This window comes from Phenylobacterium haematophilum, assembly GCF_014196295.1.
GTDB lineage: Bacteria > Pseudomonadota > Alphaproteobacteria > Caulobacterales > Caulobacteraceae > Phenylobacterium > Phenylobacterium haematophilum.
The window spans coordinates 1-53,064 of sequence record NZ_JACIDK010000011.1 but is presented as its reverse complement, the minus strand read 5'-3'; the positions used below and the strand labels follow the sequence as shown (position 1 = coordinate 53,064).

The window sequence follows — 53,064 nt, the reverse complement described above, 5'->3', positions numbered from 1 at the left end:
GACCGCCCGGACGCCATCGCCTGGTTCATCCGCAACCACCCCGAAGTGGCTGACAGCCAGATCGCCCGCCTGCTGGGCACCACCAAGGCCACCATCGACCAGGTCCGCAACCGCAGCCACTGGAACTCGGCCAACATCAAGCCGGTCGACCCGGTGACGCTTGGCCTGGCGACCCAGATGGAACTGGACGCCGTGGTCAAGAAGGCCGCGGACAAGAAGGCCAAGGACGACGCCCGTCGCGGCATCGTCGACGGCCCGACCCTGGAACCGGCCTCGGAGACCGGCGCGTTCGGCGGCGTCGCCGAGCGGGACGATCAGCCCTACGTGGCCGAACAGCCGCACTTCGACGACGAGGACGGCGAAGAGGACTAGGGATAAGGGAAGGGGTGGCGCGGCTGCCCCTTTCACCTGCGCCGGCTGGATGCCGACGCGCGCAGGCGACCCCGCCGATCGCCTCCGGGGACCCGTGGAAACGATCGATCAGGGTCGACTGGCGTCCGTCCCCCGCCCGCACGGACGAGGAGCAAACCGTCCCTAGTGCGCTTGCGCGCCGAGGGCTTCGATCTCCTCCTTGAGCTTAAGCTTCTTGAGCTTCAGTTCCTTCAACTTGGTGGCGTCGGCGGCCGGCCTATTCGTTTCTTCCTCGATCATCCGATCCAAATTTTGGTGACGGAAGCCAAGTTCACGGATACGGGCTTCGACGGCCATGACGTGTCATCTCCTTGTCGAACTACTGTCACGGCCAGTGAACACCCGCTGGTCTGGCCTGTCAGATCACATATGTTTGCAGTGGGCTGGACCGCGCCCACGCCTTGAAACCGGGCTCGGAGATACGAGGGCATGAGCACACCTGCGCGCCTGGTGGTGGGCGTCTCGGGCGCCAGCGGCGTCGTCTACGGCCTGCGCGCGCTCGATGCGTGCCGGGACCTTGGGGTGCAGAGCCACCTGATCTTCTCGAAGGCCGCGGCCCTGACGTTGGCCCAGGAGACCGGGCTCAGCGTCGCCGACGTGAATGCGCGCGCCGACGTGCCGCACAAGGTCGGCGACGTCGGCGCGGCGATCTCGTCGGGATCGTTCCCGACGCTGGGCATGATCATCGCGCCCTGCTCGGTGCGCACGATGAGCGAGATCGCCACGGGCGTGACCTCTTCGCTGCTGACCCGCGCCGCCGACGTGACCCTGAAGGAGCGTCGCCCGCTTGTGCTGATGGTGCGGGAGACGCCGCTGCATCTGGGGCACCTGCGCACCATGGTGCGGCTGGCTGAGATGGGGGCAGTGATCGCTCCGCCGCTGCCGGCCTTTTACGCCAAGCCGACGAGCTTGGAGGAGATGGTCGACCAGTCGGTCGGGCGCGCGCTCGATCTGTTCGGCCTGTCCTGGACGCCGGTGAAGCGCTGGGGCCTGGATCTCAAGCCTCTGACCGGGGAGGGCTGACGTTGTCGTTGTGGGGCTGGACGCTGGAGGCCTATGCACGCCCGGGCGTGCCGGAGGTCTGCCTGGAGTTGCAGGACGCCTACGGGCAGAACACCTCCTACCTGCTATGGGCGGTGTGGGCGGAGGGGGCGGACGCCGCGACCCTGCAGGCGGCGGCGTCGGCTGGCCGCTCCTGGGACGAGGCGGTGCTCAAGCCGGTGCGCGCTGTGCGCCGCACGCTCAAGGCGCCGTTCGAGGCCGTCGCCGACGGTGCACGTGAGGGCCTGCGCGAGGACGTGAAGGCCGCCGAGCTGCGCGCCGAGCGTGTGCTGATGGAAGCCTTGGAGGCGATGAGCGAACACCGGCGCGGCGGACAGCCGGCCCTGGCGGCGCTGCAAGCTGCTTCGCGCGCCTGGGGAGCGCCCGCGCCGGACGAGGTGCTGGCTCGCCTGGCGCGCGCCCTGGGCTAGGTCGTTAACCGCCGCCGTGGCATAGAATGCGCCGTGACGTGGGGCCGCTAGCGTATGAACGACGACGACAGGAACGATCCCGAGGCGCGGCTGGCCGCACGCCTGCACCTGCTGACTCAGGAGCACGCCGATCTGGGCGTTGCCGTTGAGGCCATCGGCCAGGCGCCGGTGCCTGACATGATGGTCATCGCCCGCCTGAAGCGGAAGAAGCTGGCCCTGAAGGACGAAATCGAGCGTCTGAAGGATCAGCAGACGCCCGACATCATCGCCTAGGCCCGCAAGCGCGGGCCGGCGCTCGTCACCCCATCTTGAAGGCGCAGAACTTGTTGCCGTCCAGGTCGCGGAAATAGGCGCCGTAGAAGGTGGGCAGCCGCTTCCCAGGCTGGCCGTCGCACGTGCCGCCAGCGGCCAGCGCCGCGGCGTGGACCTGGTCGACGACTTCGGGCGAGGGGCAGGCCAGGGCGACCATCATGCCGTTTCCGCTGGTGGCCTTCTCGCCGTCATAGGGCTTGCAGACCGCCAGGGCGCCGGCGCCCGGCGCGCCATAGAACTGGATGCGGTCCATGCCGAAGGACCGCGCGACGCCGAGCGGCGCCAGAACGGCGTCGAAGAACGCCTTGGATTTCTCGAAATCGTTCGCGCCGACAGTGGTGTAGCCGATCATGGTGTTTCCCCTTTGGTGGTTTTCGCTGACGGCTTCATAGCAACCTGACGCGAGGGTCACCGAAGGAAAACAGAGGCTCAGCGCCGAGCGAACCCGCGCGCCTCGCGCTTGCGGATGAACATGGCTGCGTCGGCCTCGGCGACCAGCGCTTCGGCGGTGAGTTCGGGCGAGATCTCGCGCACGCCGAACGAGATGTGCAGGGGCGCGGTCCATTCGCCGAACCGGATGGGCGTGGCCTCGATGGCCTCGGCGAGCGAGCGGGCCTTGGCTTCGGCGGTCTGGCGGTCGGCCTGCGCCAGGATGACCCCGAACTCGTCGCCCCCCATGCGCCCGACGACGTCGCTGTCGCGGACATTGGCGGCCAGCCGCTCGGCCACCGCACAAAGGCAGGCGTCGCCCGCGGCATGGCCGTAGCGATCATTCACCGCCTTGAAGCCGTCGAGGTCGAAGTAGACCAGGCTGGCGGGCGAGCCGTAGCGCTGGGCGAAGGTGCGGATGCGGCCCAGCTCGCGCACGAAGGCGCGGCGGTTGAGCAGCGGCGTCAACGGGTCGCGATCGGCCAATCCCTCGACCTCGCGCAGCTTGGCCTTGAGGCGCGACACCTCGCCGCGCAGATCGTCGACCTCGGTCAGCAGCGTCGCCAGCGCGCTCTGGACGGCCGGGGTCAGATCAGCCTCGCCGAGGCCCAGGAATGCGGTCTTGTCGATCGGTGCGGCTGCGGCGGCGGTCGCTTGAGCGCCGGCGTGAACCAACGCCCGCTTGCGGATCGCCGAGAAGGGTTCGGTGCGCGCGCCGGTGATCTTCATTGAGCCTCTCGCCCACCTCCAGAATCGGCAGGGAACCTTAAGCGTCGAGAATCCTGAACGTCCTTGGTTGCGGGCGCAAGGCCGGCGCCTATACTCCGCGCCTTTCCGAGAGAAGGGGCACGTCGGAATGAGCGTAGGCAAGGCGCAAGTCGCCATCATCATGGGCAGCCGGTCGGACTGGCCGACCATGAAGGCGGCCGCCGACAGTCTCGACGCCCTGGGCGTGGCCTACGAGGCCAAGGTGGTCTCGGCGCACCGCACGCCCGATCGGATGTACGACTTCGCCAAGGGCGCCAAGGCGGCCGGCTTCAAGGTGATCATCGCCGGGGCTGGCGGCGCAGCCCACCTGCCCGGCATGACCGCCTCGCTGACCGAACTGCCGGTGCTGGGCGTGCCGGTGGAATCCAAGGCGCTGAAGGGCATGGATTCGTTGATGTCGATCGTGCAGATGCCCGGCGGCATCCCGGTCGCCACCCTGGCCATCGGCGAGCCGGGCGCGAAGAACGCCGGCCTTCTTGCCGCCCAGATCCTGGCGCTCTCCGATGAGGCGCTAGCCCAGCGGCTGGCCGACTTCCGCGCCCGCAACACCGCCGGCGTCGCCGAAACCGTCGAAGACTGAGAATTCGCATGACCGCCTCTCCTCTGCCCCCCGGCTCGACGATCGGGATTCTCGGCGGGGGTCAGCTCGGCCGAATGTTGGCGCTGGCCGCCGGGCGGCTGGGCTTCGACGTCGCCATCCTCGATCCTGAGCCGAACGGCCCGGCCAGCCGCGTCGCCGCCCACACCGTCGTCGGGGCCTATGACGATCCGGAAGCCCTGGCGGAGCTGGCGAAGCTGGCCGACGTCGTCACCTATGAGTTTGAGAACGTCCCGGCCATCGCGGTCGAGAAGCTGACCGAACTCGGGGCGCCGGTCGCACCTGGCGCGCGGGCGCTGGCCGTGGCCCAGGATCGGGTGGAGGAGAAGACCTTCCTCAACGGCGCGGGCGCGCCGACCGTCGCCTTCATCGCCGCCGACGATGGCGAGTCCGCTCGCGAAGCGGTCGCCGCCCTGGGCGCGCCGGCGCTGATGAAGACGCGCCGCGAGGGCTATGACGGCAAGGGCCAGATGTGGGTCGAGCACGCCGCCGACGCGCCCGAGGCGTTCAACAAGGTCGGCGCCAAGCCCGTGATCCTGGAAGCCCCAGCCGATTTCGTGCGCGAGCTGTCGGTGATCGCCGCCCGCGGCCGCGATGGCGAGATCGCCGTCTATCCGATGGCCGAGAACCATCACGAGAAGGGCGTGCTGCGCCGCTCGTTCGCCCCGGCCGAGGTCAGCAAGGAGATGGCCGGCCAGGCCGAGCGCATCGCCGCCCAGGTCCTGACGGCGCTCGACTATGTCGGGGTGATCGGAATCGAGCTGTTCGAGCTCAAGGACGGCAAGCTGCTGGTCAATGAGATCGCGCCAAGGGTGCACAACACCGGGCACTGGACGATGGACGGCTGCGAGGTCGACCAGTTCGAGCAGCACATCCGCGCCGTGGCCGGCTGGCCGCTGGGCCCGACCCACGCCCACGCCAAGGTCGAGATGCTGAACCTGCTGGGCAAGGAAGCCGACGGCTGGGCCAAGTTGGCCGGCGAGCCGGAAACCCGCGTCCACCTCTACGGCAAGCGGGACGCCAAGCCGGGCCGCAAGATGGGCCACGTGAACCGGCTGAAGCCGCTCTAAGTCCCGCTCATCCCCGCGAAGGCGGGGACCCAAGCTGAATCTCTGACTTCGGCGAGGCCCGATGGATCCCCGCCTGCGCGGGGATGAGCGGAGTCATCAGGCTTCGGCCGGGATCGCCGACAGCGCCTCTTCCAGTTCCAGGAAGCTCGGCTGCGCGCCCGAAGGCACGCTGCCCCGGCCGATCTCGACCGAGATCTGCGCGGCGTTGCCGTGCAGATGCGCGACCAGCACCGACTGGATGATCTTGTAGAAGGAGCCTTCCTCCTCGGTGATTTCCTTCAGGCGCGCGGCGATCGGGCCGACCAGGCCGTAGGCCAGGAACACGCCGAGGAAGGTGCCGACGAGGGCGCCGCCGATCATGCCGCCCAGCACTTCCGGCGGCTCGGTGATCGAGCCCATGGTCTTGATGACACCGAGCACGGCCGCGACGATGCCGAGGGCCGGCAGGGCGTCGGCGAGGTTCTGCAGCGCGCCGGCCGGGGCCAGCGCTTCGTGGTGGTGCTTCTCCAGCTGCTTTTCCATGGCGTCCTCGACCTGGTGCGGGTCCTCGAGGTTCATGGTCATCATCCGCAGGGTGTCGCAGATGAAGTCGATGGCGAAATGGTCCTTCATGATCTTCGGGAAGCGCGAGAAGATCGTGCTCTCCTTCGGATTTTCGATGTGGCTTTCCAGGGCGATGACGCCCTTGGACTTCATGGTCTTGGTCAGCAGGAACAGCAGAGACAGCAGGTCGCGGTAGTCGGATGCCTTCCACTTCGGGCCGGCGAACACCTTGCCGAACCCGCCGAGCGAGCCCTTGATCACGGGGACCGAGTTCGAGATCAGGAAGGCCGCCACGCCGGCGCCGCCGATGGCCATCATTTCGTGGGGCAGGGCGTGCATGATCACGCCCATGTTGCCGCCCGAGATGATGTAGCTGCCGAACACCAGCGCGAAGAGCAGCACGATGCCGATAATCTGAAACATAGGAAGACGCAGTCCCCGCGGAATTCAGCGCGGAGCATGGCTGTTAATGCTTAATGCCCGGTGTGCGCGGCCCTTGTGCGCTTTGAGGTTTGCGCATCCCGTCGGCTCGGCTTAACAGCCCCCCATGCCCAAGTCCGCCGAAGAGCAGGAAGGCCTGCCCAAGAAGACGTTCGCCATCATCTTCGGCGTGTCGTTGGTTACCGCCATGGGGAATACCGGGATGATCTCGGTGCTTCCGGCGATCGGACGATCTATCGGCATCCCCGATCCGATGGTGGCGGCGATCTTCTCGCTGTCGGCGCTGCTCTGGGCCTTTTCGTCGCCATGGTGGGCGCGCGCATCCGACCGTCACGGGCGCAAGCCGCTGATGTTGATCGGGCTTTCGGGCTTCATGTTCTCGATGATCGCCTGCGCCCTGGTGGTGCTGGCCGGGCTGCACAAGCTGGCGGCGCCGATGGTGATCTTCGTCTGCTTCCTGTTCGCCCGGGCGCTGTTCGGTCTCTTCGGCGCGGCCTCCAACCCGGCGACCCAGGCCTACGTGGCCGAGCACACGCCCCCCGAAAAGCGCACGCAGTCGATGTCCAGCCTGGCCGGCGCGTTCGGCCTCGGCACCGTCATCGGGCCGTTCGTCGCGCCGCTGTTCGTGCTGCCGTTCGTCGGGCTGTCGGGTCCGATGCTCGGCTTCGCCCTTCTGGCGGGCGTCATGCTGTTCGTGGTCTGGAAGTTCCTGCCGGAAAGCAAGCACATGCCGGTGGCGCCGTTGAAGGCCGCGATCGCCAAGGACGCCACCGGCGGCGACGCGACCAAGGAAAAGCCGATGTGGCGCGATCCGCGCGTCACGCCGTTCCTGATCTATGGGTTCATCGTCGCGGTCTGCCAGACCGCGCAGGGCCAGACCCTGGGCTTCCTGATCATCGACAAGCTCCAGCTGTCGCCGCTCCAGGCGCAGGGCTTCATCGCCATCGCCATGATGTTCGGCGCCATGGCCGGCCTGCTGGCGCAGTGGGGCATCATCCGGATGTTCGAGATGACCCCCCGCCAGCTGCTGCGCTGGGGCGTGGCCGTGGCCGCGATCGGCAACGTCATCGTCGCCCTGCAGCCGACCTATGGCGCGGTCGTGGCCGGCTATGCGATTTCAAGCCTTGGGTTCGGCCTGGCGCGCCCGGGCTTCACGGCCGGCTCGTCGCTCGCGGTCGGCATGCACGAGCAGGCGAGGGTCGCCGGCGCCATCGCCGCCGTGAACGGGGTCAACGTCGTGCTCGCCCCGTTCTTCGTCTGGCTCTACGAGCGGGTCGCCCCGGCGCCGTTCGTGCTGTGCGGCGTCCTGATGCTGCTGATGCTGATCTACGCCTTCCGCAACGAGCAACTGCGCAACGCCCACCCGCAGCCGGCCACCCGCGCCGACGCCGCCATGGCGACCCTGGAGAAGAGCGACGAGGGCGGGGTCTAGGCCGCCGCCCTCAGTTCGGCAGCGCGCCGGCCTCGACGTTCAGCCGCCGCACCATCTCCATCGACAGATAGCCGTCGGCGATCAGGCCGCGCGACTTCTGCCAGGCGCGCAGCGCGGTACGGGTGTTCACCCCCACCACCCCGTCCGGCGAGCCCGGATTGAAGCCGAGCTTGGCCAGGGCGGTCTGGGCTCCGATGCGGTCGCTGATCGCCAGCGGCGTCTCGACCGGCCAGGGCTTCACCAGCGGCGCGCCGCCGGCGAAGGCGTCGGCCAGCAGGCCGATGCCCAGGGCGTAGGCCGTGGAGTTGTTGTACTTGCGGATCGCAAAGTGGTTCGGGAACAGCAGGAAGATCGGGCCGCTCGCGCCGGCCGGGGCGACAAGCTGCGCGGGGGCCTGCTCGGCGGCTTTCCAGGGGCCTCCGTCGGCCGGCTTGACGCCCAGGGCCTCCCAGTAGGCCGGAGCCTCCTTGGGGCCTTCGGTGAGGCTGTAGTCGAAGCCGGCGGGCAGGACGACTTCCCGCGCCCAGGCTTGGTCGCGGACCCAGCCGCCCTTGGCCAGCAGGTTCGCGGCCGAGGCCAGGGCGTCGTTGGGCGAGCCCCAGATGTCGCGCCGGCCGTCGCCGTCGCCGTCCACCGCGGTCGAGATGAAGTTGGAGGGCAGGAACTGGGTCTGGCCCATGGCGCCGGCCCAGGAGCCCTTGAGCTGAGCGCGGCTGGCTTCGCCTGACTGGATGATCTTCAGGGTGGCGATCAGTTCGCCCTCGGCCCAGCCGCGGCGGCGGCCGTGATAGGCCAGGCTGGACATCGAGCGGACGACGTCGAAGTCGCCCTGCACGGCCCCGAAGGCGCTCTCCATGGCCCACACGGCGATCAGGATGTCGCGCGGCACGCCGAAGCGCTGTTCGATCCCTGGCCAGAACGGCAGGTCGTTGCGATAGCGCTGGCCGCGGGCGATACGGTCGGCGCTGATCACGCCCTTCACGTAGTCGCCGATCGGCTTGGAGAATTCGGGCTGGGCGGAATCCAGGCTGATCACCCGCGGATTGGGCGTCAGGCCGGCCATTTCGCGGTCCACGAGCGCGCCGGGCAGCCCCGCAGCGATGGCGCGGCCGCGGAAATCGCTGCGCCAAGCGTCGTAGCCCGCGTCGCCCGAGGTCGCCGGGGGCGCAGGCGCAATCGGCTGCGTCGCGGGCGGAACCTCAGGCTGGGCTGGCGGCGCGGTGTGCGTCGGCGGCGGCGGGGCGGGACCGGCGCAGCCGGCGAGGAGCAAGACAAGAAACAGGCGACGGTCCATAAGGAGCAGCCTAGCGGTGCCCCGTGCGGGCCTCAATCACAAGGCCGCGAGGCGGACGCGACCATCTCGACGCCGCTGCGGCGTTGACTCTTGGAGCCCCTGCCCGTATACGCGCCCGCTCTGTAGATAACCCGCCGGACCCGGTCCGGAGCCTTGAGATAGGTCCATGAAGGTCAGAAGCTCGCTTAAGTCGCTCAAGACTCGCCACCGCGACTGCAAGCTCGTGCGTCGCAAGGGCGTGGTCTACGTCATCAACAAGACCGACCCGCGCTTCAAAGCCAAGCAAGGCTGAGGCGAGGAGGATGGCTCCCAAGGCCGTCCTCTGGGACATCGGTAATGTGATCGTGCGTTGGAATCCGCGCACGCTTTACCAAGAGATTTTCAAGGAACCGGCCGAATGCGACCGGTTCCTTTCTCATGTCTGCAACATGACATGGCATGTCGCCCACGACCTCGGGGTGACCTTCGCAGACAATCGCGCGCCGCTGCTCGAGCAATTTCCTCAATACGCCGACGCCATCCACGCCTGGGAGACCCGGTGGTGGGACATGTTCTCTGGGCCGATCCCCGAGACCGAGGCGGCGATCGAGGCCCTGCACGCCGCGGGAGTGCCGCAGTACGGCGTGACCAACATGTCGCATGAGACCTTTCCGGGGACCGTGGCCATGAGCCCGGCCTTCAAGCGGCTGGCCGATTATGTGGTCTCGGCCCACGTGGGGCTGCTGAAGCCGGATCCGGCGTTCTACGCGCGGGCCTGCGATCAGTTCGGGCTGGCGCCGGCCGACGTGCTGTTCTTCGACGACTCCGCGGCGAACATCGCCAGCGCCCGCGAGTTCGGCTTCGACGTCCATCATTTCACTGATCCGGCGGGCGTTCGTCCGGCGCTCGAGGCCCGCGGCCTGCTCTAGGGCGCTTCAGGGGCGCAACACCGCCGCGCGTCCAGCGGCGCTTCAACCGTTCCTGACGAACTCGAGAAATTCCTGCCGGGTGCGCGGGTCATCGCGGATCACGCCGGTCAGGCTGCTGGTCGTCAGGCGTGAGCCCGGCGTGTTCACCCCCCGCATCGTCATGCAGCTGTGCTCGGAGACGATGACCACGCCGACGCCCCGCGGCTGCAGGATGTCGTGGATGGCGCCGGCGATCTCGGAGGTCAGCTTCTCCTGAATCTGCAGACGCCGGGCGAAGCCGTGCACCACCCGCGCCAGCTTGGAGATCCCGACCACCCGGTCGGACGGCAGGTAGCCCACGTGCGCCTTGCCCAGGAACGGCAGCATGTGATGCTCGCAGAAGCTGACCACACGTATATCGCGCAGCACCACCAGCTCGTCATAGCCCGCCACCTCCTCGAAGGTGCGCTCCAGATATTCGCGCGGGTCGCTCTCGTAGCCGGAGAACAGCTCCTCGTAGGCGCGGACCACGCGGCCGGGGGTTTCGAGCAAGCCCTCACGGTCGGGATCGTCGCCGGCCCACTCGATCAGGGTGCGGACCGCGGCTTCGGCCTCGCTGCGGCTCGGACGGGTGCGTGATGGGGTCATGGCGAAACTCCGCGTCGATCCGTCTCAACGGTCGGCCAAGGCGAAGGTTCAGCAGGGCGGATGACAGGGGCCGGCCGCCCCGCTAGTTTCCGCCGCCTTTCCGCAAACCTCGAGCTGTGAGACGCTTAAGCCTATGTCCGACGACAATTCCCACGGCGACATCCTGAACCAGGCCGCCCAGGGCCAGCTCAAGAGCATCATCGAGCGCATCGAGCGCCTCGAGCAGGAGAAGACCGAGATCGCCGAGCAGATCAAAGAGGTCTTCGCCGAGGCCAAGGGCAACGGCTTCGACGTCAAGGTGCTGCGCAAGGTGGTCCGCATCCGCAAGCAGGACCGCGCCAAGCGGCTGGAGGAAGAGGCGATCCTCGACCTCTATCTCTCGGCCATCGGAGAGATTTGAAGCGGTCTCCGCCAGACCGGAAGGCGCAGGCCAAGCGGGCCGCGCTGAATGCACTGAAGCGCGTCCGCCGCCAGGCGGACCGCGCCGAAGTGAAGCTCTCCGACTGGGAGGGGGAGTTCCTCGGCTCGGTCGAGGACCGCGTGAAGACCTACGGCCGCGCCTTCGGCGACCCTGAAAAGGGCGGCGCGGGCGAGGCGCTCTCGGTCATGCAGACCGTGAAGCTGAAGGAGATCGCCGCCAAGGCGAAGGGCGAGAAGAAGCCCTTCCGGCGGCGACCCAAACCGTATTCGGAAGACTGAGCAGCCAAAATCCGCTCATCCCCGTGAAGGCGGGGATCCATACGGAGTGTCCGGGGCCGAGGCGCCTTGGGTCCCCGCCTTCGCGGGGACGAGCGGCGTACTCTAGGCCACCGCGCTGGCGTCGTCCTCACCGCCGGCGCCCTTGACCGCGTCTTCCAGGCCCTGTTCGCGAACCTTGCGATAAAGGGTCGAGCGGCCGATGCCGAGGCGGCGGGCCACCTCGCTCATGTGGCCGGCATAGATCTCGATGGCCAGCGCGATCAGGTCGCGCTCGATCTCCTCCAGCGTCCGCAGATGTCCGCGGTGGTCGAGGATGCGCACCGGCGCGTCTGCCGGCATTTCGGCGACCAGCTGCTCGGCGGTGGGCAGGCTGACCGGCCGCTGGCTGGCGACCGCTTCGACCGCCTCCGGCGGCGGGGCGGCGACGCCCGAGATGGCCGGGAAGTCGAACGGCTGCAGATAGGGCGCGTCGGCTAGTACGATGGCGCGATAAACTGCGTTCTCCAGCTGGCGCACGTTGCCGGGCCAGTCATAGCTGGTGAGGAACGCCAGGGTCTCGGCCGAGGCGCCGACGACGCTCTTGCCCTCTTCGACGTTGAAGCGGCGGATGAAGTGGTCGACCAGGGCCGGGATGTCTTCGCGCCGCTCGCGCAGGGGCGGGGCCTCGATCGGGAAGACGTTCAGGCGATAGAAGAGGTCCTCGCGGAACAGGCCTTCCTTCACCGCTTGCGCCGGGTCGCGGTTGGTCGCCGAGACGATCCGCACGTCGACCTTCACCGAGCGCTTGGAGCCGACCGGGTCGATCTCGCTTTCCTGCAGAGCGCGCAGCAACTTGACCTGCATGTCGAGCGGCAGTTCGCCGACCTCGTCGAGGAACAGGGTCCCGCCGTTGGCCTCCTGGAACTTGCCCAGGTGCTTGTCGGTCGCGCCGGTGAAGCTGCCCTTCTCGTGGCCGAACAGGATGCTCTCGACCAGGTTCTCGGGCAGGGCGCCGCAGTTGACGGCGACGAACGGCTTGCCGGCGCGGTCGGAGGAGCCGTGCACCGCGCGCGCGATCACTTCCTTGCCGACCCCGCTCTCGCCGGTGATCAGGATCGGGATGGACGACTTGGCCGCGCGCTCGCCCATACGCTTGACCATGGTCATGGCCGGCGAGTTGCCGACCATGTCGGCGAAGCTGGTGCGGCCGGTGGCGTGTTTCTTCAGCCGGTCGACCTCGCCCTTCAGGGCGCCCATCGACAACGCATTGCGGATCGAGACGATGATCCGTTCAGGGCTGGCCGGCTTGATGAAGAAGTCGCTGGCCCCGGCCTGCATGGCCTGGACCACGGTGTCGATGCCGCCGGTGGCGGTCAGCACGATCACCGGCTGAGAGAAGTTGCGCGCACGCATCTCCTTCAGGGTGTCCTGGCCGCTCATGCCGGGCATGACGAGGTCGAGCAGAACGATGTCCGTCGAGGCGCCCGTCTGCAGGCGCGCGATCGCCGCGTCGCCGTTCTCGGCATGGGCCACGGCGAAGCCTTCGCGTTCCAGCACGGCTTGGATCAGCCGGCGCTGCGTCGGGTCGTCATCGACGACAAGGACCGTCTTGGTCATTTGAAACACCCACACCTGGAATCGGACGCTCGTTTCGCCGATGGCTTGGTCGAACGAGGCTCTTGTTGGCCCGGATTGATACATGGGCGGGGTAAAGGCCGGGTTTCGGAGTCCTGAGTCGGGGGTTAACGGCCCGATGGCGAGGTTCCAGCTCCCGACTTCCGGATAACCCGGTTCTGTGTTCAGCTTCTTCTGGGACTCGTCTGACGCGTACTCGCGAGTGGGTAGGAGTGGGCTGAGTTGAACCTTCGCACCTTCCTGAACGAACTGAAGACGCGCAACGTCGTACGCGTGGCCGGGGTCTACACGGTCACCGCGTGGGGCATATTCCAGGTCGCCAGGACGGTGTTCGAAACCTTCGAGCTGCCCAAGTGGCTGTCGGTCGCCACCCTCATGCTGTTCGCCGTGGGCTTGCCGCTGACCTTGCTGCTCACCTGGGCGTTCGAGCTGGGGCCGGATGGAACCATCCGCCGGACGCGGGCCACGGGCGACGATGCGCCCAAGCGCATGAACTGGATGGACTGGACCGCGCTGGCCGCGATCGGCGCCGGGGTGGTGATTTTCATCGCCAGCACGGTCGGCCTGGCCGGCTCGCTGCGCGGCGGCGAGGGGCCGAGCCTGGCGGCCGCCCCCAGCAAGTCGGTGGCCGTGCTGCCGTTCGCCAATTTCAGCGCCGCCAAGGATTCCGAGTATTTCGCCGACGGCCTGACCGAGGAGGTCACCAACAGCCTGGCCCAGGTGCCGGACCTCAAGGTCGCCGGCCGCACCTCGGCCTTCTATTTCAAGGGCAAGAACGAGGACATCCGCGAGATCGGCAAGAAGCTGAACGTCGCCCACGTGGTCGAAGGCAGCGTGCGGCGCTCGGGCGACCGGCTACGGGTCACCTGCCAGCTGGTCAGCGTCAAGAACGGCTTCCACCTGTGGTCGGAGACCTACGACAGGCCGATGAACGACGCCTTCGCGATCCAGACCGAGATCGCCGACGGCGTGGCCGCCGCGCTCAAGGTCGAGTTGCGCGCCGGCGGCGACGCGGCGGTCGCGCGCCAGGCGCAGCGCGACCCGGAGGCCTACCGCCTGGAGGTCGTCGCCAAGGGGCAACTGCGTCGACGCGGCAAGGACCACGTCATGGCGGCTCAAGCGATCTATCGCCGCCTGATCGACATGGAACCGAACAACGCCGACGTCCGGGCGGCCTACGCCTACACCACCGCTTACCTCGCCCAGAACCACCTGGAAGGCGACTTCATGCCGGCCGTGCGCAGCGCTGAGGAGCAGATCGCCCAGGCGCTCAAGCTCGACCCGCAATCCTCGTCCGCCTACCTCGCCAAAGGCATGGTCGCGGCGGTCCGGTTCATCCGCGAAGGCTCGGCCCAGGCCGAGGCCGACGCTGAGGCGGCCTACAAGCGCGCCGTCGATCTGGCCCCGCGCGATCCGGAGGTGCTCAGCCTCTATGGCGACTTCCTCGCCCCCCGGCGGCCGCAGGAGGCGGTGACATATCTGCGCCGGGCTCTGGACGTCGATCCCCTCGACCGCATCGCCAATAACGCCCTGGCCGGATCGCTGGCGGCCACGGGCCGTCTGGACGAAGCCGAGCAGCGGCTGCGCTCCAATATCGAGCTGTTTCCCGAGTTCATCGACGCAAAGGAACAGCTCGGCGACGTGCTGATCGAGCAGGGTCGCCTGGACCAGGCGGTGGTGTGGTATCGCATGGCGGCCGAGCCGCTGACCGATCCGGCCTCGTCGATCCAACTCGCCAACCTCTATTACAATCTCGGCCTGCCGACGGAGGCGGACCGCGCCCTGACCCCTTGGGCCGATCACCCGGTGGTCGGTCCTGTGGCCCAGGCCGTGCGGCTGATCATCGCCGGCGACTTCAACGGCCTGGCGACCCTGTCCCGGGGCAAGCTGGCAGAAGCGGAGGCCGATCCGCTCTGGCGCAGCGGACTGGCGCTCGCGTCATCGCAACTGGGGCAATACGACCAGGCGCGGGCCGAGTGGCTGGTGATGTCGCCGGAGCTGTTCGCGCCGTCACCCAAGGTCTCCACGCGCCTCGCCAACGAGGCAGTCGATGCGGCCTATGTGATCGACCGCACCGGCGACAAGGGCCAGGCGCGGCGCATCCTGCTGGCCGTGCTGGCGGCCACCGAGCCGAAGCCCGGCCTGCGCCAGCCCAACCGGCGGCGGATCGCGCGGGTGAAGGCTTATGTGATGCTGGAGGACCGGGACCGCGCCTTGGCCGAACTGCGCGCGGCGATCGACAGCGGCTATCGCTCCCTCTACGACCTAGATCTGTTCACCCGGCTCGACGCCTATCCGATGATGGCGCCGATCCGCTCCGACCCGCGATTCCGGGCGATGATCCGCGAGGTCGAGGCGGACAATCGCCAGATGCGCGAGGCCCTGCAGTCCAGCGCCCCGCCCGTCAGCCCGCCGCCGCGCCGCTCCTAGGTCAGTCAATTCGCGGTGGCGGCCTGGTCGCCGCCCCGCAGCTCGACGCCCCATTGGGGCGCTTCTCGCCTAGCCGTTTTCGAATGGCTGAGGTGCGGATTTGCGCGTTGCGCGGAAGGCCGCCAAGCTGGACCTTGGCGGTCTGGTCCACCGGAGCCACGCGCCATGTTTGTCGGTCACTACGCTGCTTCCCTCGCCGCCAAGGCCATCAAGCCGCGTGCTCCGCTCTGGACCTATGTGATCGCCGCCCAGGCCATCGACATCGGTTGGGGCGCGCTGGTCATGTCCGGCGTGGAAAAGGTGCGCATCGATCCCAGCCTGCCGGGCAGCGCGCTTGACCTCTACCACATGCCCTTCACCCACAGCCTGCCAGCGGTGGTGCTGTGGTCGCTGGCGGGCCTGCTGCTGGCGCGGGCCGCGCGGCTGCCGTGGGGCGCGGCGATCGCCATCGCGGCGGTGGTGTTCTCCCACTGGCTCGCCGACCTGCTGGTGCACAGGCCGGACCTCGAACTATGGTTCGGCGGGACCAAGGTCGGGTTCGGCCTTTGGAACTACCCGGTGCCCGAACAGGCGGTGGAGATAGGCCTGCTGGGCCTGGGCGCGGCGGCCTGGGCCTTCGTGCGCGGGCGCCATGGCCGTACGCTCTGGCCGGTGCTGGTTTTCACGACGATTCTGGTGGCCGTACAGATCATCGCCATGGTCATGCCGGGCGATGGCGACGCCGCCGGATTGGGCGCCACGGCGCTGGCCGTCTACCTGGTCGTCGGGCTCATCGCCTTCGTGCTGGATCGCCCGCGCAAGCTGACCTAGCGGCGCCCTTGATACCCGAATTCATCGGCGCATAGTCCCGCCTAACGGCCGCGTGATGACGGCTGATGGGAGGCGACCTATGAAGAGCTTGAAGCTGGCGGCGGTTCTCGCCGTAGCGGCGGTCCTGGCCGCATGCAGCCAGAAGGCCGAGACGACGGCCAAGGCCGGCAATGTGGACGGCGAGCGGATCGCCGCGGCGGCCGGCAACGGCGAGTGGCTGTCCTACGGCCGGACCTATGACGAGCAGCGCCATAGTCCCCTCGACAAGATCAACGCCAGCAACGTCGGCCAGCTCGGCCTGGCCTGGATGTACGAGTTCGACACCGATCGCGGCCAGGAAGCCACGCCGATCATGGTCGACGGCACGCTGTACACGACGACCTCGTGGTCCAAGGTCTTCGCCTTCGACGCCAAGACCGGCGCGCTCATGTGGTCGTTCGATCCCAAGGTCGACGGCAAAAAGGGCTTCGACGCCTGCTGCGACGTGGTCAACCGCGGCGTCGCGGTCTGGAAGGGCAAGGTCTATGTCGGGGCGCTCGACGGCCGGCTGATCGCCCTCGATGCGGCCACCGGCAAGGAGCTGTGGTCGGTGCAGACCACGGACACCAGCCGCCCCTACACGATCACCGGCGCGCCGCGGGTCATCAAGGACAAGGTGCTGATTGGCAACGGCGGCGGCGAATATGGCGTGCGCGGCTACCTGTCGGCTTACAACGCCAACGACGGCAAGCTCGTCTGGCGCTTCTACACGACGCCCAATCCCAACGGTCAGCCAGACAACGCCGCCTCCGACAAGGTCATGAAGGAAAAGGGCGCGGCGACCTGGTTCGGCGAGGGCTGGAAGGAGACCGGCGGCGGCGGCACGGTCTGGGACGCCATGGCCTACGATCCGAAGCTCGACATCCTCTATGCAGGGGTCGGCAACGGCACGCCCTGGAACCATGTGAAGCGCTCGGACGGAAAGGGCGACAACCTCTTCCTGTCCTCGATCCTGGCGCTGAAGCCCGACACCGGCGAGTACGTCTGGCACTATCAGACCACGCCTGGGGAGAGCTGGGACTACACCGCCACCCAGCACATCATCCTGGCTGACATGAATGTGGGAGGCGCCGCCCGAAAGGTGCTGATGCAGGCGCCGAAGAACGGCTTCTTCTACGTCCTTGACCGCACCAACGGCCAGCTGATCTCAGCCAAGCCCTACGTGCCGATCACCTGGGCCAAGGGCGTGGATCCCGCCACCGGCCGCCCGATCGAGAACCCCGGCGTGCGCTATGAAAACGCGCCCTCGCTGCAGGCGCCGGCGCCGTTCGGCGCCCACAACTGGCACCCGATGGCCTTCAACCCCAAGGAAAACCTGGTCTACATCCCCGCCCAGGTGATCCCTTTCGCCTACACGCCCGACAAGGGCTACACCTACCGAGCTGGCGGCTGGAACGTCGGCACCGACTTCCTCGCCAACGCCCTCCCCACGGACAAGGCTCAGATCGCCGCCCTCAAGGCGATGGTGAAGGGCGAGCTGATCGCCTGGGATCCCGTGGCCCAAAAGGCCCGCTTCACGATCCAGCACCCGTATTTCTGGAACGCCGGCGTGCTGTCGACCGGCGGCGGTCTGATCTTCCAGGGCGCGGCCCAGGGCGAGTTCGCGGCCTATAGCGCCAGCGATGGCAAGAAGCTCTGGTCCTACCAGACCGACAACGGCGTCATCGCCGCGCCGATGACCTATGAGATCGACGGCGAGCAGTACGTCGCCCAGATGGTCGGTTACGGCGGAGCCGGCGCGCTGTCCGCGCCGTTCGTGCTGCCCGACCGTCCGCGCCTGCCGGGCCGGCTGCTGGTCTTCAAACTGGGCGGCAAGGCGACGGCTCCGGCCTACGTCCGTCCCGAGAAGTTCGAGATCGACCTGACCGGCGTGACCTCGACCGGCGACGCCAAGCGCGGCTTCGCCCTGTTCCACCAGAACTGCCAAGTCTGCCACGGCCCCAACGCCACCGGGACCTACCTGCCGGACCTGCGCCGTTCGCAGATGCTGCTGTCGTCCGATAGCTGGAAGTCGGTGCTGATCGACGGCGCGCTGGCCGAACGCGGCATGGCCAGCTTCAGCCGCTTCATCGACGCCAAGGGCGCCGAGGATCTGCGCGCCTACGTGCTCACCGAAGCCCGCGCCGTGCAGGGGGCGGCCGCGGCTCCGCCCGCCGCCGCTCCAGCCAAGGGCGGGCCTCCGCCGAAAAGCTAGGTTCGCCGCCGGGGGCGCGTCCCCCGCTAGCGACTGCGCCGCCAAGGGGCTATCTCTGGGCGCATGAACGCTCCCGTGAAACTGGACACACTGCCCGAGTGGAATCTCGCCGACCTGTATTCGGGGCGCGAGGATCCAATGATCGAGGCCGACCTTGCTGCGGCCAAGGCGGCCAATGACGAACTGGTCAAGCTGAAGGGGCGCTTCACCACCCTGCGCACCGATCCGCAGCATCTGGGCGAGGTGCTCGACCACGGCATCCAGCTTTACGAGAGCGCCACCAACGGCCTGTGGGGCGTCGGCGCCTATGCGGCGCTGTCGGCCTCGGTGGCGCGCGACGATCCGGCCTGGGCGAAGTTCGAGGCCGACCTGCGGGCCCGATCCTCGCAGATCGCCGCCGACAGCCTGTTCTTCACCCTGGAGCTCAACCAGCTCGAGGACAGCGAGATCGAGATGGCCTTCAAGGCCCATCCGCCCGCTGCCCGCTGGCGTCCATGGATGCGCCGCGTGCGCATGTCGCGCCCGCACGAGCTGACGGCGGACCTGGAGCGGCTGCTGATCGATCGCGGCCCGGCGGTCGCCAATTGGACGCGTCTGTTCGACGAGACCCTGGCCCGGCTGACCGCCAAGGTGGGACGCGAGAACCTGACCCTGTCCGAGGCGCTGAATCGGCTGTCCGACCCCGACGGCGCGCGTCGCAAGCAGGCCGCCCAGGGGCTCGCCAAGGCGCTGGAGGAGCGCACGCCGATCCTGGCGCTGTCGATGAACACCCTGGCCTTCGAAAAGCAGGTCGAGGACCGCTGGCGGAAGTACCCCGATCCGGCCGCCTCGCGGCACCTGGCCAACGAGGTCGACGCCGACGCCGTCAAGGCGCTGGAGGACGCGGTGGTCGAGGCCTATCCCTCGGTCAGCCACCGCTACTACGCGCTGAAGGCCAAGGTCATGGGCCGCAAGACCCTCGACTACTGGGACCGCAACGCTCCGCTCGATACCGCCGCGCCGCGCACCTACGGCTGGGACGAGGCCCGCGGCATGGTGCTGGAAAGCTTCGCCGACCTGGCGCCCAAGTTCGCCGACACCGCCCAGACCTTCTTCACCCACCCCTGGATCGACGCTCGGCCGCGCCCGGGCAAGCAGTCTGGCGCCTATTCGCACCCGGTCACCGCCAACCGGCACCCCTACGTGTTCATGAACTACATGGGCGAGCGGCGCGACGTGCTGACCCTGGCGCACGAGCTGGGCCACGCGGTGCACCAGACCCTTTGCGCGCCGCTAGGCACCCTGCTTGCCGATACGCCGCTCACCCTGGCGGAGACCGCTTCGATCTTCGGCGAGGGGCTCGTGTTCGAACGGCTGCTGGCCGGCGCCTCCAAGCAGGAGCGCCTGGGCCTTCTGGCGGGCAAGATCGAGGACGGCCTCAACACGGTGGTGCGCCAGATCGCCTTCCACCGCTTCGAGACCGGTTTCCACGCCATGCGCCAGGACGGCGAACTGGCGCCGGAGGATATCAGCGCGCTGTGGCTGGACGTCATGGCCGAGAGCCTCGGTCCGGCGGTGAAGCTGAACCCGGGCTACGAGCACTACTGGGCCTATGTCAGCCACTTCGTGCACGCGCCGTTCTACGTCTATGCCTACGCGTTCGGCGACCTGCTGGTGCGCGGGCTGATGGAGAAGCGCCGTGAGGATCCGAAGGCCTTCGCGCCCCTCTATGAGGACCTGCTCGCGGCGGGTGGAACCCGGACCTATGTCGAGGCGCTAAAGCCGTTCGGGCTGAACCCGCGCGAGAAGGCCTTCTGGGCCGCGGGCATGAGCCAGCTGGAACGGCTCGTCGACGAGTTCGACGACCTGGTGTGAGGGAGCGGGCCATGGCCGAGGCGACGTCGAACCCTTGGCCTGCCCTCGACTATACGAAGGACCGCGCGACCTTCGAGACCCTGCACCTGATGAGCCAGATCGTCGGCAAGGCGCGCACCGCCTGTGCGCCTTGGGTCAATCACGGCTGGCAGGTGGCGCTCTATGTCTCGCCGCGCGGGCTCACCACCTCGCCGGTTCCGAATGGCGGCGGGTTGTTCGACCTGGAGTTCGATTTCGTCGAGCACTTGCTGCGCTGCCGGGCCAGCAACGGCTTCCTCGGCGAGATCCCGCTGGCCGGCCAGAGCGTCGCCCACGTCTATCGGGCGGTGGAGGAGATGCTTTCGCGCACCGGGGCGCCGGTGCGCATCAATGGCGTCCCCAACGAAATTCCCGACCCGGTGCCGTTCCTTCAGGACGCGGCGATCCGGGTCTACGACCCCGATGCAGCCTGGCGGCTCTGGCAGGCGCTGATCCAGATCGAACGGGTGTTCCAGAGGTTCCGCACCGGATACCTCGGCAAGGTCAGTCCAGTGCACCTGTTCTGGGGTTCGTTCGACTTGGCCGTGACACGGTTCTCGGGGCGCACGGCTCCGCCGCATCCGGGCGGGATCCCGCACCTGCCTGACGTCGTCACGCGCGAGGCCTATTCGCACGAGGTCTCCAGCGCCGGCTTCTGGCCGGGCGGAGGGCTGGTCGAGTTTCCGGCCTTCTACGCCTACGTCTATCCGGAACCGAAGGAGTTCCGGCAGGCCAAGGTGCGGCCGGCCCAGGCCGCGTTCTACGAAGGCCTGGGCGAGTTCGTCCTGCCCTACGATGCAGTGCGTTCGGCCCCCGATCCCGACGCAGTTTTGGGCGAATTCCTGGTCTCGACCTACGAGGCGGCGGCGCACGCCGGCGGCTGGCCGCGAGCCGAGTTGGAATGCGCGTTCGGCGCGCCGGGCGTGCCGCGTCTCTGCTAGCTGCGGCCGGCCTTAACCTCGCGAACGAAGCCGCCAAAGCCGGCGACATAGGCCTTCAAAGCTTCTTCGATGGCCGGGTCGAGGATCGCGCCGGATTCGTCGAAGACCTTATGGGCGCGCGAGACCATCAGCCGGCCGCCAAACCAGGGCTGGGTTCCGAGCGTACGCAGCACCGGCAGCCACGCTTCCTGGCTGAGGATCGTGCCGAACCCGCCGGGCGAGGCGCCGATGAAGGCGACCGGCTTGCCGCCGAACACCTTGGGAATGTCGCTGGCGGGCCGCGTCAGCCAATCGATGGCGTTCTTGAACACGCCGGGGATCGAGTTGTTGTACTCGGGCGTGACCAGGAAAAGGGCGTCGGCCGCGGCGATCTTGTCCTTGAGCTCTGTGACCCGCGCGGGCAGGCCCTCGGCCGCTTCGACGTCGCCGTCGTAGAGCGGCACGCCGCGGATGGTCTCGACCTCTATCTCCATGCCGGCCGGGGCGACCCGCGCGGCCGCGCGCAGCAGGTGGGCGTTGAACGAGCCGGAACGAAGACTTCCGGACAGTCCGACGATGCGTATCGGCTGGGTCATAGGCTTCCTTGCAAGGAGTGCGTGAGCCGTTCGCTTATCGCCGATTTACCGGGGCCGACCAACCGACCGCCGCCAGATGCGGCCCGATTGATCGGCCGCATCTGACGGGACGATCCGGGACTTAGAGCAGGTCGCCGCCGGCCGCCGAGGCGGTGGTGCCGAACTGCTGGTAGGCCTTGATCACGTTGCGGCCGACGGTCCAGCGGTGCACCTCGTCCGGCCCGTCCACCAGGCGCTGGGAGCGGATGTGGGTGTACCAGCTGGCCAGCGGCGTATCCTGGCTGTAGCCGAGCGCCCCGTGCAGCTGGATTGCGGTGTCGACCACCTTGTGCACCATGTGGGCGAGGAAGACCTTGGCGATGGAATTCTCCTGCCGCAGGTCCATGCCGCGCTCGGCCTTGTAGGCGATGTGCAGCAGCATCAGGCGGGCCATGTAGAGCTCGCTGGCGCACTCGGCGAGCATGAACTGGACGGCCTGGCGCTCAGCCAGCGGCTTGCCGAAGGTCGAGCGCTGGGTCACATGGGCGGTGGCCATATCCAGCGCACGCTGGGCCATGGCGACGTTGTGCATGCCGTGCCGCAGACGGCCGTAGGCCAGCCGATGCTGGCCCATGTTGAAGCCCTGGCCCTCGCCGCCGAGCAGATTCTCGGCGGGAACCACCAGATCCTTGATCTCGATCTCGGAGTGGCCGCCGCCCATGATGTGCGACAGCGGGCCCTCGACGGCCATGGTCTTGATGTCGCGCTTGATGACATAGCCCGGGTTCGGCAGCTCGACGATGAACGTCGAGAACTGCTGGTGGCGCGGCGCGTCCGGGTCGGTGCGGGCCATGACCACGGCCAGGTCGGCGGCGCTGGCGGCCGACGAGAACCACTTCTCGCCGTTGAGCACGTAGTTCTCGTTGCCGTCCTTGACCGCGGTGGTGCGCATGCCAGTGGCGTCAGCGCCCGAGGCCTTCTCGGTCATCGAATAGCAGACGCGCTTGTCGCCGTTCAGCAGGGGCTTGAGGAACTTCTCCTTCTGGTGCTCGGTGCCGTGCGCCAGCAGGGTCAGCATGGTGGCGTCGTCGGGGCCCTGGCTGTTCATCGACAGCGCGCCGAGGTGGCTGCGGCCCAGTTCCATTTGCACCAGGGCGTTGGCCAGCGGGCCGAGGCCCATGCCGCCGTACTCCTTAGGGATGAAGGGCAGCCACAGGCCCTGGGCGCGGGCCTTGGTCCGCAGCTCGGCCAGGACGGTCTTGAACGACTCCTTGTCCTTCAGCCGCGCCTCGGCGGGGATGCACTCCGTCTCCACCCAATCGCGCACCCGCGCGCGGACGGCCTTCGCGTCTTCCGGAATCTCGAAATCAATCGCCACGGCGCCTATCTCCCTGTTTTGTCCTTGCGTTCCGCAGCGTCGGCGCTTGTCGTGTCGTAAGGCAAGTCCCGCTGTCCGCCTCGACGCGGCCGGTGATCAAACAATTGGGGAGTCCATGCACTATCGAGAGCTGAAGCAGGCCTGGTCGGAACTGACGGCGCCCGGCGCCCCGTTCGAGGTCACCGAGATCCCGGTGCGCGGGAACATGATCCGCATGTACAAGAACGCGCCGCCATCGGTGCGCGAACTATGGCTCTCGACCGCCGCCTACGGCGACCGCGACTACCTCGTCTACGAAGACGACCGCTTGACCTACGCCCAGGCCCACGCTCAGGTGAACGCCATCGCCGCGTGGCTGTTCGCGCAGGGCGTCCAGCCCGGCGACCGCGTGGCGATCGCCATGCGCAACTATCCCGAATGGATGCTGGTCTACTGGGCTTGCCTGTCGGTCGGCGTGGCCGCCGTGGGCGTCAACGCCTGGTGGGTCACCGACGAACTGGAATACGCGCTCAAGGACTCCGCGCCCAAGGTGGTGTTCGCCGACGCCGAGCGACTGGCCCGCATCCAGGAACGCCCGGCGATGGCGGAGGGGATAAAGCTGGTGGCGGTGCGCACGCCGGCGACGGGCGGGGTCATCCCCTATGCCGACGTGATCGCCGGCGGCGGGGAGATGCCGCAGGTCAGTGTCGATCCGGACGCCGACGCCTGCATCTTCTACACCTCGGGCACCACGGGCTTCCCGAAGGGCGCGCAACTTACGCATCGCGGCTGTATCGCCAACCTGATGAACATTGGCTTCTCCGGCCAGGTCCAGGCGCTGGCCGTCGCCAAGGCGACGGGCGTGACGCCGAACCCGGAGGACGCGCCGATCCCGGCGGCGCTGATCACCACGCCGTTGTTCCACGTCACCGCCAACAACTGCGGCGCCTACGCCGTCACGGCCGCCGGCGGCAAGCTGGTGCTGATGTATCGCTGGGACGCGGGCGAGGCGCTGCGCCTGATCGCCAAGGAGAAGATTACCGCCATGAGCGGCGTGCCGACCATGGCGCGCGAGGTGATCAACCATCCCGACTTCGAGACCACCGACACCTCCAGCCTGCTGACGCTCGGCGGCGGCGGCGCGCAGTTGCCGCCGGACCTGGTGGCCAAGATCGATGGGGCGGTGAAGACCGCGCGGCCGAACACCGGCTATGGCATGACCGAGACCTGCGGGATCATCACGGCGGTTTCAGCCGACTTCTTTGTCGACAAGCCCGACAGCTGCGGGCCGGCCATGCCGGCCTTCGAGGCCAAGTGCGTCGACGATGACGGCAATACGGTTCCCCCGGGCCAGGTCGGCGAGCTCTGGGTCAAGGGCGCGCCGGTGATCAAGGGCTATATCAATCGCCCCGAGGCCACGGCGGAGTCGATCACCAACGGCTGGCTGCACACCGGCGACGTGGCGCGGATCGACGAGGATGGCTTCATCTACATCGTCGACCGCAAGAAGGACATGGTCCTGCGTGGCGGCGAGAACGTCTATTGCGCCGAGGTCGAGGCCGGGATCTTCCGCCATCCGGCGGTGGCCGAGGTCACCGTCTTCGGCGTGCCGGACGAACGGCTGGGCGAGGAGGTCGGCGCCGCGGTGCTGTTGCGCCCCGGCGCGGACGTCTCGCCCGAGGAGCTGCGCGAGCACCTTTCCGGCCTGATGGCCAAGCACAAGGTGCCCCGCTACCTGTGGTTCATGAACGACCCGCTGCCGCGCAACGCGAGCGGCAAGTTCCTGAAGCGCCAGTTGCGCGAGACGCTGAACCCCGAAAAGGCGCTCTAGAACTTCATCCAGGCCGATCGCGGGCGCGGGCAGTAGAAATAGATCCTCCCCTCATGGGGGAGGTGGATCGCCGTAGGCGAGGCGGAGGGGCGCCGCCCTCGCGAGAGTCAAAGTTCCCCTCAGTCAACCATGCGGCTGACAGCTCCCCCAATGGGGGAGCGTCTACGCTTTGGATCAGCGCGAGTACGCTGGCGGGTACGGCCCTGAGAGGTCCTTGTAGCGGTCGCGCAGTTCGATCTGGCGGGAAGTCAGGGGCTGGGCCTCTCCGCGAATGAAGATCGCGGTTGGTTGGCTCAGCGGTTCGAACGGATCGGCGGTCCAGATCACGACGTCGGCGTCCTTGCCGGGCTCCAGCGAGCCGACCTTATCTGCGACCCCGAACACCTTGGCGGGATTGATGGTCATCGCCGCCAGCGCCGCCTGGTAGGGCATGCCGTAAGCGACGGCGTTGCCGGCGTTGTAGCGAAGCTCGCGGATGCGGTGGGCGCCGCCGCTGCCCTGGAGCACGACGGTGACCCCGGCGGCGTCGAGCTTGGCGGCGTTCTCCAGGCTGGCGCCCAGGGTCTGGAAGGTCTGCGGCCGGCTCGACAGCGGGTCGAGGATAACCGGGACGCCGGCTGCGGCGATCTCGCGCGCCGCCATCCAGCCCTCCTCGGCGCCGGAAAGGATCACCCTGATCTTCTCCTCGCGGGCGAATTTCAGCACCGCGCGTATATCCGAGGCCTTTTGGACCACGGCGATGATGGGCATGCGGCCCTCGATCACCGGGATCAGGGCTTCGAGGTCGGCCTTGGACAGAGCCAGATCGCGGACGCCGGCGCGGTCGTAGGCGGCCTTGTTGCGCATGTAGTCGCGCACGTCGCGGAAGGCGGTCTGCAGGGCGACGATCTCGGCGCCGCGCGCGCCGCCGGCGACATTGGCCCCGCCGTCGCCGAACGGCACCACCATGCCGACCTTGGGCTTGACCAGGATATCGGTCGCCTCGCCCAGGTGGATGAGGGCGGCCTGGCCGGCGAACAGGGCCGCGGACTTCGTGCCGCCGCCGCCGCCCGCGGTCATCAGTTCCTCGCCGTCGTCGGCGTGGAAGTCGGCGCCGCCGCCTCCGCCGCCGGCCGAGACCGGGGTGACGACGGCCCGGGTGATGCCGGCCATCCGCGCCACAGGGATCAGGGTCGAGGCCGGGTTCAGCGCGTACTGCACGTCGAAGGCCGCGCCGATGTCGGGATTGTTGGCCACCACGTCGTCGCCGAGCGAGCGGACCTCGACGGCGCCGAGCAGGGCGTTTGGGGCGATGAAGCCGGGCGTGACGACGCCGCCTTGGGCGTCGATCACCTGCGTGCCGGGGGCAAATACCCCCAAGCTGGTGCCTGATTGGTCCATGACGGCGGTGATCTTGCCCTTGTCGATCATCACCAGGCCGTGCGCGATCTCGCCGGCCGGGCCGGCGGTGAGGACGCGGGCGTTGGTGATGACCACGGACTGTGCAAGCGCAGGTGTGGCGAGGGCGGCGGCCAGCGCCGCCAGGCTAACGACAAGCTTACGCATCAGCGGCCGGCCCCCTGGCCGAGTTCGAAGTCGGAGGTCGGCTGGTAGCGCCGGTCGTGACGGTCGTAGGCGATAGCCCCGTCCAGATAGACGCGCTCGGCCTTGGCGTAGATCGAGAAGGGATTCTTGTCCCAGACGACCACGTCGGCGCGCTTGCCGGCTTCCAGGCTGCCGGTCTGATTGTCGACGCCGATGGCCTTGGCCGGGTTGAGGGTGATCCACGTCATCGCCTCGCCCTCGGTGATCTGGTAGCCGGCGGCGCGGCCGGCGGAGAGGGCCTCGGCGGCCTCCTGGTTCAGCCGCTGGATCACGTCAGGGTCGTCGGACTTGATGATCGCGCAGCCGCCGGCTGCGTGGATCATCGGGGCGTTGGCCTCGACTGCGTCCCAGGCTTCCAGCTTGGAGCCCCACCAGTTCGCCCAGGTGGCGACGCAGATGTCCTCCTTGGCCAGGATATCGGCGATCTTGTAGGCCTCCAGCGCGTGGTGGAAGGCGGTGATCTTGTAGCCGAACTCGTTGGCGATGCCGATCATCTGGACCATTTCGTCGGCCCGATAGCAGTGGTTCTCGACGAGGATCTCGCCCTTGAGCACCCCGGCCAGGGTCTCCAACTGCAGGTCCCGCTTGGGCGGTTCGGCCTTTTCTCCGCGGTCGGCCTTAGCGCGGTAGTCGTCCCACTTGCGGGCGTAGTCGGCGGCGTTGATCCAGGCGGTGCGATAGCCGGCGACGTTGCCCATGCGGGTGGACGGGGCGCGGTTGCGGCTGCCGTAGACGCGCTTGGGGTTTTCGCCGCAGGCCATCTTCAGGCCGTAGGGCGCGCCTGGGAATTTCATGTCCTGGACGGTGCGGGCCGGAATGTTGCGCAGGGTGACCGAGCGGCCGCCGATCAGGTTGCCCGAGCCGGGCAGCACCAGCAGCGTCGTCACCCCGCCCGCGCGGGCGAGGTTGAAGCCAGGGTCCTGCGGCCAGACCGAGTGTTCGGCCCAGACGCCGGCGGTGTTGGGGTCGGTCAGCTCGTTGCCATCCGAGTGCGCGGGAACGGCCGGCGAGGGATAGACGCCGAGGTGCGAGTGCGCGTCGATCAGGCCGGGGGTGACGAACTTGCCGGCGACGTCGATCACGTCATAGGCGGCCGGGGGCACGATCTGCGCGCCGACCGCCTCGATCTTGCCGTCGCGGATCAGCACGGTCCCGCGTTCGATCTTCTCACCGGCCCCGGTAAAGATGGTCGCGTCGACCAGGGCGGTCGGGCGGCTGGGCAGGGGACGGTAGGTCGATGCGTAGGCGTCCTCGCCGCGACCGGAATCGAGCCCCTTGGGCAACGGCCTGGCCTTGGCGCTGTCGCCGCTGGCCGGCTTGCTGGATGTCGCCGCCGTAGTGGCGCAACCGCTGAGGGCCGCAGCCGCGCACATCGCGACCGCCGTCGTCAGAACTCTCATCGTCGGAAAACTTCCCCTGCGAACTGGCCCGAACGATAGGCCGGAACCTGCGCCATGGGGAAGGCTGGGCGGTGGGGTTTGCGACGAAGCTGGGCGGAGAGGGGCGGGTCTTCCGCCACCTGATCGTCATCGCCGGGCTTGTCCCGGCGACCCATACTCGCGTCCGTTGCAGGCAAGCCCGCAAACGCTAGTGCTTATGGGGGGCCGGCCCAGGGCCGGCCATGACGAACTGGAAGGTCAGCAGTCGCCGATGCGCTCGGCGGTGACCTTCATGGTGGTTTCCTTCATCGCCGGGGTGGGGGCCGGATCCATGACGGTCTTGGCGTCGATCGTGTAGCGGCTGGTGAAGTCGCCGGAGATGCGGCTGTCGGTGATCACCTTCATTCCGCCCTGGATGGTGCAGACGCTGTGGCCGACAATGTCGGCGCCCTCGCGGCGATAGGATTGTTCGCTGCAGGTGACGCCGGCCTGTTGCTTGGCGGCGTCCATGTCCTTGAAGCTGGTCTGGGCGACGCAGGTTTCGACCGTGACCGGCTTGGGCGCGGCCGACAGGTTGGTGGTCATCTTCCACTTTCCGGGCTTCGGGCCTTCCAGGTCGGCGGCGGCGAGGGCGGGCGCGGCAGGCGCCGCCGGAGCCGCGGCCTCGGGCGCCTTGGCGGCTTCTTCCTTTTTGGAGCAGGCGGCGGCCAGGACGGCGACCAGGGCCAGGCTAAGTGCGATACGCATGCGTTTCTCCGATGTGGCTCCGACCACCCCCCAGGGCGTATCGGCTAAGCCACAACGCACGAAGCGGCGCCATGGCGCCAAGGAATGTGCGACCAAGACGGGTGTTTCGGCGCTTGCCATTTTTCAAACGCCCGTTCATCAGCAACGCACGATGTCCGACGATCTGACCGAAGTGCAGGCCGCCGTCGTTCCCGACGGCTTTGTCATCAACCTCTGGCAGCGCGGTTTTGGCCGCACGGTCGGACCGTTCTATTCCAAGCGCGATCTTGTCACGAACGATGAGATCATGGCGTTCCGGGTTGAAGAGCACCACGCCAACGGTATGGGCAACTGCCATGGCGGCATGCTTATGAGCTTCGCCGACATGGCCTGGGGGCGGGTGATTTCCAACCAGCGCGAGATCGGCTGGGTGACGGTGCGGCTGACCACCGACTTCCTCTCCGGCGCCCACATGGGCGAGTGGATCGAGGGCTCCAGCGAGATCATCGCCGAGCAGGACGACGTGTTCACCGTCCGCGGCCGGATCTGGTGCGCCGAGCGCACCCTGATGACCGGTACGGGCGTCTACAAGGGCATCCGCTCGATCCAGCGCAAGCCGGGCGAGCGCGAGAAGAGGGGCGCTTAAGCCATGGCGATGGATCCTGCGATCAAGGAAGGCGCGCCGGTCGGCTACTATGACGACGACCGCCCGGTCTCGAGCGAGCCCGGCAGCCTGCCGCCGGAGGTCCAGGCCCCTCTTCTGCCGTTCCGCGGCCGGGAGCCTGACGCCCCGGCCTGGTTCCTCGACGCCATCGCCCAGGAGCCGGAGCGCAGCTTCGTCACCTCCAAGGGCAGCAAGCTCGAACTGCTGACCTGGGGCGAGGTCGGCAAGCCCGGCGTGCTGCTGGTCCACGGCAACTCCGCCCACGCCGAGTGGTGGAGCTTCATCGCGCCTTACCTGGCCAAAGACTACCGCGTCGCCTCGATGTCGCTGGCCGGCATGGGCGCCTCGGACTGGCGGGAGACCTATGCCTTTCAGGACTTCGCCGAGGACGCCGAGGCCTGCGCCCAGGCCGCCGGGCTCTATACGGCCGGCAAGCCGGTCTATGTCGGCCACTCTTTCGGCGGCAGCCAGGTGTTCTTCGCCGCGGCCGCGCACCCGGAGCGGATGAAGGCGGCGATCCTCGTCGACGTCGGCTTCGGCGGCCCGCCGCCCGACAGTCCCGAAGGCAAGCGGATGATGGAGGAACAGGCCAAACGGGTCGCCAACATCCCGACCCCGGACCGCGCCCAGAAGGTCTATCCTAGCATCCAGGCGGCGCTGGCGCGCTTCCGCTTCATGCCGCCGCAGGCCGCCGGCAACCTGTTCATCGCCGACTTCATCGCTCGCCGCTCGCTGAAGCGCGCGCCGATGGAAGACGGCTCGGGCGAAGGCTGGACCTGGCGGTTCGACCCCAACATGTGGAACAAGCTCGACCGTACGGCTATGAACGAGATGATGGTCGGCGGAAAACCCAAGGTCGACGTGCCGCTGGCGCACATCTTCGGCGACCGCTCGGTGATCATCACCCGCCGGACCGAGGGCCAAACCACGCCGCTGCCCGACGACATCCTGGAAATCGCCATCCCCGACTCGGCCCACCACGTCATGGTCGACCAGCCGCTGGCCCTGGTGGCGGCGTTGCGCTCGCTGCTGGCGGTGTGGCCGGCTTAGGACAAGCGGCGCCAGGAACCCTTGAGGCCGGCCTGCGGTTCGTGTAGGTCCGGCGGCAACAGAATTTTCGAAGAGAGAGACGGCTCCGCCATGGCTTCCGAATACCACCGCGGCGACATGGACATCCACGAGCAGACCTCGACCTACCACCTGTTCGTCATGCTGACGAAGTGGGGCTCGCTGGCTCTGACCGCGCTGCTGGTGTTCCTGGTGCTGGCGTTCTGCACCCCGACCAGCTTCCTCGGCAGCCTGGCGGTCGGCGTGGTCATCGCGGTCGGCGGTTTCTTCGTGCTGCGCGAGCACGGCGGCGACGACGCTCACTAAACGCGATCGCGTTTCAAGATTTCGAAAGGGCGGACGCCGGCGACGGCGTCCGCCCTTTTTCGTCATCTAGTCGAGCAGCGCCTGGATCGAAGCGAGGTCGAGTTCGGACGCCGCGGCCTTGAGCTTGGGCTCAAGGATCTTGTGGCCGTGGCCTCCGGGGATGGGGGTGGAGATCGCCACCAGCTGGATCGCGCCCTTGCGAGCGCCCTTGTCGAAATAGGCCGGGTTCAGGCGGACGATCGGCGCGGCGCCCTTGGCGCAGTCGCCGAACAGCTGGCTCAGCCGCGAACTGGCGCAGGCCGGCGCGGCGAGCTGCTGCCCGGTCAGGGCCGCCCGGGTCGGAGCCAGACGCGTGTCGCCCGGGATCTCCTTGGCCAGCCAGTCGAGGTACTCGCCCTTGGTCATCGGCCGGTAGGGCAGCCGGCCCGGCTTGGCGATCAGGATCACCTGGCGAATGCCGACCTGGAAGACCGGGAAACCCTGGATCGCGGTCATCTTCATCGGCAGATCGCGCGGCTGGTCGAGCCGGTCGCCGTTGTCGTTAGGGTAGAGCGCGGTGAGACTATTGAACCGTATCTGGAAGGTCGGGCCCTCCAACCTGCCCATATAGGCCCCTTCGGCGTCGGGCTTGGCGCCGGCCTCCAGATTGATCATCTGCGGGATCATGGTCGCACGGGCGACAAACGGCTGGCTCTGAACCTGGTCGCTGGGCGGGCTGTCGACAGTCAGCGAGCGGGTGATCGAAAAGCCGCGCGGCTGGTGCAGGGCGGGCGTGGCCAGCACCTTGTCGATGATCGTTCCGGCCTTGGCGGTGAAGGCCTTCACCTCGGCCTGCGGCAGGGCGCCGATGACCTGGACGCTGAGCGGAGCGACGCGGCCCTTGGCGGCGGCCGAGGCCGGACTTTGCTGAGCGTAGGCGGGCGTCGCCGCAGCGAGCGCGGCCGCGGCCATCAGGGCGAGGCGCAATGTCAGCAGCCTTTCTCGGTCATCAGCGCGCGCACGCGCTCCAGGCGGCGCGCCTGCGGCCCGGCTGGCGGTGGAGCGGAGCCTTCGGCGGCGGACGCCGCAGCTTGCGAGCCCGCCGTCCGCATCATCTGCTGGGCCAGGAGAGTCCCCTCGCCGGCGTCTGCGCGGGCGATCATGCCGGGACCGGCCGAGGCGAGCGCCGAGCCGGCGAACCCCAACAATTTACGCCCGGCTTCTGCGCGCTGGGCGCGACGGGCCTCCGCGTCCTCGAGCTTGCCGACTTCGGCGGACAGAGCCTCGCAGGACAGTGAGTCGTCGCCCGGGCGGATGGCGCCTTGCGCCAGTGCGGACGAGGAGACGGCCGCCGCGAGGGAGAGCGCGGCGGAGAGAACAAGAGGAGTTCTTTTCACAGGTCACCGACTGTTTTTGGTTTGAGCGCTGGACCGGTGAAGCAGGTGTGGGACGGCGTCAGCCGCCCTTCGACCGGCGCCGACTGCGGTTCGACGAGAGGCGACGTGCTGTCGACAAACCCTGAAAGTGAAAGGGGTTTGTCGCCAAACAATTGTTTGAATGTTGCACTGCGGTCGCTGGACAACGGCTGCCGGCGACCTCTATGGTCGCCAAAGGTAGGGAACGATTAGGGGGGATAAGGGGCGCATGACGACGATCGCCGTCACCAAGGAACGCCGCGCGGGGGAAACGCGCGTGGCCACGACCCCGGAAACCGTCAAGAAACTCATCGGCGCCGGCTTCTCGGTGGTGGTCGAGGCCGGCGCGGGAACCAGCGCCAGCTATCCCGACGCCGACTATGAAGCCGCCGGCGCGAGCCTCGCCAAGACCGCCCAGGAGGCCGTCGGCAAGGCCGACATCCTGTTCAAGGTGCGCGCTCCCGTCGACGAGGAGATCGCCGCGCTCAAAAGCGGCGCGATCGTGGTCGCCAGCCTCAACGCCTACGTCGAGAAGGACGCCCTGAAGGCGCTGGCCGCCAAGGGCGCGACCGCCTTCGCCATGGAGTTTGTGCCGCGGATCACCCGCGCGCAGGTGATGGACGTGCTGTCCTCGCAGGCCAACCTGGCCGGCTATCGCGCCGTGATCGAAGGCGCCGAGGCCTATGGCAAGGCGCTCCCGATGATGATGACCGCCGCCGGCACCGTCGCGGCCGCCAAGGTGTTCGTGATGGGGGTCGGCGTCGCCGGCCTGCAGGCGATCGCCACGGCGCGGCGCCTGGGCGCGGTGGTCACCGCCACCGACGTGCGTCCGGCGACCAAGGAGCAGGTCGAGAGCCTTGGCGCCAAGTTCCTGGCCGTCGAGGACGAGGAGTTCAAGAACGCTCAGACCGCCGGCGGCTACGCCAAGGAGATGAGCGCCGAGTACCAGGCCAAGCAGGCTGAGCTGGTTTCCAGCCATATCGCCAAGCAGGACATCGTCATCACTACGGCGCTGATCCCCGGCCGTCCGGCGCCCAAGCTGGTCAGCGCCGCGCAGGTCGCCTCGATGAAGCCGGGTTCGGTTCTGGTCGACCTGGCCATAGAACAGGGCGGCAATGTCGAGGGCGCCAAGCTGGACGAGGTGGTCACGACCGCCAACGGCGCCAAGATCCTCGGCAAGTCGAACCTGCCGGGCCGCATCGCCGCCGACGCCAGCGCGCTCTACGCCCGTAACCTGTTCGCCTTCGCAGGGCTGTTCCTCGACAAGGAGGGCAAGTTCGCCCCCGACTACGAGGACGAGATCCTGAAGGCCGCGCTCGTCACCCAGGGCGGCGCGATCGTCCATCCCAACCTGACCGCCTGACCGGAGCCGCACCGATGGAAGCTGTCGATCCAACCGTCTTCCGCCTGGCGATCTTCGTCCTGGCGATCTTCGTGGGCTACTACGTCGTCTGGAGCGTGACGCCGGCCCTGCACACCCCGTTGATGGCGGTGACCAACGCCATTTCGTCCGTGATCATCGTCGGCGCCCTGCTGGCCGCCGCCGCGAGCGGGTCGGATGGGGAGCTGACCAAGAACGTGCTGATTTCCAAGGGGGCCGGCGCGGTCGCCGCCGCCTTTGCGGCGGTCAACATCTTCGGCGGTTTCCTCGTCACCCAGCGCATGCTCGCCATGTACAAGAAGAAGCAGAAGTAAGGGGAGCGGGGGGAACATGAACGCTAATCTCGCCGCCATCGCCTACATCGTTTCGGGCGTCCTCTTCATCCTCGCCCTGCGGGGTCTGTCGTCGCCGACCACCAGCCAGGCTGGCAACCGAAACGGGATGATCGGCATGGCCATCGCCGTCGGGACTGCCCTGGCCACGCTGGCCACCCAAGGCAAGCTCGACGCTCTGACCCTGGGCCTGATCCTCGGCGGCATCGCCGTCGGGGGCGCGGTCGGGGCGGTCATTGCGCGCAAGGTCGCGATGACCTCGATGCCGCAACTGGTCGCCGCCTTCCACAGCCTGGTCGGCATGGCCGCCTGCCTGGTGGCCGTCGCTGCGATCCACACGCCGCAGGCCTATGGGATCGCTACGCCTGATGGTCATGTGCACATGACCTCGCTGATCGAGCTGTCGCTGGGCCTGGCCATCGGCGCCATCACCTTCACCGGCTCGGTGATCGCGTTCGCCAAGTTGAACGGCAACATGTCGGGCGCGCCGATCCTGCTGCCGGCCCGGCACCTGCTGAACATCCTCATCGCCCTAGCCATCGTCGGCCTTGTGGTGGTGCTGGTGATGAGCGGCGGGGCGGCGCTTTGGGCGTTCTGGGCGATCTTCGCGCTGGCCCTGCTGATCGGCGTCACCCTGATCATCCCGATCGGCGGCGCCGACATGCCGGTCGTGGTGTCGATGCTGAACAGCTACTCCGGCTGGGCGGCGGCGGCGCTGGGCTTCACGCTCGAGAACGTCACCCTGATCATCACCGGCGCGCTGGTCGGCTCGTCCGGCGCGATCCTCAGCTACATCATGTGCAAGGGGATGAACCGCAGCTTCGTCTCGGTGATCCTCGGCGGCTTCGGCGCTGACGATAGCGCCGCGGCCGGCGGCGGCAAGGTCGAGACCCGCCCCGTCAAGCAGGGCAGCGCCGACGATGCGGCCTTCATCATGAAGAACGCCAGCAAGGTGATCATCGTCCCGGGCTACGGCATGGCCGTCTCCCAGGCCCAGCACGCCCTGCGCGAAATGGCCGACAAGCTGAAAGAGGAAGGCGTCGACGTGAAGTACGCCATCCACCCGGTCGCGGGCCGGATGCCGGGCCACATGAACGTGCTGCTGGCCGAGGCCAACGTGCCGTATGACGAGGTCTTCGAGCTGGAGGACATCAACTCCGAGTTCTCGACTGCGGACGTCGCCTTCGTGATCGGTGCCAATGACGTCACCAACCCGGCGGCCAAGACCGACCCGACTTCGGCGATCTACGGCATGCCGATCCTGGACGTCGAAAAGGCTCGGACGGTCCTCTTCGTGAAGCGCGGCATGTCTTCGGGCTATGCCGGGGTGGAGAACGAACTCTTCTTCCGCGACAACACGATGATGCTGTTCGGCGACGCCAAGAAGATGGTCGAGGGGATCCTGAAGGGCCTCTGATCGTCGAGCATCAAGGTCCTTGCGGAGGGGCGCGCCCAGCGATGGGCGCGCCCTTTTCGTTGCTAGCCCCGGACTGTAACAGTCCAGTTGAGTATATTTTAAGCAACGCTTATGCGTGCGAAGGAAGTCACTACAAGGTTCCGTGGCGCGACAATGTGCGCCACATGAACTTCGTATGAAGGACATCTTTTGGGTTAAAAGAGCGGCCAATCAGCTTCCCCGCAGGGCGGGGCGTCGTCGCAGCTAGGCCGCATCACCTCTAGTGGCCGCTTGTATAGCTCGACTGTACTGGAAGAGGTCGCTTCTTGAATTCGATGAGCTTGGCCGCGCAGCACGGCATGCGTCACTTTTGGGTCGAGGGCCTGCTGTCGGTCGTCATGACGCTGAGCGTCGTCACCGCCGCCTATGCGACCACGGTCATCGCCCCCCGCGCGCCCGAGCCGCAGCCGGCCTACGCGAAGGTGGTCGCTGAAGCGTCCCCCGCGCCCCCGCCGCCGCCTGAGCCTGCGCCGGAGTTCGCATTCGGCGAGCCGGTGGCCGGGCACGCCGTCAATTCGCCGTTCGGCCTGCGCCGCATGCCCTGGGAGAGCCATGGGCGACTGCACCGCGGAGTCGACATCGCCGCCCCCTCGGGAACGCCGGTCGCTGCAGTCGAGGATGGCGTGATCGTGCGGGCCGGCACGAGTCCGTCCTATGGCTGCTACGTCGAGGTCAAGCACGAGGGGGGGCTGACGAGCTTCTACGCCCATCTCGGACGCATCGAGCGCGGCGCCAAGGCCGGAGCAACGGTGAGCGGCGGGACCGTGATCGGCCGCATCGGCTCAAGCGGAATTTCGACTGGCCCACACCTCCACTTCGAGATGCGCCGCGGAGAGACGCCGCTCAATCCGACCGTCTTCATCGGCCGTGAGTTCGCGAGCGCCGAGCAATTGCCGCTCAAGACGGCGGCCTACTATCCGAAGAAGGTGCGGGTGGCTCAAGCCTCAGGCAGCCCTTCCCGCAAGCACCGCAAGGGGGGCGACGGCGAGCGCGTCGTGGCCCGCCTGGAGGTCGCCGACTAGCGCGGACGCGGCTTGCCGAAGGCGCGGTCCGCCACGAAGCCGCCGAACAGGATTAGCGCCAGGGCGCCGACCGCCATCCAAAGCGGGTGCTGGATGCTGGTCATGTTGAAGATCGACAGCGCGAGCACGACCAGGGTGATGACGCGTCCGGCCCAGGGCCGGCGGCCGGCGACCAGGTTGCCCGCAGAGGCGCCGCCCAGCGTGCCGAGGAACCAGGCCAGTAAAACCGCGAACTTGGCCGGCGTGGGGATCTCGGCCATGGCAGTCGACAACTGCGCCGGATCGGTAAGGTTCACCCCAGGCGGCGGCGGGAAGATCGTGTGGCCGACGCCCTCGACCGCCAGAATGATGAGCAGTCCGACGATCAGGCCCAGCACGACGCCCAAGGCCGTTCGCAAGATCGTCCGCAACATTCCAACCGACTCCTAGTTTGAGCGGCAACCTCGACTAGATTGGAGGGATGCTCAAGGTATGCAGATGACGGCCCAGCGTTTTCACCCGTCACGAGGCCGGTTGGTGGATATCGGCGGACGTCGGATCCGCGCCACGCCGGCCGGACCGCAGAACGACCGTCCTCTAGTTGTCCTGGAATGCGGCGCATTCGGTTGCGCCGCCGACTGGGCGGTGGTGCAGGAACGACTGACGGCCAAGGGGCTGCGCAGCCTGGCCTATGACCGGGCCGGACTCGGCTACTCCGATCCCAGCCCTGAGCCACGTGACGGTCAAGCCATCGCAGCGGATCTCGAGACGCTGCTGGCGCGGCTGGGGGAGACCGGGCCGATCGTCTACACCGGCCACTCGATGGCCGGGCTGATGGCGCGGGTGTTCGTACCGCGCAATCACGAGCGGGTGCTGGGCGTCGTGCTGGTCGACGCGGTGACGCCCGAGATGCTGGACGTGCGCGGCACGGCGGTGGGGATCCACGCCTACCGCGGGGCGATGAAGCTGGTCGGCGCGTGGTCGGGGGCCGGGTTCATGCGGCCGGTCTCGCTGGTGATCGGCGACCTCATCGGGCTGGAGGGCGAGGCGCGCAAGGAAAAGCGTCGGGTCTACGGGTCGGCCAGCCACACCCGCTGGGCGGCCGAAGAGGTTCAGAATTGGCCTCGGACCTCAGCCCTGGGCCGCGAGGCCGGCGGCTTTGCGCCGGGCCTGCCGGTGGCGGTGGTGACGGCGGGCGACGCAAAGACCCAGGCCCGGCTGAAGGCGCTGCAGGTCGTGCCCGCCGAGCGGTCCGAGCACGGTTATGTCGCGCATGTCAGGGGCGCCAACCATGCGAACCTGCTCGGCAAGGCGTTCGCAGATCCGATTGTCGCCGGGATAGAGCATGTGCTGACGACGGCGGCCCGCTAGGGCTCGCGTTCCACCGCGCCGGCGGCGGCGAGCAGCCGCTCGCGCACCAGATTGCGGACCGACACGCCCGGCGTTTCTTCCAGCAGCGGACAGGCGGCCTGATCGCCGTCGAGGACGACCGGCAGCGCCGCACGGGCGCGGACCGGAACATCGTGCAGGGCAGCCCGCTGGGCCCGCGGCAATTGCGCCGCATGGCCGGTCAGCGGGGCGATCACCGCAACCCGTTGCGTGGTGATCTCGAAGCGGCCGTCCCAGACCGTCTGTTCGCCCGGGGCCAGAACCAGGTCGGCGATGCCGGAGCGGAGCAACTCGCCTTGCTCGCGCATGAACAGGGCGCGCTCGCCCTTGGCTTGGATTCGCGCACCGGCGAGGGTGGTGATGAACGGCTCCTCCAGAGGCAGGTGCTGCATGATCCGCGCCAGCCGGTCGGCGCGCGGCGGACGGGCGGTCCCGGCGGCGCAGAGCGCGGCGGCGGCGACCAGCCGCTCGGGCAGGCGAACGCGCGGCAGCGAGACAACTCCAGCGGCGTCGATCTGGGCGCCGGCGGCTAGAGCCGCCAGTTCCGGGTCCAGCGCCGCGAGCGGCGCGACGGCGGGCGGTTCGGCGAGGCGAGCGCGGGCGCGGGCGAAGCGCTGATCCTCGTTGGCCGGATCATCGATCCAGGTCTCGCCCAGGTCGGTCAACCAGCCGCGGACCTGCGCGCGGCTGGCGGCCAGCAGCGGGCGCAGCAGGAACACTCCGCGCCCTTCCGGCCACGCGGGCGAGGGGGCCCATTCGCGCGGAGACGGCGTCGTCGAGCCCTCGGCGCGCATCGCGGCGGCCTCGGCCAGGTCGCTGGCGGTGTGGCCCATCAGAATGACACGCGCGCCGATGGCGCGGGCGGCGTCGGCCAGCAGCCGATGGCGTGCGGCGCGGGCTGCCGCGGGCAGTCCCTGGGCGGGCTTGTCGCCGGTCCAGGCGAGCGGATGGAAAGTGGCGCCCAGCCGCACCGCGAGCGCGGCGCAGGCCGCGCTCCAGGCGGCGCTGTCTGGGTTGAGCCCGTGATCGACGGTGAGGATCGCCAGCCGGCGGCCGTGGACCTGGGCCCAGTCGGCGGCCATCAGCGCCAGGGCGCGGGAATCGCCGCCGCCAGACAGAGCCACAGCGATCGGGGCGGTCGAGCCGGCGGCGAGCCGCCGGTCGAGGACGGTGCGAACGACCGTCCCTAGGTCGCTCAGCCCGAGCACTTGGCCTGGGCGCGGGCCTGGGCCGCGCGGGTCTGCACGGTGGTCGAGGCCTTGGGATAGCGCTTGGCGAGTTCGGCCAGGGTCTGGCAGGCGTCAGCGGGCTTCTTCAGCGCGATCAGCGAGCGCGACAGCTCCAGCACCGCGTCGGGAGCCCAGCTGGTCTGCGGCCAGCCGCGGATGGCGGCGATGTAGGAGCCGGCGGCGTCAGCGTGGGCGCCGCGCGCGGTCAGGGTCTTGCCCAGCCAGTAGCGGGCTTCGGGCGCCTTGGCGTTGTCGCCATAGGCCGAAACGTAGTCGCGGAAGCCGGCCTCTGCGACGGCGTAGTCGCCGGCCAACATCGCCTGGCGCGACTGGCTGAAGGCTTCGTTGGCCGACAGGCCCGCGGCTGGGGCGGGAGCCGGCCCGCCGGCAGGGGCCGAGCCGGTCGCGGCCAGCGCCCCGCTCTCGAGGTTCGCGATGCGGTCGGACAGCGACTTGTTTTCGGCGCGAAGGGCGTCGGCCTCGCGCTTGGCGAGCTCGGCTTGCCGGTTGGCGTTCTCCAGATCGCCGGTCATCCGGGTCATGGACTGCTCCATGTCGGCGAGCCGGCGGCTGACCTCCTGGAGCTGGTAGTCGGTCTCGGCCGGCTGCACGACGACGGGCTTGCCGCTGTCGCGGCCCTGGAACACGATCGAGCGGAGCTCGCGCATCACCTGCTCCATGCGGTCGAGGCGCCGCGCGTCGCGGGCGTCCAGCGGATCCATTGGGACCTGAGCCACCGCGGTGGAGGCGATCAGGGAGAGGGCGAGCGGCAGGGCGAGGCGGGCAAGCTTCATAGTCGGCATCATCTGCAAATACGGACGGCCAAAATGCGGCTGTTCGGTGAGGAAGGTAAAGTAGAGCGCAAATGCAAAGAGGGGACCCGAAGGCCCCCTCCCGCAGACTGCAAACAACGGGCTTATTGAGCGCCCGAAGTGATCGCCGTGTGGGCGTTCCGGTTGCGCTGGTAGGCTTCCTCGTTGGCGCCGGCGTCGATCGGCTTTTCCTTGCCGTACGACACGGTCGAGATGCGCGACGGCTGCACGCCGCGCTGCACGAGGTACTCGCGCACCGAATTGGCGCGGCGCGAGCCGAGGGCGAGGTTGTACTCACGGGTGCCGCGTTCGTCGGCGTTGCCTTCGATGCGGATCTGGACGTTCGGATAGCGCACCAGCCAGGCGGCCTGCGCGTCGAGCAGCGGAGCGGCGTCGGCGCGAACGCTGTAGCTGTCGAGGTCGAAATAGACGCGGTCGCCGACGTTGACCGTGAAGTCCTGGATCGAACCCGGGATCACCGACGAGGTCGGGGGCGGCGCGGGGGCCGGTTCCGGGGCGGGCGCAGGGGCCGGCGCGGGCGTCGGTTCCGGGGCGGGGGCCGGCTTCGGGCGCGAGGCGCAGGCCGTGACCGAGATGGCGGCGGCTGCAACCAGGCTCAGTCGCAGGGCGTGCTTGATACTGAAGCTTTGCACGTTTGCTTCTCCAATTAATAAGTTACGACGACGGCGGTCCCCACAGCCAGTTCCTCGTTCTACCCGGCTTTGCCGTTACCGGACATTTCAAAAGTCCGTTGGGGGGAATTTTAAACCTGGAAACACTGGCTAATTCAGCAGTGGCGACCAGGCGGGATCGGACCCGGAGCCTGGATAGGGGGCTGCGCGTTCGATCCGGCCGGTGACGTCCACCGTCCACAAACGTGGAGCTCCACCAGGCGTTTCACGGCTGAACATCAGCACCCGCCCGTTGGGCGCCCAGGTCGGACCCTCGTCCATGTAGCTGCTGGTGAGAATTCGCTCGTCCGAGCCGTCCGGCTTCATGATGCCGATGTGGAACTCGCCGCCGGTCTGCTTGGTGAAGGCGATGTATTCGCCCGTCGGGCTCCACACCGGGGTGGTGTAACGGCCCGAGCCGAACGAGATGCGCCGTCCGCCTCCACCGTTGGCGCTCATGACGTAGAGCTGGGCGCTGCCGCCGCGGTCGGAGTTGTAGACGATCTGCGAACCGTCCGGCGAGAACGACGGCGAGGTTTCGATCGACGGGTCGGAGGTCAGGCGGTTGGACGCGCGGCTGCGCAGGTCCATCACGTAGATGTCGGTGTTGCCGGCGCGTTCGACGGAGAAGGCGACGCGGCCGCCGTCGGGCGAGAAGCGCGGGGCGAAGACCATTCCGGGGAAGTTGCCGAGGGTCTCGCGGCGGCCGCTCTCCAGATTGAACAGGTAGATGGACGAGCCCTCCGGCCGCAGGGCCATGTAGGTGATTTCCTGGCTGGTCGAGGAGAACCGCGGGGTCATGACGATGTAGGAGCCGTCGGTCAGGTAGGACGGGTTGGCGCCGTCCTGGTCCATGATGGCCAGCTGCTTGCGGCGGTTCAGACGGTCGCCGCTCTCCGAGACGAACACCACGCGGGTGTCGAAATAGCCCTTCTCGCCGGTCAGCCGCTCATAGACCGCGTCCGAAATCTTGTGCGCCACGCGCCGCCAGTTGTCGGGGGTCGAGGTGAACTGCAGACCGAGCAGCTGCTGCTCGGAGTAGACGTCCCATAGCCGGAAGTTGACGGTCAGGCGGCCCCCCTCGACCGTGACCTGGCCGTTCACCAGCGCCTGGGCGTTGATCACCTTCCAGTCGGGGAAGCGCGGCTGGACGTTGACGTCAAGGGTCTTCTCGACGTGCGCAGCCGGCGGGATCGGCGCGAACAGGCCCGAGCGCTCGAGGTTGCCGGTGATGACCTGGGCGATCTCGGCGCCCTGCTGGCCGCCGAAGGCGGGAATAGCGATGGGCAGCGGCTTGACGTCGCCGCGATTGATGTCGACCTCGATCTGCGCGCGGGCCGGCGCGGTGGCCGCTACCGACGTAAGAAGCGCGGCGAAAACGGCCAGGGCCAGGGTCTTCAGGCGCATGGGGCGGTTCTCCTTGTTCACGAACAGGCCTCGCTGGTCTTGAAGTTCAGGTCGAAGCGCTGGCCGTAGAGCGAGCGGGGTAGCCGGGTGAACGGCGCGGCCGCGTAGACCGCACGGATCGCCCGTTCGGCCGCGGCCTTGACCACCGGATCGGCGGAATTCTCGGCGCCGTGCGCGCCGACCTGGCCGACGACCTGGCCGCCGCCGCCGAGGGTGAAGGACACCTTCAGCCGCACGTCGCGCCCGCCCTCGACGTTGCAGTTGGGGTTCCAGCGCTTCTGGATCTCATCGCTCATGCCGGCGATCGCCGCGGCCGCCTGACCCGAACCGAGGTCGGGCCGCGCCTCGGGCGCGGTGGCCTGGCGGGACGGACCTTTGGCCGCGGACGAACGCTGGGCGCCTGGGAGGCTGGCGGCCAGGGCGTCGAGGTCGAGGCCCTTCTCCGCCTTGGGCGCCGGTTTGGGCGCCTTCTCGGCGGGCTTGGCCGGCGCGGGCTTGGGCGTCGGCGTCGGCGTGGGCTTGGGGACCGGAGCTGCCTTGGGCGCAGGGGCGGGCGCGGGTGCAGGCTTGGGCGGGAGCGGGACCGGTTGCGGCGTCGGCGCGGGCGCCGCCGGCGGGGCGGGGGCCTCGGGGACCGGCTCCTCGGTCTGGGCAGGAAGGTCTTCTGGTCCCTGCTCGGCGGGGGCCAGATCGGTCACCGGCGCGTTGGCGACGATGTTGATCGGCACGGCCGAGCCGAGCGGCAACTGGCGCGCCCAAGGCCACGAGATCATGGCGGCGACGATCACCCCTGCGTGCAGCAGGGTTGATGCGAGCATCGCGCCGGAGAATTCAGACCTTTCCCGGGCCATCAGCGCCTCAGCGCGGCTCGCCGCCCGAAGACGGTCCGCCGGTGTCGGTGATCAGGTTGATGCTGGTGAAGCCCGAGGTCGACAGCGCCGCCATGACCTGGGCGACGATCTCGTAGGACGCACGACCGTCGGCGCGCACATAGATCGGCTTGGCCCGATCGTCGCCCGACATGGCCCGGAGGCGCGGCGCCAGGCTCGCGAAAGGCACCGCGTCTTCCTGGATGAACACCGTGCCGTCCTGGCGGATGGAGACGGTCAGCGGCTCTTTGGGATCTTCCATGGCGGCCGCCTCGGTCTTGGGCAGCTCGATCTCGACGCCGCTGGTCAGCAGCGGGGCCGAGACCATGAAGATGATCAACAGCACGAGCATCACGTCGACCAGCGGCGTGACGTTGATCTCGGACAGCGCCCCGCGCGAGCGACGGCCGCGCCGGCGGCGCGACCCGCCGGAGGCGGAGAACGCGTCGTGGGAGGAAAGCGCCATGACCCTTAGCCCCGCTCGGCCAGGCGGCGCTGGATGGCGGTGGAAAGGTCGTCGGCGAAGCCTTCGAGCCGGCCCGCGTACTTGCCGGCGTCGGTCGAGAACTTGTTGTAGGCGATGTAGGCGGGGATCGCCGCGATCAGGCCGATGGCCGTGGCGAACAGCGCCTCGGCGATCGAGGGGGCGACGACCGCCAGGTTGGTCGACTTTTCGACGGCGATCGCCTGGAAGGCCTTCATGATCCCCCAAACGGTGCCGAACAGGCCGATGAACGGCGAGGCGGTGGCGACGATGGCCAGCGAGCCGAGGCCGTTTTCAACCCGCGCGCTTTCCCGGGCGATGGTGGTGTCGAGGGCGCGGTCGATGCGCTGGATCAGGAAGGCGGTCTGGCTCTCGGAGACCAGGCCCCGCGCGCGGGCGTCGCGCCACTCCTTCAGCGCGCCCTGCAGCATGCGCGGAAGCGCCTGGGTTGGCCGCTCGCCATGCTCGGCTGCGATGTCCTCCAGCGAGCGGCCTGAGGAGACCTGGTCCTCGAAGGCGCTGGCCTCCTTGTTGAGCTTGGTCAGGCGGAGCGACTTGTCGATGATTACGGTCCAAGACCACAGGGAGGCCAGGATCAATCCGATCATCACCGCCTTCACGACCCAGTCGGCGCGAATGAACAGATTGATGAAGCTGAAGCTGTCGGCGGTGATCGCAGCGGGGTCCATGCGCTCGTAGGGCTCCGTAAGAAAGGCAGGCGCACGACTTCAAGCCGCCTGCGGTGGCGAACTTAAGGCCATGCCTTCTGGTTAACCGACCTCTAACGCCGAAACGGTGGAGGCGGTTTTACGAAAACCTTACGCAAAAAGCGGGCGCAGGGTGTCCAGCATGCCAGCGGGCGGCTTGCGCGGCCGGCCGGCCATGTCGATGCAGGCGGCCTCGACCTTGGCGGCGCAGATCAGCTCTTCGCCGCGGGTGATCTTCTGGCTGATGAACAGGCGCGGGCCCCTGGCGGCGTCGTATGTGGTGCGAACGGCCAGGGCGTCGTCGATGCGCGCGGCGCGCTTGAAGTCGATTTCCATGCGCACGATCGCAAAGGCCGCGGGATCGTCGCGGTCGAGCAATTCAGCGTGATGAACCCCGGCGACGCGCAGGAAGTCGGATCGGCCGCGCTCGAAATAGCGGACGTAGTTCGCGTGATAGACGACGCCGGTGAAGTCGGTGTCCTCGTAATAGACCCGCACCGGCAGGACATGTTCGCGCCCGTCGAGGACGCCGGCGGAGGGAAGCGGGGTCTGCATGGCGTTAGGTTTAGGGGCGCGGCGCCGTCTTGAACAGCGCCGCGCCTGATCGGCTACTCGACCTGGCTGACGTCGCGAACGGCGCCGCGGGCGGCGTTTGTGGTCATGGCGGCGTAGGCGCGCAGGGCCGGGGAGACCACGCGCTGACGCTCGGCCGGCTTCCAGGCGGCCGCGCCCTTGGCGGTCATCGCCGCGCGGCGTTCGGCCAGCACGGCGTCCGAGACGTCGAGCCGGATGATCCGCTCGGGGATGTCGATGACGATGCGGTCGCCGTCTTCGACCAACCCGATCACCCCACCCTCGGCCGCCTCGGGCGAGACGTGGCCGATGGAGAGGCCCGAGGTGCCGCCGGAGAAGCGGCCGTCGGTGATCAGCGCGCAGGCTTTGCCCAGGCCTTTCGATTTCAGATAGCTGGTCGGGTAGAGCATCTCCTGCATGCCCGGGCCGCCCTTTGGGCCTTCGTAGCGGATGACGACCACGTCGCCGGCGACGATCTTCCCGCTCAGGATAGCGCTGACCGCTGCGTCCTGGCTCTCGAAGACGCGAGCCGTTCCGGCGAACTTCAGGATCTCTTCGTCGACCCCGGCGGTCTTCACGATGCAGCCGTCCTCGGCCAGGTTGCCGGACAGCACGGCCAGGCCGCCGTCTTGCGAGAAGGCGTACTTGGCTTCGCGAATGACGCCGTTCTCGCGATCGAGGTCGAGCTCCTTCCAGCGGCGATCCTGGCTGAACGCGGTCTGTGTCGGGACGCCGCCGGGCGCTGCGCGGAAGAAGGTCTGCACCGCCTCGCTGTTGGTGCGGCTGATATCCCAGCGGTCGAGCGCTTCGCCCATCGACTTGGAGTGGACCGTGGGCAGGTCGGTATGCAGCAGGCCGGCGCGGTCGAGCTGGCCCAGGATGGCCATGATGCCGCCGGCGCGGTGGACGTCCTCCATGTGCACGTCGGCCTTAGCCGGTGCGACCTTGGACAGGCACGGCACCTTTCGCGACAGTCGGTCGATGTCCTCCATCGTGAAGTCGACGCCGGCCTCGTGGGCTGCGGCCAGCAGGTGCAGCACGGTATTGGTCGAGCCGCCCATGGCGATGTCGAGGCTCATCGCGTTCTCGAACGCCTTGAACGAGGCGACCGAGCGCGGCAGCACCGAGGCGTCGTCCTGCTCATAGTAGCGGCGGGTGATGTCGACGATCAGGCGGCCGGCTTCCAGGAACAGCCGCTCGCGGTCGGCGTGGGTGGCCAGGACCGAGCCATTGCCCGGTAGGGACAGGCCGAGCGCCTCGGTCAGGCAGTTCATCGAGTTGGCGGTGAACATGCCCGAGCAGGAGCCGCAGGTCGGACAGGCCGAGCGCTCGATGGCGGCGACCTCCTCGTCGGAAATCTTGTCGTCGGCGGCCGCGACCATTGCGTCGACCAGGTCGAGGGCGACCTCCTTGCCCTTTAGGATCACCTTGCCGGCTTCCATCGGACCGCCCGAGACGAACACCGTCGGGATGTTGATGCGCAGCGAGGCCATCAGCATGCCGGGGGTGATCTTGTCGCAATTGGAGATGCAGACCATGGCGTCGGCGCAGTGGGCGTTGACCATGTACTCGACGCTGTCGGCGATCAGTTCGCGGGAGGGCAGGCTGTAGAGCATGCCGTCGTGGCCCATGGCGATGCCGTCGTCGACCGCGATGGTGTTGAACTCCTTGGCGACGCCGCCGGCCCGCTCGATCTCGCGGGCGACCAACTGGCCGAGGTCCTTCAGGTGCACGTGGCCCGGCACGAACTGAGTGAACGAGTTCACCACGGCGATGATCGGTTTGCCGAAGTCGCTGTCCTTCATGCCGGTGGCGCGCCAGAGGCCGCGGGCGCCGGCCATGTTGCGGCCGTGGGTGGTCGTGCGTGAGCGATAGGTCGGCATCGGATCGGTCCTGACGGAGATTGCGCGTCTCATCCGTAGCCAATCGACTCCTATTGGTGAAATATATTAAGCGACGACAATTAAGTCGTGCGAGATATCAGGAATGGAGACGCGCCAGCTTCGGCACTTCCGGGCGGTGGCCGAGACGCTGCATTTCGGCCGTGCGGCCGAACAGCTCGGCATGACCCAGCCGCCGCTCAGCCAGTCGATCTTGGCGCTGGAGCGTGAGCTCGGCGCGCCGCTGTTCGTGCGCACCAAGCGGCAGGTGGCGCTAACCCCCTTTGGCGAGCAGTGGCTGGCTCACGTGAAGAAGGCGCTCGAGGAGCTGGAGGGCCTTCCGGAGATCGCGCGCCAACTGCGCGACGGCCAGACCGGGCGGCTGGAACTCTCGTTCGTCAGCACGGCCGACTACAGCACCCTGCCGACCCTGGTGCGGCGCTACTCGGCCCTGCATCCCGAGGTCGAGATCGCGCTCAGCGAGGCGACCAGCGACGTGCAGATCGCCGCCCTGCTGGAAGGACACGGCCACGCCGGGATCGTCATTCCGCCGCCCGGCGGGCTGCCGGACCGGCTCAGCTACCGGCGGCTGCTGGTCGAGCCGCTGGTGGCCGCCGTGCCGCAGAGCTGGGTCGACGAGGGGCGATTGGCGCACGAGGCCGGGCGGCTGGCGCCCGACGCCCTCGTTGGGGCGGCCGGGGTGATCTTCCCGCGGCGGGTGGCGCCGGCCTTCTACGACCTGGCGGTCGACACCCTGAAGACGCTGACCGGCGGGGCGCGCATCGTGCAGGAGGCGATCCAGATGCAGACCATCATCGCCCTGGTCTCGGCCGGGATCGGCGTGGCGCTGGTGCCGGCCTCGCTGCGCCACCTGGCGCGGACCGGCGTGCGCTACATGAGCCTGCCCGGCGATGGGCCCTATCTCGAAAGCGGCCTGGTCTGGCGCGCCGACGACGCCACCCCGACGCTGCGGCGGTTCCTGGACGTGGCGCTGCAGCCGCTGGCGTGAGGCGGCCTACTCGTCGAACAGCGAGGCCTGGCCGGCTGGAGGCGGCTGCGGCGGCGGGGTCAGGCCGAGATGGGCGTAGGCCTTGGCGCAGGCGATGCGGCCGCGTGGGGTGCGCTGGATGAAGCCCTGCTGCATCAGGAACGGCTCGATGACGTCCTCGACCGCGTCACGGGCTTCGGCGATGGCGTAGGCGATGGTCTCGACCCCGACCGGGCCGCCGCCGTAGTTGTCGATCATGGCCTGCAGATAGCGGCGGTCCAGCGCATCGAGCCCGGCCTGGTCGACGTCGAGCCGCGCCAGGGCGCGGGCGGCGGCCTTGCCGTCGATCATTTCCACACCGTCGGCGGCGGCGAAGTCACGGACCCGCCGCAGCAGCCGGCCGGCGACGCGAGGGGTGCCGCGGGAGCGGGCTGCGATCTCGCCGGCGCCGTCGGGCGCCAGGCCAAGGCCCATCTTGGCGGCCGCCCCGGCCAGCACCTTGGAGAGCTCGGCGTGGGTGTAGAACTCCAACCGCAGCGGAATGCCGAAGCGGTCGCGCAGGGGGGTGGCCAGCAGGCCGGCGCGCGTTGTGGCCGCGACCAGGGTGAACGGCGCCAGATCGATGCGGATCGAGCGCGCTGACGGGCCCTCGCCGATCACCAGGTCGAGGACGTGGTCTTCCATCGCCGGGTATAGGATTTCCTCGACGTTGGCGGAGAGGCGATGGATCTCGTCGATGAACAGGACGTCGCGCGGTTCGAGATTGGTCAGGATCGCAGCGAGGTCGCCGGCCTTGGCCAGCACCGGGCCGGAGGTGGCGCGGAAGTTCACGCCGAGCTCGCGGGCTACGATCTGGGCCAGGGTGGTCTTCCCCAAGCCTGGCGGGCCGAACAGCAGCACATGGTCGAGGGCTTCCTCGCGGGCCTTGGCGGCCTCGATGAAGACCTTGAGGTTGCCCTTGGCCTGCTCCTGGCCGACGAACTCGGCCAGGGTCTGGGGGCGCAGGGCCTTGTCATGGACGACGCCGCCCTCGAACGGTTGGGCGTCGGGCGAGACAATGCGGGTCACCGACCCAGCTCCTGCAGGCCGGCCTTGATCAGCGCCGGGATGTCGGCCTCTTCGCCCAGGCGCAGGGCGGCCTGTTCGACGACGCGGCGGGCGTTGACCTCGGCGACGCCGAGGCCGAGCAGCGCGGCGACCGCTTCGCCGACCGCGCTGGGCGGCGGCGGTGCGGCCGGCGCGTGAATCTGGGCATGGAATGCGGCGACTGGTCCGTCGGTCAGCTGCTTGTCCTTGAGCTCGGTGATCAGCCTCAGGGCGAGCTTGGGCCCGACCCCGTTGGCGCGCCCGAGCGCGGCCTTGTCCTCACGGGCGACGGCCGCGGCGAGGTCCGGCGGGGCCAACACGTCGAGCACGGCCAGCGCGGCCTTGGGCCCGACGCCCTGGATAGCCAGCATGACCACGAAGGCGCGGCGTTCGTCGCGGCCGAGGAAGCCGTAGAGCTTCATGCCCTGGGCCTCCGACCAGATGCTCTCGACGTGCAGCACCGTCTCCTCGCCGAGCGCCGGCAGGTGGCCTAGGGTGCGCGAGCCGCAGCGCACCACGTAGCCTACCCCCGCCACATCGATCAGGGCCTCTTCTTCGCCGACCTCGGCGACCAGTCCGCGCAGACGCCCGATCATGCGGCGGCTCCGATGCGGCGGAGCTTGCGGTGGTGGGCGTGGGCGATGGCGACGGCCAGCGCGTCGGCCGCGTCGGCGGTGGTCTTGCCGGCGGTCGGCAGCAGGCGGGCGATCATGAAGCCGACCTGGTCCTTCTCGGCCGCGCCGGTGCCGACGACGGACTTCTTGACTACGGTGGCGGCGTATTCGGCGACCGGCAGGCCGGCGCGGGCCGGCACGATCATCGCCATGGCCCGGGCGTGGCCGAGCTTCAGGGCCGAGGCGGCGTTGTTGTTCATGAACGTCTCCTCGACCGCGGCCTCGTGCGGGACGTGGGCGGCGACAACCTCGCTGATGGCTTCGAACAGCACCAGCAACCGCTCGGAGAAAGGCAGGGAGTCCTTGGGGGCGATCACCCCGTGCGCGACATGGGCCAAGCGCGCGCCGTCAACCGTGATCACGCCCCAGCCGGTGCGGCGCAGGCCGGGATCGAGGCCAAGGATACGCAAGGGAGGGGGCATGGGAATCGGCGCGTTCGTCATCTGTTCCAACGAGGGATACAGGACGTCGCCAGGGTTAAGCAAACGTTGAGGGAGAGGCCTGAGGCGCCGAGAGTTGAAGGAACCGCAGCTGCGCTCGAGGGGTTCGATTTTCGTGCAGGGAAGGATGCGCGATGGACTATCGACTCTTTGTGCTGAACTCCGCCGGCAAGTTCGCTGACGTCGAGGAATGGGACTGCGCCTCCGACGAGGAGGCGCTCGAAAGGGCGGCGCACAGCCGCCACGCCTTCGGGGCTGAGCTTTGGCAAGGCAAGCGCCACCTGAGCACCTTCGCCGGGCCGATCACGGCCGCGGCGGGGGACCGAGCGGCTTAGGACCGCCAGAAGCGGAAGGCGTCCCAACCGGCCTGGATCAGTTCGCGGGGCAGGCCGGCGACGTCGGTGAGCATCAGGGCGGGTGCAAAGATGATCGCTGAGGCTCCCGGCACGAGGAAGATCAGCAGGAACAGCCCGACCATCGCGAGCCCCTCGAACTTCCGCAGGCCCTGGCGGATGGAGTCCGGCAGGAATGGGCGGATGACGCCGTATCCGTCCAGGCCGGGCACCGGCAGCAGGTTGAGTATGAACGCGGTCGCCTGCAGGAAAGCCAGGAAAGCCAGCGCATCACACAGCATCCGCGCGCCAGGCGTCGCCAGGGGCGAGAGCGCCACCGCCCATATCGCGGCCACCAGCACGATCATAACCAGAAGCGTGCCGAGCGGGCCGGCCAGCGAGGCCAGCGCCCGCCACCAGCGATTGCGCATCAGGTCCTCGCGCAGATAGACCGCTCCGCCGGGAAAGCCGATGCCGCCGAGCACCACGGCCAGGATCGGGATGACGATCGACACGCCGACATCGACGTACTTGAGCGGGTCGAGGGTCAGGTAGCCCTTGGCGCGGATGGTGTGGTCGCCGGCCTTGTAGGCGATGAAGGCGTGGCCGAATTCATGGGTCATGACCGCCAGGATCCAGCCCAGGATCACGAAGGCGAAGGTCGCCACTCGAGCGGCCAGTTCGCTCGGGGCGTAGACCAGGAACCCCCCTGCGGCCAGCCAGGCGGCCAGCAGAATGAGGGCGTTGGGGCTGAGGCCGGGGCGCGGTTCGATGGTCTGGTCCTGGGTCAAGGACGGCTCACGGAAGCAATGGAGTGATCGCCCGCCTTGGCGACCACGAGGTCGGCGCGGGCGCGGGCGTGGATGATGTGGTCGTGCAGGTTCTTGAGGTTCACGTCGCGCCAGACCATGCGCGCGAGGCCGTCGGTCTGCTCGCGGGTCATGTGCCGGAAGCGGGCGTAGAACGATGCCGGGTCATGTTCGGCCGCCTCCCAAAGCTCCAGGAAGCGGGCGACGTACCAGCGCTCGAGGTCGGCCTCGTCGGCGTCCAGGTAGATCAGGGCGTCGAGCAGGCCGGCCGGGCCGGTGTCGGGATGGCGCAGGGTCAGACCCTCGATGATCAGCGCGTCGGGGGCGGCGATGGTCCGGGTCAGGGCCGGGTCAATGTCGTAGACGACGTGCGAATAGGCCGGGAACTGCGCCGGGCCGCTGCGGACGGCGGTCAGCGCCGCGCGCAGGGCCGCGTGGTCGTAGGTGTCGGGCGCGCCCTTGCGCCCGAGGGCGCCGCGCGCCTCCAGCACAGCGTTGGGGTGCAGGAAGCCGTCGGTGCAGGCCAGCTCGATCCGCCCGCCGCCGGCCGCGAGCTGGTCGGCCAGGGCCTGGGCGAAAGTGCTCTTGCCCGCCGCCACCGAGCCGGTGACGCCGACGATGAACGGGCCGCTCGCCGGGCGCAGCGGGGCCAGCAGGTCGATAATGCGGGACAGGCTCACGGGCGGCTCGCGAAAGTGGAGCGCGACTATAGGGGCAGGCCCGCGACCTTGGCGAGGTTGGGCTTGGGAATGGCCGAGACGAAGGCGCCCTGGGCGTTGGCCTTGTCGCGGGCCAGCTCCGCCCAGGCGGCGGCGAAGCCTGTGGGGCTGGCCTTGCTGGGCGCTGCGATGGCGAAGGCCGGCTGGCGGCCGGCCAGGGCGGCGGTGAGCGCGGCCCAGAGGTCGAGGTTCTCGGCTGGCGCCTCGTCGCCCTGCGGCGCCCGCCCCGCGGCGATCAGGGCGGCGGTGCGGGCGACGACGGCGTTGTCGATCTGGATGGCAACAGCGCCCTTGGGCAGGTCCTTCAGCGCCGCCATCAGCGCGGCCAGAGCCATGCGCTCGGGGCTGGTGTAGCGCTCGCCGCCGGCCTGGCCGGACGCGGCCTTGTCGTGGCTGCGGACATAGGCCCAGCCGCCGCACTTGAAGGCCTCGTGATAGCTGGTCTGGATCCAGATGGCGGTGCTCATCGCGGCGATCTAGCAGTTTGCGCAAACGCATGCATGATCGCTCGCCAAAAGAGAGTGTCTCATGCCCGCCACCACCAATCACACCAGCGTCGAGAAGCTGAACCAGGCCAACGAGGGCAAGCTGCCCGGGCACCTGGGCCTGGTCATCACCGAGGTCGCCGACGGCAAGGTCGTCGGGCGCCTGAAGGTGCGCCAGGACCTGGTCGCGCACACCGGCTACCTGCTGGCCGGCGCGGTGCTGTCGGTGGCCGACATCCTCTGCGCCTACGGGGTCTCGACCGCGTGGCCCGAGGGCGCCAACGGCTTCACCACCGCCGAGGTGAAGGCCAACTTCGTCGGCACCCTGCGCGACGGCGAGGCGATTTGCACCGCCAGCCTGCTGCATGGCGGGCGCACCACCCAGGTGTGGGACGCCAAGGTCGAGGACGCGGCCACCGGCAAGCTCATGGCCGCCTTCCGTTGCACCCAGATCATCCTCTATCCGCGGACCTAGTGATGCGTATCTGCATCGTCGCGGCGCTGGTTTGCGCCGCCCTGGCCGGCCCGGCCTTGGCCCAAGGCTCGAAGGTCAGTTCGGCGGTGGAGCTGGCCCGGCAGGCCCAGAACCTGAAGCCCGGCCAGTGGGTATGGGCGCCGCAGGTCGCGCCGGCTGGGCCGATCATCGTCTATGTCGATCTCGACCGGCAGCTTGCCACAGTCTATCGAAACGGCCTGCGCATCGGGGTCAGCACCATCTCGTCCGGCAAGGCAGGGCACGAAACCCCGACCGGGGTGTTCACGATCCTGCAGAAGGACAAGGACCACCGTTCCAGCACTTACGACAACGCCTCGATGCCCTACCAGGAGCGGCTGACATGGGACGGGGTGGCGCTGCATGCCGGTGGTCTGCCGGGCTATCCCGAGAGCCACGGCTGCATCCACCTTCCTTACGAGTTCTCCAAGCTGCTGTTCGGGATCACCCAGATTGGCGGGACGGTGGTGATCGCCGGGCGCCACGGCGAGCCGGTGACGGCGCGGGAGGCAGGGGTGTTGGCGCCGTTCGGCGTTGGCGGCGCGGCCGAGGATCGTGCGCCGCTAAGCGGCGGGGAGGCCTATCGCTGGACGCCGGAGGCCTCGCCGAGCGGCCCGGTCTCGATCATCATTTCCAAGGCCGACCATCGTGCGGTGGTGCTGCGCAACGGCGTCGAGATCGGCCGCGCGCACGCCGAGATCGAAGAAGACGCCGTCTCCACCCATGTGGCGACGCTAGCCAGGGGCGCGGACGGCAAGGCGGTGTGGCTGCGGGTCGGCGCGCCAGGCCACGAGGAGGAGGCCGGCCAGCCGGTTGACCCAGCCGCCTTCGAGAAGATCCGCGCGCCGAAGGCGTTCCTCGACGAGGTGGCGCGGGTGATGACCGTCGGAACCACGGTGCTTGTCACCGCCTCGCCGGTCGGGTCCGACAACAGCGGCACGCGCCTGACCGTGCTGAGCGCGGTCAAGGGCGATCAGGTGACGCCCTAGGCGGAATCGACATTCAGCGCAGCCAGATCATGGTGGCGGCGAGGTGTACGAAGCCTAGGAAGTGGATGGCCCTGCGGTCGTAGCGGGTGGC

At 68.5% G+C, this 53,064-nt stretch carries 59 protein-coding genes (1 of these 59 only partly in view); 29 read left to right on the top strand and 30 right to left on the bottom strand.

Annotated features, from left to right (window positions below; translation table 11 throughout):
* Positions 1-372 carry the 3' portion of a DUF1013 domain-containing protein gene (locus GGQ61_RS20810; protein WP_183776985.1) on the top strand. It extends 306 nt beyond the left edge of the window, so 372 of the gene's 678 nt are visible here — the last part of the coding sequence; the start codon falls outside the window, past its left edge; the stop codon is at positions 370-372.
* Positions 373-534: 162 nt separating this feature from the next.
* Here the strand turns inward: GGQ61_RS20810 and GGQ61_RS20805 are convergent, their stop codons facing one another.
* Entirely contained in the window at positions 535-708 is a 174-nt protein-coding gene (locus tag GGQ61_RS20805) for a DUF465 domain-containing protein (protein ID WP_183776984.1), read from the bottom strand.
* A 132-nt stretch (positions 709-840) separates the two neighbouring features.
* Between GGQ61_RS20805 and GGQ61_RS20800 the strand changes: the two genes are divergently transcribed.
* Genes GGQ61_RS20800 through GGQ61_RS20790 form a run of 3 tightly spaced genes read left to right on the top strand, consistent with a single transcriptional unit; the run spans position 841 to position 2,156 of the window.
* Positions 841-1,434, top strand: a complete 594-nt coding sequence (locus GGQ61_RS20800) for a UbiX family flavin prenyltransferase (RefSeq protein WP_183776983.1) — start codon at positions 841-843, stop codon at positions 1,432-1,434.
* Positions 1,435-1,436: 2 nt separating this feature from the next.
* The gene (locus GGQ61_RS20795; RefSeq protein ID WP_183776982.1) at positions 1,437-1,883 is read left to right on the top strand and encodes a TIGR02444 family protein; all 447 of its coding nucleotides are present in this window, start codon (positions 1,437-1,439) and stop codon (positions 1,881-1,883) included.
* Between the two features lie 54 nt (positions 1,884-1,937).
* The gene (locus tag GGQ61_RS20790) at positions 1,938-2,156 is read left to right on the top strand and encodes a YdcH family protein (RefSeq protein ID WP_183776981.1); all 219 of its coding nucleotides are present in this window, start codon (positions 1,938-1,940) and stop codon (positions 2,154-2,156) included.
* Positions 2,157-2,181: 25 nt separating this feature from the next.
* Here the strand turns inward: GGQ61_RS20790 and GGQ61_RS20785 are convergent, their stop codons facing one another.
* Together GGQ61_RS20785 and GGQ61_RS20780 are read right to left on the bottom strand one after the other, a co-directional pair.
* A complete protein-coding gene (locus GGQ61_RS20785; protein ID WP_183776980.1) occupies positions 2,182-2,547 on the bottom strand; it encodes a VOC family protein in 366 nt (121 codons plus the stop codon).
* 77 nt (positions 2,548-2,624) lie between these two features.
* Positions 2,625-3,353: a GGDEF domain-containing protein gene (locus GGQ61_RS20780; RefSeq protein ID WP_183776979.1), complete on the bottom strand. Its 729-nt coding sequence runs from the start codon at positions 3,351-3,353 to the stop codon at positions 2,625-2,627.
* Between the two features lie 127 nt (positions 3,354-3,480).
* On the opposite strand from GGQ61_RS20780, the gene purE reads away from it, so the two are divergent.
* Positions 3,481-3,972: a 5-(carboxyamino)imidazole ribonucleotide mutase gene (gene purE / locus GGQ61_RS20775; RefSeq protein WP_183776978.1), complete on the top strand. Its 492-nt coding sequence runs from the start codon at positions 3,481-3,483 to the stop codon at positions 3,970-3,972.
* A gap of 8 nt (positions 3,973-3,980) precedes the next feature.
* Complete coding sequence (locus GGQ61_RS20770) at positions 3,981-5,060, top strand: 5-(carboxyamino)imidazole ribonucleotide synthase (protein WP_183776977.1); 1,080 nt, start codon at positions 3,981-3,983, stop codon at positions 5,058-5,060.
* Between the two features lie 96 nt (positions 5,061-5,156).
* On the opposite strand, the gene motA is transcribed toward GGQ61_RS20770, so the two are convergent.
* A complete protein-coding gene (motA, locus tag GGQ61_RS20765) occupies positions 5,157-6,026 on the bottom strand; it encodes a flagellar motor stator protein MotA (RefSeq protein WP_183776976.1) in 870 nt (289 codons plus the stop codon).
* 124 nt (positions 6,027-6,150) lie between these two features.
* Between motA and GGQ61_RS20760 the strand changes: the two genes are divergently transcribed.
* Complete coding sequence (locus GGQ61_RS20760; protein WP_183776975.1) at positions 6,151-7,476, top strand: MFS transporter; 1,326 nt, start codon at positions 6,151-6,153, stop codon at positions 7,474-7,476.
* Between the two features lie 10 nt (positions 7,477-7,486).
* Here GGQ61_RS20760 and GGQ61_RS20755 read toward each other — a convergent pair whose 3' ends face one another.
* Entirely contained in the window at positions 7,487-8,770 is a 1,284-nt protein-coding gene (locus GGQ61_RS20755; protein WP_183776974.1) for a lytic murein transglycosylase, read from the bottom strand.
* A 166-nt stretch (positions 8,771-8,936) separates the two neighbouring features.
* On the opposite strand from GGQ61_RS20755, the gene ykgO reads away from it, so the two are divergent.
* Both ykgO and GGQ61_RS20745 read left to right on the top strand, forming a co-directional pair.
* Positions 8,937-9,062: a type B 50S ribosomal protein L36 gene (ykgO, locus tag GGQ61_RS20750; protein WP_056023006.1), complete on the top strand. Its 126-nt coding sequence runs from the start codon at positions 8,937-8,939 to the stop codon at positions 9,060-9,062.
* 10 nt (positions 9,063-9,072) lie between these two features.
* Positions 9,073-9,678: an HAD family hydrolase gene (locus GGQ61_RS20745; RefSeq protein ID WP_183776973.1), complete on the top strand. Its 606-nt coding sequence runs from the start codon at positions 9,073-9,075 to the stop codon at positions 9,676-9,678.
* 42 nt (positions 9,679-9,720) lie between these two features.
* On the opposite strand, the gene folE is transcribed toward GGQ61_RS20745, so the two are convergent.
* Positions 9,721-10,305 carry a GTP cyclohydrolase I FolE gene (folE, locus tag GGQ61_RS20740; protein WP_183776972.1) on the bottom strand — a complete coding sequence of 195 codons (585 nt, stop codon included), beginning with the start codon at positions 10,303-10,305 and terminating at the stop codon, positions 9,721-9,723.
* A gap of 133 nt (positions 10,306-10,438) precedes the next feature.
* Here folE and gapR point away from each other — a divergent pair, with 133 nt between their 5' ends.
* Positions 10,439-10,705 carry a nucleoid-associated protein GapR gene (gene gapR, locus GGQ61_RS20735; protein WP_183776971.1) on the top strand — a complete coding sequence of 89 codons (267 nt, stop codon included), beginning with the start codon at positions 10,439-10,441 and terminating at the stop codon, positions 10,703-10,705.
* On the top strand, positions 10,702-11,004 hold the full coding sequence (locus GGQ61_RS20730) for a hypothetical protein (protein WP_183776970.1): 303 nt from the start codon (positions 10,702-10,704) through the stop codon (positions 11,002-11,004). The genes gapR and GGQ61_RS20730 overlap by 4 nt, the downstream gene beginning before the upstream one ends.
* Positions 11,005-11,106: 102 nt before the next feature.
* Here GGQ61_RS20730 and GGQ61_RS20725 read toward each other — a convergent pair whose 3' ends face one another.
* Positions 11,107-12,600: a sigma-54-dependent transcriptional regulator gene (locus tag GGQ61_RS20725; RefSeq protein ID WP_183776969.1), complete on the bottom strand. Its 1,494-nt coding sequence runs from the start codon at positions 12,598-12,600 to the stop codon at positions 11,107-11,109.
* A gap of 240 nt (positions 12,601-12,840) precedes the next feature.
* Between GGQ61_RS20725 and GGQ61_RS20720 the strand changes: the two genes are divergently transcribed.
* The 5 genes from GGQ61_RS20720 (at position 12,841) to GGQ61_RS20700 (ending at position 20,904) form a co-directional block, all read left to right on the top strand.
* Entirely contained in the window at positions 12,841-15,048 is a 2,208-nt protein-coding gene (locus GGQ61_RS20720) for a tetratricopeptide repeat protein (RefSeq protein WP_183776968.1), read from the top strand.
* Between the two features lie 165 nt (positions 15,049-15,213).
* Positions 15,214-15,858 (top strand): hypothetical protein, encoded by a 645-nt coding sequence (locus GGQ61_RS20715; RefSeq protein WP_183776967.1) that lies wholly within the window; start codon positions 15,214-15,216, stop codon positions 15,856-15,858.
* Between the two features lie 79 nt (positions 15,859-15,937).
* Positions 15,938-18,091 carry a PQQ-dependent dehydrogenase, methanol/ethanol family gene (locus GGQ61_RS20710; protein ID WP_183776966.1) on the top strand — a complete coding sequence of 718 codons (2,154 nt, stop codon included), beginning with the start codon at positions 15,938-15,940 and terminating at the stop codon, positions 18,089-18,091.
* A 63-nt stretch (positions 18,092-18,154) separates the two neighbouring features.
* Positions 18,155-19,945, top strand: a complete 1,791-nt coding sequence (locus tag GGQ61_RS20705) for a M3 family oligoendopeptidase (RefSeq protein WP_183776965.1) — start codon at positions 18,155-18,157, stop codon at positions 19,943-19,945.
* A gap of 11 nt (positions 19,946-19,956) precedes the next feature.
* Positions 19,957-20,904, top strand: coding sequence for a DUF5996 family protein (locus GGQ61_RS20700; RefSeq protein ID WP_183776964.1), 948 nt, complete (start codon positions 19,957-19,959; stop codon positions 20,902-20,904).
* Here GGQ61_RS20700 and GGQ61_RS20695 read toward each other — a convergent pair.
* A complete protein-coding gene (locus GGQ61_RS20695) occupies positions 20,901-21,479 on the bottom strand; it encodes an NADPH-dependent FMN reductase (RefSeq protein WP_183776963.1) in 579 nt (192 codons plus the stop codon). The genes GGQ61_RS20700 and GGQ61_RS20695 overlap by 4 nt on opposite strands.
* A gap of 121 nt (positions 21,480-21,600) precedes the next feature.
* A complete protein-coding gene (locus GGQ61_RS22665) occupies positions 21,601-22,836 on the bottom strand; it encodes an acyl-CoA dehydrogenase family protein (RefSeq protein WP_183776962.1) in 1,236 nt (411 codons plus the stop codon).
* Positions 22,837-22,951: 115 nt separating this feature from the next.
* Between GGQ61_RS22665 and GGQ61_RS20685 the strand changes: the two genes are divergently transcribed.
* Complete coding sequence (locus GGQ61_RS20685) at positions 22,952-24,646, top strand: class I adenylate-forming enzyme family protein (RefSeq protein ID WP_183776961.1); 1,695 nt, start codon at positions 22,952-22,954, stop codon at positions 24,644-24,646.
* A 174-nt stretch (positions 24,647-24,820) separates the two neighbouring features.
* Here the strand turns inward: GGQ61_RS20685 and GGQ61_RS20680 are convergent, their stop codons facing one another.
* From GGQ61_RS20680 to GGQ61_RS20670, 3 genes are all read right to left on the bottom strand, one after another.
* Positions 24,821-26,191, bottom strand: a complete 1,371-nt coding sequence (locus GGQ61_RS20680) for an amidohydrolase family protein (RefSeq protein WP_183776960.1) — start codon at positions 26,189-26,191, stop codon at positions 24,821-24,823.
* On the bottom strand, positions 26,191-27,630 hold the full coding sequence (locus GGQ61_RS20675) for an amidohydrolase (protein WP_183776959.1): 1,440 nt from the start codon (positions 27,628-27,630) through the stop codon (positions 26,191-26,193). The genes GGQ61_RS20680 and GGQ61_RS20675 overlap by 1 nt, the downstream gene beginning before the upstream one ends.
* A gap of 237 nt (positions 27,631-27,867) precedes the next feature.
* On the bottom strand, positions 27,868-28,356 hold the full coding sequence (locus GGQ61_RS20670; RefSeq protein WP_183776958.1) for a DUF3617 domain-containing protein: 489 nt from the start codon (positions 28,354-28,356) through the stop codon (positions 27,868-27,870).
* Between the two features lie 151 nt (positions 28,357-28,507).
* Between GGQ61_RS20670 and GGQ61_RS20665 the strand changes: the two genes are divergently transcribed.
* From GGQ61_RS20665 to GGQ61_RS20655, 3 genes are all read left to right on the top strand, one after another.
* Positions 28,508-28,981 (top strand): PaaI family thioesterase, encoded by a 474-nt coding sequence (locus GGQ61_RS20665; RefSeq protein WP_183776957.1) that lies wholly within the window; start codon positions 28,508-28,510, stop codon positions 28,979-28,981.
* A 3-nt stretch (positions 28,982-28,984) separates the two neighbouring features.
* On the top strand, positions 28,985-30,049 hold the full coding sequence (locus tag GGQ61_RS20660) for an alpha/beta fold hydrolase (RefSeq protein ID WP_246371142.1): 1,065 nt from the start codon (positions 28,985-28,987) through the stop codon (positions 30,047-30,049).
* A gap of 90 nt (positions 30,050-30,139) precedes the next feature.
* Positions 30,140-30,373, top strand: coding sequence for an aa3-type cytochrome c oxidase subunit IV (locus GGQ61_RS20655; RefSeq protein ID WP_183776956.1), 234 nt, complete (start codon positions 30,140-30,142; stop codon positions 30,371-30,373).
* A 66-nt stretch (positions 30,374-30,439) separates the two neighbouring features.
* Here GGQ61_RS20655 and GGQ61_RS20650 read toward each other — a convergent pair whose 3' ends face one another.
* Positions 30,440-31,339 carry a hypothetical protein gene (locus tag GGQ61_RS20650; protein WP_183776955.1) on the bottom strand — a complete coding sequence of 300 codons (900 nt, stop codon included), beginning with the start codon at positions 31,337-31,339 and terminating at the stop codon, positions 30,440-30,442.
* Between the two features lie 2 nt (positions 31,340-31,341).
* Positions 31,342-31,749, bottom strand: coding sequence for a hypothetical protein (locus GGQ61_RS20645; RefSeq protein ID WP_183776954.1), 408 nt, complete (start codon positions 31,747-31,749; stop codon positions 31,342-31,344).
* Positions 31,750-31,996: 247 nt separating this feature from the next.
* On the opposite strand from GGQ61_RS20645, the gene GGQ61_RS20640 reads away from it, so the two are divergent.
* The 4 genes from GGQ61_RS20640 (at position 31,997) to GGQ61_RS20625 (ending at position 35,958) form a co-directional block, all read left to right on the top strand.
* On the top strand, positions 31,997-33,130 hold the full coding sequence (locus GGQ61_RS20640; RefSeq protein WP_183776953.1) for a Re/Si-specific NAD(P)(+) transhydrogenase subunit alpha: 1,134 nt from the start codon (positions 31,997-31,999) through the stop codon (positions 33,128-33,130).
* A gap of 14 nt (positions 33,131-33,144) precedes the next feature.
* Entirely contained in the window at positions 33,145-33,462 is a 318-nt protein-coding gene (locus GGQ61_RS20635) for a proton-translocating transhydrogenase family protein (protein WP_183776952.1), read from the top strand.
* A 16-nt stretch (positions 33,463-33,478) separates the two neighbouring features.
* Entirely contained in the window at positions 33,479-34,897 is a 1,419-nt protein-coding gene (locus GGQ61_RS20630) for an NAD(P)(+) transhydrogenase (Re/Si-specific) subunit beta (protein ID WP_183776951.1), read from the top strand.
* A gap of 314 nt (positions 34,898-35,211) precedes the next feature.
* Positions 35,212-35,958 carry a M23 family metallopeptidase gene (locus GGQ61_RS20625; RefSeq protein WP_246371146.1) on the top strand — a complete coding sequence of 249 codons (747 nt, stop codon included), beginning with the start codon at positions 35,212-35,214 and terminating at the stop codon, positions 35,956-35,958.
* Here the strand turns inward: GGQ61_RS20625 and GGQ61_RS20620 are convergent.
* Positions 35,955-36,371 (bottom strand): hypothetical protein, encoded by a 417-nt coding sequence (locus GGQ61_RS20620; protein ID WP_183776949.1) that lies wholly within the window; start codon positions 36,369-36,371, stop codon positions 35,955-35,957. The genes GGQ61_RS20625 and GGQ61_RS20620 overlap by 4 nt on opposite strands.
* Positions 36,372-36,474: 103 nt before the next feature.
* Here GGQ61_RS20620 and GGQ61_RS20615 point away from each other — a divergent pair, with 103 nt between their 5' ends.
* Positions 36,475-37,308: an alpha/beta fold hydrolase gene (locus tag GGQ61_RS20615; protein ID WP_183776948.1), complete on the top strand. Its 834-nt coding sequence runs from the start codon at positions 36,475-36,477 to the stop codon at positions 37,306-37,308.
* Here the strand turns inward: GGQ61_RS20615 and tilS are convergent.
* The 9 genes from tilS to ilvD all read right to left on the bottom strand — a co-directional run bounded on the left by tilS (position 37,305) and on the right by ilvD (position 45,961).
* Entirely contained in the window at positions 37,305-38,534 is a 1,230-nt protein-coding gene (gene tilS, locus GGQ61_RS20610; RefSeq protein WP_343056243.1) for a tRNA lysidine(34) synthetase TilS, read from the bottom strand. The two genes, GGQ61_RS20615 and tilS, sit on opposite strands and share 4 nt — an antisense overlap.
* Positions 38,522-39,349 (bottom strand): tol-pal system protein YbgF, encoded by an 828-nt coding sequence (gene ybgF / locus GGQ61_RS20605; RefSeq protein WP_183776947.1) that lies wholly within the window; start codon positions 39,347-39,349, stop codon positions 38,522-38,524. The genes tilS and ybgF overlap by 13 nt, the downstream gene beginning before the upstream one ends.
* A 122-nt stretch (positions 39,350-39,471) precedes the next feature.
* Entirely contained in the window at positions 39,472-40,020 is a 549-nt protein-coding gene (gene pal, locus GGQ61_RS20600) for a peptidoglycan-associated lipoprotein Pal (RefSeq protein WP_183776946.1), read from the bottom strand.
* A gap of 129 nt (positions 40,021-40,149) precedes the next feature.
* The gene (gene tolB / locus GGQ61_RS20595; RefSeq protein ID WP_183776945.1) at positions 40,150-41,445 is read right to left on the bottom strand and encodes a Tol-Pal system beta propeller repeat protein TolB; all 1,296 of its coding nucleotides are present in this window, start codon (positions 41,443-41,445) and stop codon (positions 40,150-40,152) included.
* A gap of 17 nt (positions 41,446-41,462) precedes the next feature.
* Positions 41,463-42,263, bottom strand: coding sequence for an energy transducer TonB (locus GGQ61_RS20590; RefSeq protein WP_246371141.1), 801 nt, complete (start codon positions 42,261-42,263; stop codon positions 41,463-41,465).
* A gap of 40 nt (positions 42,264-42,303) precedes the next feature.
* Positions 42,304-42,780 carry an ExbD/TolR family protein gene (locus tag GGQ61_RS20585; protein ID WP_183776943.1) on the bottom strand — a complete coding sequence of 159 codons (477 nt, stop codon included), beginning with the start codon at positions 42,778-42,780 and terminating at the stop codon, positions 42,304-42,306.
* 5 nt (positions 42,781-42,785) lie between these two features.
* Positions 42,786-43,487, bottom strand: a complete 702-nt coding sequence (gene tolQ, locus GGQ61_RS20580; RefSeq protein WP_183776942.1) for a protein TolQ — start codon at positions 43,485-43,487, stop codon at positions 42,786-42,788.
* Positions 43,488-43,616: 129 nt separating this feature from the next.
* On the bottom strand, positions 43,617-44,060 hold the full coding sequence (ybgC, locus tag GGQ61_RS20575) for a tol-pal system-associated acyl-CoA thioesterase (protein WP_281372765.1): 444 nt from the start codon (positions 44,058-44,060) through the stop codon (positions 43,617-43,619).
* Between the two features lie 53 nt (positions 44,061-44,113).
* Positions 44,114-45,961, bottom strand: coding sequence for a dihydroxy-acid dehydratase (gene ilvD, locus GGQ61_RS20570; protein WP_183776941.1), 1,848 nt, complete (start codon positions 45,959-45,961; stop codon positions 44,114-44,116).
* A gap of 103 nt (positions 45,962-46,064) precedes the next feature.
* Here ilvD and GGQ61_RS20565 point away from each other — a divergent pair, with 103 nt between their 5' ends.
* A complete protein-coding gene (locus tag GGQ61_RS20565) occupies positions 46,065-46,967 on the top strand; it encodes a LysR family transcriptional regulator (protein ID WP_183776940.1) in 903 nt (300 codons plus the stop codon).
* A gap of 6 nt (positions 46,968-46,973) precedes the next feature.
* Here the strand turns inward: GGQ61_RS20565 and ruvB are convergent, their stop codons facing one another.
* From ruvB to ruvC, 3 genes are read right to left on the bottom strand one after another with little or no spacing between them, the layout of a single operon-like run.
* Positions 46,974-48,014, bottom strand: a complete 1,041-nt coding sequence (gene ruvB / locus GGQ61_RS20560) for a Holliday junction branch migration DNA helicase RuvB (RefSeq protein WP_183776939.1) — start codon at positions 48,012-48,014, stop codon at positions 46,974-46,976.
* Complete coding sequence (gene ruvA, locus GGQ61_RS20555; RefSeq protein WP_183776938.1) at positions 48,011-48,628, bottom strand: Holliday junction branch migration protein RuvA; 618 nt, start codon at positions 48,626-48,628, stop codon at positions 48,011-48,013. The genes ruvB and ruvA overlap by 4 nt, the downstream gene beginning before the upstream one ends.
* The gene (gene ruvC / locus GGQ61_RS20550) at positions 48,625-49,149 is read right to left on the bottom strand and encodes a crossover junction endodeoxyribonuclease RuvC (protein ID WP_425501025.1); all 525 of its coding nucleotides are present in this window, start codon (positions 49,147-49,149) and stop codon (positions 48,625-48,627) included. Before ruvC ends, ruvA begins: the two co-directional genes overlap by 4 nt.
* A gap of 131 nt (positions 49,150-49,280) precedes the next feature.
* Here ruvC and GGQ61_RS20545 point away from each other — a divergent pair, with 131 nt between their 5' ends.
* Positions 49,281-49,481 carry a hypothetical protein gene (locus tag GGQ61_RS20545; protein WP_183776936.1) on the top strand — a complete coding sequence of 67 codons (201 nt, stop codon included), beginning with the start codon at positions 49,281-49,283 and terminating at the stop codon, positions 49,479-49,481.
* Here the strand turns inward: GGQ61_RS20545 and GGQ61_RS20540 are convergent.
* Genes GGQ61_RS20540 through GGQ61_RS20530 form a run of 3 tightly spaced genes read right to left on the bottom strand, consistent with a single transcriptional unit; the run spans position 49,478 to position 51,473 of the window.
* Positions 49,478-50,269, bottom strand: a complete 792-nt coding sequence (locus GGQ61_RS20540) for a site-2 protease family protein (RefSeq protein WP_183776935.1) — start codon at positions 50,267-50,269, stop codon at positions 49,478-49,480. The genes GGQ61_RS20545 and GGQ61_RS20540 overlap by 4 nt on opposite strands.
* The gene (locus GGQ61_RS20535; protein ID WP_183776934.1) at positions 50,266-50,967 is read right to left on the bottom strand and encodes a type I pantothenate kinase; all 702 of its coding nucleotides are present in this window, start codon (positions 50,965-50,967) and stop codon (positions 50,266-50,268) included. The genes GGQ61_RS20540 and GGQ61_RS20535 overlap by 4 nt, the downstream gene beginning before the upstream one ends.
* Before the next feature lie 26 nt (positions 50,968-50,993).
* Positions 50,994-51,473 (bottom strand): ribonuclease H, encoded by a 480-nt coding sequence (locus GGQ61_RS20530; RefSeq protein WP_183776933.1) that lies wholly within the window; start codon positions 51,471-51,473, stop codon positions 50,994-50,996.
* Positions 51,474-51,534: 61 nt separating this feature from the next.
* On the opposite strand from GGQ61_RS20530, the gene GGQ61_RS20525 reads away from it, so the two are divergent.
* Both GGQ61_RS20525 and GGQ61_RS20520 read left to right on the top strand, forming a co-directional pair.
* Complete coding sequence (locus tag GGQ61_RS20525) at positions 51,535-51,966, top strand: PaaI family thioesterase (RefSeq protein ID WP_183776932.1); 432 nt, start codon at positions 51,535-51,537, stop codon at positions 51,964-51,966.
* A gap of 2 nt (positions 51,967-51,968) precedes the next feature.
* The gene (locus tag GGQ61_RS20520) at positions 51,969-52,973 is read left to right on the top strand and encodes a L,D-transpeptidase (RefSeq protein WP_183776931.1); all 1,005 of its coding nucleotides are present in this window, start codon (positions 51,969-51,971) and stop codon (positions 52,971-52,973) included.
* Positions 52,974-53,064 lie beyond the last annotated feature (91 nt).

What these genes read in the sequence shown, in the direction of transcription:
- GGQ61_RS20695 (WP_183776963.1), bottom strand. Translation starts at nt 21,479, where the DNA reads ATGACCCAGCCGATACGCATCGTCGGACTGTCCGGAAGTCTTCGTTCC.
- ykgO (WP_056023006.1), top strand. Translation starts at nt 8,937, where the DNA reads ATGAAGGTCAGAAGCTCGCTTAAGTCGCTCAAGACTCGCCACCGCGAC.
- GGQ61_RS20630 (WP_183776951.1), top strand. Translation starts at nt 33,479, where the DNA reads ATGAACGCTAATCTCGCCGCCATCGCCTACATCGTTTCGGGCGTCCTC.
- GGQ61_RS20685 (WP_183776961.1), top strand. Translation starts at nt 22,952, where the DNA reads ATGCACTATCGAGAGCTGAAGCAGGCCTGGTCGGAACTGACGGCGCCC.
- GGQ61_RS20565 (WP_183776940.1), top strand. Translation starts at nt 46,065, where the DNA reads ATGGAGACGCGCCAGCTTCGGCACTTCCGGGCGGTGGCCGAGACGCTG.
- GGQ61_RS20620 (WP_183776949.1), bottom strand. Translation starts at nt 36,371, where the DNA reads ATGTTGCGGACGATCTTGCGAACGGCCTTGGGCGTCGTGCTGGGCCTG.
- motA (WP_183776976.1), bottom strand. Translation starts at nt 6,026, where the DNA reads ATGTTTCAGATTATCGGCATCGTGCTGCTCTTCGCGCTGGTGTTCGGC.
- GGQ61_RS20755 (WP_183776974.1), bottom strand. Translation starts at nt 8,770, where the DNA reads ATGGACCGTCGCCTGTTTCTTGTCTTGCTCCTCGCCGGCTGCGCCGGT.
- GGQ61_RS20790 (WP_183776981.1), top strand. Translation starts at nt 1,938, where the DNA reads ATGAACGACGACGACAGGAACGATCCCGAGGCGCGGCTGGCCGCACGC.
- GGQ61_RS20700 (WP_183776964.1), top strand. Translation starts at nt 19,957, where the DNA reads ATGGCCGAGGCGACGTCGAACCCTTGGCCTGCCCTCGACTATACGAAG.
- GGQ61_RS20670 (WP_183776958.1), bottom strand. Translation starts at nt 28,356, where the DNA reads ATGCGTATCGCACTTAGCCTGGCCCTGGTCGCCGTCCTGGCCGCCGCC.
- ybgF (WP_183776947.1), bottom strand. Translation starts at nt 39,349, where the DNA reads ATGAAGCTTGCCCGCCTCGCCCTGCCGCTCGCCCTCTCCCTGATCGCC.
- GGQ61_RS20590 (WP_246371141.1), bottom strand. Translation starts at nt 42,263, where the DNA reads ATGCTCGCATCAACCCTGCTGCACGCAGGGGTGATCGTCGCCGCCATG.
- GGQ61_RS20725 (WP_183776969.1), bottom strand. Translation starts at nt 12,600, where the DNA reads ATGACCAAGACGGTCCTTGTCGTCGATGACGACCCGACGCAGCGCCGG.
- GGQ61_RS20640 (WP_183776953.1), top strand. Translation starts at nt 31,997, where the DNA reads ATGACGACGATCGCCGTCACCAAGGAACGCCGCGCGGGGGAAACGCGC.
- ruvA (WP_183776938.1), bottom strand. Translation starts at nt 48,628, where the DNA reads ATGATCGGGCGTCTGCGCGGACTGGTCGCCGAGGTCGGCGAAGAAGAG.
- GGQ61_RS20675 (WP_183776959.1), bottom strand. Translation starts at nt 27,630, where the DNA reads ATGAGAGTTCTGACGACGGCGGTCGCGATGTGCGCGGCTGCGGCCCTC.
- GGQ61_RS20745 (WP_183776973.1), top strand. Translation starts at nt 9,073, where the DNA reads ATGGCTCCCAAGGCCGTCCTCTGGGACATCGGTAATGTGATCGTGCGT.
- GGQ61_RS20520 (WP_183776931.1), top strand. Translation starts at nt 51,969, where the DNA reads ATGCGTATCTGCATCGTCGCGGCGCTGGTTTGCGCCGCCCTGGCCGGC.
- GGQ61_RS20530 (WP_183776933.1), bottom strand. Translation starts at nt 51,473, where the DNA reads ATGAGCACCGCCATCTGGATCCAGACCAGCTATCACGAGGCCTTCAAG.
- GGQ61_RS20680 (WP_183776960.1), bottom strand. Translation starts at nt 26,191, where the DNA reads ATGCGTAAGCTTGTCGTTAGCCTGGCGGCGCTGGCCGCCGCCCTCGCC.
- GGQ61_RS20710 (WP_183776966.1), top strand. Translation starts at nt 15,938, where the DNA reads ATGAAGAGCTTGAAGCTGGCGGCGGTTCTCGCCGTAGCGGCGGTCCTG.
- GGQ61_RS20715 (WP_183776967.1), top strand. Translation starts at nt 15,214, where the DNA reads ATGTTTGTCGGTCACTACGCTGCTTCCCTCGCCGCCAAGGCCATCAAG.
- GGQ61_RS20770 (WP_183776977.1), top strand. Translation starts at nt 3,981, where the DNA reads ATGACCGCCTCTCCTCTGCCCCCCGGCTCGACGATCGGGATTCTCGGC.
- ilvD (WP_183776941.1), bottom strand. Translation starts at nt 45,961, where the DNA reads ATGCCGACCTATCGCTCACGCACGACCACCCACGGCCGCAACATGGCC.
- GGQ61_RS20705 (WP_183776965.1), top strand. Translation starts at nt 18,155, where the DNA reads ATGAACGCTCCCGTGAAACTGGACACACTGCCCGAGTGGAATCTCGCC.
- tolB (WP_183776945.1), bottom strand. Translation starts at nt 41,445, where the DNA reads ATGCGCCTGAAGACCCTGGCCCTGGCCGTTTTCGCCGCGCTTCTTACG.
- GGQ61_RS20785 (WP_183776980.1), bottom strand. Translation starts at nt 2,547, where the DNA reads ATGATCGGCTACACCACTGTCGGCGCGAACGATTTCGAGAAATCCAAG.
- ruvC (WP_425501025.1), bottom strand. Translation starts at nt 49,149, where the DNA reads ATGACGAACGCGCCGATTCCCATGCCCCCTCCCTTGCGTATCCTTGGC.
- GGQ61_RS20665 (WP_183776957.1), top strand. Translation starts at nt 28,508, where the DNA reads ATGTCCGACGATCTGACCGAAGTGCAGGCCGCCGTCGTTCCCGACGGC.
- GGQ61_RS20660 (WP_246371142.1), top strand. Translation starts at nt 28,985, where the DNA reads ATGGCGATGGATCCTGCGATCAAGGAAGGCGCGCCGGTCGGCTACTAT.
- GGQ61_RS20780 (WP_183776979.1), bottom strand. Translation starts at nt 3,353, where the DNA reads ATGAAGATCACCGGCGCGCGCACCGAACCCTTCTCGGCGATCCGCAAG.
- ybgC (WP_281372765.1), bottom strand. Translation starts at nt 44,060, where the DNA reads ATGCAGACCCCGCTTCCCTCCGCCGGCGTCCTCGACGGGCGCGAACAT.
- GGQ61_RS20805 (WP_183776984.1), bottom strand. Translation starts at nt 708, where the DNA reads ATGGCCGTCGAAGCCCGTATCCGTGAACTTGGCTTCCGTCACCAAAAT.
- GGQ61_RS20585 (WP_183776943.1), bottom strand. Translation starts at nt 42,780, where the DNA reads ATGGCGCTTTCCTCCCACGACGCGTTCTCCGCCTCCGGCGGGTCGCGC.
- GGQ61_RS20760 (WP_183776975.1), top strand. Translation starts at nt 6,151, where the DNA reads ATGCCCAAGTCCGCCGAAGAGCAGGAAGGCCTGCCCAAGAAGACGTTC.
- folE (WP_183776972.1), bottom strand. Translation starts at nt 10,305, where the DNA reads ATGACCCCATCACGCACCCGTCCGAGCCGCAGCGAGGCCGAAGCCGCG.
- GGQ61_RS20655 (WP_183776956.1), top strand. Translation starts at nt 30,140, where the DNA reads ATGGCTTCCGAATACCACCGCGGCGACATGGACATCCACGAGCAGACC.
- GGQ61_RS20545 (WP_183776936.1), top strand. Translation starts at nt 49,281, where the DNA reads ATGGACTATCGACTCTTTGTGCTGAACTCCGCCGGCAAGTTCGCTGAC.
- GGQ61_RS20625 (WP_246371146.1), top strand. Translation starts at nt 35,212, where the DNA reads ATGAGCTTGGCCGCGCAGCACGGCATGCGTCACTTTTGGGTCGAGGGC.
- GGQ61_RS20525 (WP_183776932.1), top strand. Translation starts at nt 51,535, where the DNA reads ATGCCCGCCACCACCAATCACACCAGCGTCGAGAAGCTGAACCAGGCC.
- GGQ61_RS20635 (WP_183776952.1), top strand. Translation starts at nt 33,145, where the DNA reads ATGGAAGCTGTCGATCCAACCGTCTTCCGCCTGGCGATCTTCGTCCTG.
- purE (WP_183776978.1), top strand. Translation starts at nt 3,481, where the DNA reads ATGAGCGTAGGCAAGGCGCAAGTCGCCATCATCATGGGCAGCCGGTCG.
- gapR (WP_183776971.1), top strand. Translation starts at nt 10,439, where the DNA reads ATGTCCGACGACAATTCCCACGGCGACATCCTGAACCAGGCCGCCCAG.
- tolQ (WP_183776942.1), bottom strand. Translation starts at nt 43,487, where the DNA reads ATGGACCCCGCTGCGATCACCGCCGACAGCTTCAGCTTCATCAATCTG.
- GGQ61_RS20800 (WP_183776983.1), top strand. Translation starts at nt 841, where the DNA reads ATGAGCACACCTGCGCGCCTGGTGGTGGGCGTCTCGGGCGCCAGCGGC.